This is a genomic window from Stenotrophomonas sp. STEN240, assembly GCF_056756175.1.
Genome location: NZ_JBRRBO010000038.1, coordinates 1 through 41,665, shown reverse-complemented (window position 1 = coordinate 41,665; position 41,665 = coordinate 1). Strand labels below are relative to the sequence as shown.

45 protein-coding genes and 1 tRNA gene are annotated in these 41,665 nt (G+C 64.0%); 22 read left to right on the top strand and 24 right to left on the bottom strand.

Annotation, left to right across the window (positions count from 1 at the left end):
- Positions 1-197 precede the first annotated feature (197 nt).
- The 9 genes from fabD (at position 198) to ACVOKO_RS14860 (ending at position 7,895) form a co-directional block, all read left to right on the top strand.
- The gene (fabD, locus tag ACVOKO_RS14900; protein ID WP_346499674.1) at positions 198-1,142 is read left to right on the top strand and encodes an ACP S-malonyltransferase; all 945 of its coding nucleotides are present in this window, start codon (positions 198-200) and stop codon (positions 1,140-1,142) included.
- A gap of 85 nt (positions 1,143-1,227) precedes the next feature.
- Entirely contained in the window at positions 1,228-1,971 is a 744-nt protein-coding gene (fabG, locus tag ACVOKO_RS14895; RefSeq protein ID WP_346499673.1) for a 3-oxoacyl-ACP reductase FabG, read from the top strand.
- A gap of 150 nt (positions 1,972-2,121) precedes the next feature.
- Positions 2,122-2,361: an acyl carrier protein gene (gene acpP, locus ACVOKO_RS14890; RefSeq protein WP_054659808.1), complete on the top strand. Its 240-nt coding sequence runs from the start codon at positions 2,122-2,124 to the stop codon at positions 2,359-2,361.
- A gap of 123 nt (positions 2,362-2,484) precedes the next feature.
- Entirely contained in the window at positions 2,485-3,747 is a 1,263-nt protein-coding gene (gene fabF / locus ACVOKO_RS14885; RefSeq protein WP_346499672.1) for a beta-ketoacyl-ACP synthase II, read from the top strand.
- Positions 3,748-3,929: 182 nt separating this feature from the next.
- Positions 3,930-5,282, top strand: a complete 1,353-nt coding sequence (locus ACVOKO_RS14880) for an aminodeoxychorismate synthase component I (RefSeq protein WP_346499671.1) — start codon at positions 3,930-3,932, stop codon at positions 5,280-5,282.
- Between the two features lie 72 nt (positions 5,283-5,354).
- Positions 5,355-6,413 (top strand): endolytic transglycosylase MltG, encoded by a 1,059-nt coding sequence (mltG, locus tag ACVOKO_RS14875; protein WP_346499670.1) that lies wholly within the window; start codon positions 5,355-5,357, stop codon positions 6,411-6,413.
- Between the two features lie 34 nt (positions 6,414-6,447).
- Positions 6,448-7,407, top strand: coding sequence for a DNA polymerase III subunit delta' (locus tag ACVOKO_RS14870; protein ID WP_346499669.1), 960 nt, complete (start codon positions 6,448-6,450; stop codon positions 7,405-7,407).
- On the top strand, positions 7,404-7,757 hold the full coding sequence (locus ACVOKO_RS14865; protein WP_057628929.1) for a PilZ domain-containing protein: 354 nt from the start codon (positions 7,404-7,406) through the stop codon (positions 7,755-7,757). Before ACVOKO_RS14870 ends, ACVOKO_RS14865 begins: the two co-directional genes overlap by 4 nt.
- Positions 7,758-7,820: 63 nt before the next feature.
- Positions 7,821-7,895 (top strand) — tRNA-Val (locus ACVOKO_RS14860).
- Positions 7,896-9,256: 1,361 nt separating this feature from the next.
- Here ACVOKO_RS14860 and ACVOKO_RS14855 read toward each other — a convergent pair.
- The gene (locus ACVOKO_RS14855; protein ID WP_346499668.1) at positions 9,257-9,847 is read right to left on the bottom strand and encodes a hypothetical protein; all 591 of its coding nucleotides are present in this window, start codon (positions 9,845-9,847) and stop codon (positions 9,257-9,259) included.
- A 551-nt stretch (positions 9,848-10,398) separates the two neighbouring features.
- Between ACVOKO_RS14855 and ACVOKO_RS14850 the strand changes: the two genes are divergently transcribed.
- A complete protein-coding gene (locus ACVOKO_RS14850; protein WP_346499667.1) occupies positions 10,399-10,824 on the top strand; it encodes a hypothetical protein in 426 nt (141 codons plus the stop codon).
- A gap of 232 nt (positions 10,825-11,056) precedes the next feature.
- On the opposite strand, the gene ACVOKO_RS14845 is transcribed toward ACVOKO_RS14850, so the two are convergent.
- On the bottom strand, positions 11,057-11,554 hold the full coding sequence (locus tag ACVOKO_RS14845; protein WP_346499666.1) for a pyridoxamine 5'-phosphate oxidase family protein: 498 nt from the start codon (positions 11,552-11,554) through the stop codon (positions 11,057-11,059).
- Between the two features lie 219 nt (positions 11,555-11,773).
- Here ACVOKO_RS14845 and ACVOKO_RS14840 point away from each other — a divergent pair, with 219 nt between their 5' ends.
- The 3 genes from ACVOKO_RS14840 (at position 11,774) to ACVOKO_RS14830 (ending at position 15,952) form a co-directional block, all read left to right on the top strand.
- Positions 11,774-12,217, top strand: coding sequence for a nuclear transport factor 2 family protein (locus ACVOKO_RS14840; RefSeq protein WP_346499676.1), 444 nt, complete (start codon positions 11,774-11,776; stop codon positions 12,215-12,217).
- A 784-nt stretch (positions 12,218-13,001) separates the two neighbouring features.
- Entirely contained in the window at positions 13,002-13,994 is a 993-nt protein-coding gene (locus tag ACVOKO_RS14835) for an Lnb N-terminal periplasmic domain-containing protein (RefSeq protein ID WP_430980793.1), read from the top strand.
- Positions 13,991-15,952: an esterase/lipase family protein gene (locus tag ACVOKO_RS14830; protein WP_346499665.1), complete on the top strand. Its 1,962-nt coding sequence runs from the start codon at positions 13,991-13,993 to the stop codon at positions 15,950-15,952. Before ACVOKO_RS14835 ends, ACVOKO_RS14830 begins: the two co-directional genes overlap by 4 nt.
- A 72-nt stretch (positions 15,953-16,024) precedes the next feature.
- Here the strand turns inward: ACVOKO_RS14830 and ACVOKO_RS14825 are convergent, their stop codons facing one another.
- Positions 16,025-17,389 (bottom strand): MFS transporter, encoded by a 1,365-nt coding sequence (locus ACVOKO_RS14825; protein ID WP_346499664.1) that lies wholly within the window; start codon positions 17,387-17,389, stop codon positions 16,025-16,027.
- Between the two features lie 74 nt (positions 17,390-17,463).
- On the opposite strand from ACVOKO_RS14825, the gene soxR reads away from it, so the two are divergent.
- On the top strand, positions 17,464-17,898 hold the full coding sequence (gene soxR / locus ACVOKO_RS14820) for a redox-sensitive transcriptional activator SoxR (protein WP_346499663.1): 435 nt from the start codon (positions 17,464-17,466) through the stop codon (positions 17,896-17,898).
- Between the two features lie 77 nt (positions 17,899-17,975).
- Here soxR and ACVOKO_RS14815 read toward each other — a convergent pair whose 3' ends face one another.
- From ACVOKO_RS14815 to ACVOKO_RS14795, 5 genes are all read right to left on the bottom strand, one after another.
- Positions 17,976-18,383 carry a hypothetical protein gene (locus ACVOKO_RS14815; RefSeq protein WP_346499662.1) on the bottom strand — a complete coding sequence of 136 codons (408 nt, stop codon included), beginning with the start codon at positions 18,381-18,383 and terminating at the stop codon, positions 17,976-17,978.
- A gap of 81 nt (positions 18,384-18,464) precedes the next feature.
- Positions 18,465-19,865, bottom strand: coding sequence for a phosphatase domain-containing putative toxin (locus ACVOKO_RS14810; RefSeq protein ID WP_346499661.1), 1,401 nt, complete (start codon positions 19,863-19,865; stop codon positions 18,465-18,467).
- Between the two features lie 265 nt (positions 19,866-20,130).
- Positions 20,131-20,508, bottom strand: a complete 378-nt coding sequence (locus ACVOKO_RS14805; protein ID WP_346499660.1) for a DUF4426 domain-containing protein — start codon at positions 20,506-20,508, stop codon at positions 20,131-20,133.
- A 228-nt stretch (positions 20,509-20,736) separates the two neighbouring features.
- Positions 20,737-21,597: a pyrroline-5-carboxylate reductase gene (gene proC / locus ACVOKO_RS14800; protein WP_346499659.1), complete on the bottom strand. Its 861-nt coding sequence runs from the start codon at positions 21,595-21,597 to the stop codon at positions 20,737-20,739.
- Between the two features lie 19 nt (positions 21,598-21,616).
- Complete coding sequence (locus ACVOKO_RS14795) at positions 21,617-22,279, bottom strand: YggS family pyridoxal phosphate-dependent enzyme (RefSeq protein WP_346499658.1); 663 nt, start codon at positions 22,277-22,279, stop codon at positions 21,617-21,619.
- A gap of 95 nt (positions 22,280-22,374) precedes the next feature.
- Between ACVOKO_RS14795 and ACVOKO_RS14790 the strand changes: the two genes are divergently transcribed.
- Both ACVOKO_RS14790 and ACVOKO_RS14785 read left to right on the top strand, forming a co-directional pair.
- Positions 22,375-23,412 (top strand): type IV pilus twitching motility protein PilT, encoded by a 1,038-nt coding sequence (locus ACVOKO_RS14790; RefSeq protein WP_057628910.1) that lies wholly within the window; start codon positions 22,375-22,377, stop codon positions 23,410-23,412.
- Positions 23,413-23,533: 121 nt separating this feature from the next.
- Positions 23,534-24,664, top strand: a complete 1,131-nt coding sequence (locus tag ACVOKO_RS14785) for a PilT/PilU family type 4a pilus ATPase (protein WP_346499657.1) — start codon at positions 23,534-23,536, stop codon at positions 24,662-24,664.
- A 270-nt stretch (positions 24,665-24,934) separates the two neighbouring features.
- Here the strand turns inward: ACVOKO_RS14785 and ACVOKO_RS14780 are convergent, their stop codons facing one another.
- Complete coding sequence (locus ACVOKO_RS14780; protein ID WP_346499656.1) at positions 24,935-25,471, bottom strand: DNA-3-methyladenine glycosylase I; 537 nt, start codon at positions 25,469-25,471, stop codon at positions 24,935-24,937.
- 77 nt (positions 25,472-25,548) lie between these two features.
- On the opposite strand from ACVOKO_RS14780, the gene ACVOKO_RS14775 reads away from it, so the two are divergent.
- The 3 genes from ACVOKO_RS14775 to ACVOKO_RS14765 are packed head-to-tail and all read left to right on the top strand — an operon-like array spanning position 25,549 to position 27,543.
- Positions 25,549-26,115 carry a YqgE/AlgH family protein gene (locus ACVOKO_RS14775; RefSeq protein WP_346499655.1) on the top strand — a complete coding sequence of 189 codons (567 nt, stop codon included), beginning with the start codon at positions 25,549-25,551 and terminating at the stop codon, positions 26,113-26,115.
- Positions 26,108-26,575 carry a Holliday junction resolvase RuvX gene (gene ruvX, locus ACVOKO_RS14770; RefSeq protein WP_346499654.1) on the top strand — a complete coding sequence of 156 codons (468 nt, stop codon included), beginning with the start codon at positions 26,108-26,110 and terminating at the stop codon, positions 26,573-26,575. The genes ACVOKO_RS14775 and ruvX overlap by 8 nt, the downstream gene beginning before the upstream one ends.
- A gap of 17 nt (positions 26,576-26,592) precedes the next feature.
- Positions 26,593-27,543 (top strand): aspartate carbamoyltransferase catalytic subunit, encoded by a 951-nt coding sequence (locus ACVOKO_RS14765; RefSeq protein ID WP_346499653.1) that lies wholly within the window; start codon positions 26,593-26,595, stop codon positions 27,541-27,543.
- A 196-nt stretch (positions 27,544-27,739) separates the two neighbouring features.
- On the opposite strand, the gene ACVOKO_RS14760 is transcribed toward ACVOKO_RS14765, so the two are convergent.
- The 15 genes from ACVOKO_RS14760 to ACVOKO_RS14690 all read right to left on the bottom strand — a co-directional run bounded on the left by ACVOKO_RS14760 (position 27,740) and on the right by ACVOKO_RS14690 (position 39,691).
- The gene (locus ACVOKO_RS14760; protein WP_346499652.1) at positions 27,740-28,003 is read right to left on the bottom strand and encodes a hypothetical protein; all 264 of its coding nucleotides are present in this window, start codon (positions 28,001-28,003) and stop codon (positions 27,740-27,742) included.
- Between the two features lie 122 nt (positions 28,004-28,125).
- The gene (gene mgtE, locus ACVOKO_RS14755) at positions 28,126-29,487 is read right to left on the bottom strand and encodes a magnesium transporter (RefSeq protein WP_346499651.1); all 1,362 of its coding nucleotides are present in this window, start codon (positions 29,485-29,487) and stop codon (positions 28,126-28,128) included.
- 131 nt (positions 29,488-29,618) lie between these two features.
- Positions 29,619-31,337, bottom strand: a complete 1,719-nt coding sequence (ptsP, locus tag ACVOKO_RS14750) for a phosphoenolpyruvate--protein phosphotransferase (RefSeq protein WP_346499650.1) — start codon at positions 31,335-31,337, stop codon at positions 29,619-29,621.
- A 49-nt stretch (positions 31,338-31,386) separates the two neighbouring features.
- On the bottom strand, positions 31,387-31,656 hold the full coding sequence (locus tag ACVOKO_RS14745) for an HPr family phosphocarrier protein (RefSeq protein WP_057628900.1): 270 nt from the start codon (positions 31,654-31,656) through the stop codon (positions 31,387-31,389).
- The gene (locus tag ACVOKO_RS14740; protein WP_057628899.1) at positions 31,649-32,041 is read right to left on the bottom strand and encodes a PTS sugar transporter subunit IIA; all 393 of its coding nucleotides are present in this window, start codon (positions 32,039-32,041) and stop codon (positions 31,649-31,651) included. The genes ACVOKO_RS14745 and ACVOKO_RS14740 overlap by 8 nt, the downstream gene beginning before the upstream one ends.
- Positions 32,042-32,139: 98 nt before the next feature.
- A complete protein-coding gene (rapZ, locus tag ACVOKO_RS14735) occupies positions 32,140-33,018 on the bottom strand; it encodes an RNase adapter RapZ (protein ID WP_346499649.1) in 879 nt (292 codons plus the stop codon).
- Positions 33,015-33,965 carry an HPr(Ser) kinase/phosphatase gene (gene hprK, locus ACVOKO_RS14730; protein ID WP_346499648.1) on the bottom strand — a complete coding sequence of 317 codons (951 nt, stop codon included), beginning with the start codon at positions 33,963-33,965 and terminating at the stop codon, positions 33,015-33,017. Before hprK ends, rapZ begins: the two co-directional genes overlap by 4 nt.
- Positions 33,962-34,414, bottom strand: coding sequence for a PTS sugar transporter subunit IIA (locus tag ACVOKO_RS14725; protein WP_346499647.1), 453 nt, complete (start codon positions 34,412-34,414; stop codon positions 33,962-33,964). The genes hprK and ACVOKO_RS14725 overlap by 4 nt, the downstream gene beginning before the upstream one ends.
- 25 nt (positions 34,415-34,439) lie before the next feature.
- Positions 34,440-34,754 (bottom strand): ribosome hibernation-promoting factor, HPF/YfiA family, encoded by a 315-nt coding sequence (gene hpf / locus ACVOKO_RS14720; protein WP_282267862.1) that lies wholly within the window; start codon positions 34,752-34,754, stop codon positions 34,440-34,442.
- A 59-nt stretch (positions 34,755-34,813) separates the two neighbouring features.
- Positions 34,814-36,247 carry an RNA polymerase factor sigma-54 gene (locus ACVOKO_RS14715; protein WP_346499646.1) on the bottom strand — a complete coding sequence of 478 codons (1,434 nt, stop codon included), beginning with the start codon at positions 36,245-36,247 and terminating at the stop codon, positions 34,814-34,816.
- Positions 36,248-36,288: 41 nt separating this feature from the next.
- The gene (lptB, locus tag ACVOKO_RS14710) at positions 36,289-37,008 is read right to left on the bottom strand and encodes an LPS export ABC transporter ATP-binding protein (RefSeq protein WP_346499645.1); all 720 of its coding nucleotides are present in this window, start codon (positions 37,006-37,008) and stop codon (positions 36,289-36,291) included.
- A complete protein-coding gene (gene lptA / locus ACVOKO_RS14705; protein ID WP_346499644.1) occupies positions 37,008-37,538 on the bottom strand; it encodes a lipopolysaccharide transport periplasmic protein LptA in 531 nt (176 codons plus the stop codon). The genes lptB and lptA overlap by 1 nt, the downstream gene beginning before the upstream one ends.
- Complete coding sequence (gene lptC, locus ACVOKO_RS14700; RefSeq protein ID WP_346499643.1) at positions 37,516-38,082, bottom strand: LPS export ABC transporter periplasmic protein LptC; 567 nt, start codon at positions 38,080-38,082, stop codon at positions 37,516-37,518. Before lptC ends, lptA begins: the two co-directional genes overlap by 23 nt.
- A complete protein-coding gene (locus tag ACVOKO_RS14695; protein ID WP_346499642.1) occupies positions 38,082-38,627 on the bottom strand; it encodes a KdsC family phosphatase in 546 nt (181 codons plus the stop codon). Before ACVOKO_RS14695 ends, lptC begins: the two co-directional genes overlap by 1 nt.
- Before the next feature lie 62 nt (positions 38,628-38,689).
- On the bottom strand, positions 38,690-39,691 hold the full coding sequence (locus ACVOKO_RS14690; protein WP_346499641.1) for a KpsF/GutQ family sugar-phosphate isomerase: 1,002 nt from the start codon (positions 39,689-39,691) through the stop codon (positions 38,690-38,692).
- 52 nt (positions 39,692-39,743) lie between these two features.
- Here ACVOKO_RS14690 and ACVOKO_RS14685 point away from each other — a divergent pair, with 52 nt between their 5' ends.
- From ACVOKO_RS14685 to ACVOKO_RS14675, 3 genes are read left to right on the top strand one after another with little or no spacing between them, the layout of a single operon-like run.
- On the top strand, positions 39,744-39,974 hold the full coding sequence (locus ACVOKO_RS14685) for a BolA family protein (RefSeq protein WP_296251001.1): 231 nt from the start codon (positions 39,744-39,746) through the stop codon (positions 39,972-39,974).
- 39 nt (positions 39,975-40,013) lie between these two features.
- A complete protein-coding gene (gene murA / locus ACVOKO_RS14680) occupies positions 40,014-41,288 on the top strand; it encodes a UDP-N-acetylglucosamine 1-carboxyvinyltransferase (RefSeq protein WP_057628887.1) in 1,275 nt (424 codons plus the stop codon).
- The gene (locus tag ACVOKO_RS14675) at positions 41,285-41,593 is read left to right on the top strand and encodes an EF-hand domain-containing protein (protein ID WP_346499640.1); all 309 of its coding nucleotides are present in this window, start codon (positions 41,285-41,287) and stop codon (positions 41,591-41,593) included. The genes murA and ACVOKO_RS14675 overlap by 4 nt, the downstream gene beginning before the upstream one ends.
- Positions 41,594-41,665: the final 72 nt, after the last annotated feature.

Here is a 41,665-nt window from a genome sequence, read left to right as displayed (position 1 = left end):
GCCATGCTCGGCAGGGGGCCTTCCCGGTAAAGCCCCTTGCCGAGCATGGCTCGGCACTACAGGCTCTCTGCGGTAAGGCCCCTTGCCGAGCATGGCTCGGCACTACCGGCTGCGTGTGGTGCATACGCGCCAGTACAGACGGGCGGGCGCTTTCGCGCTTATTATTCCCCGCTTCGATTGATGCAGCAGAAGACCGCGTGACTGACTCCCGACTCGCTTTCGTATTTCCCGGCCAGGGTTCGCAATCCATTGGGATGTTGGCCGAACTGGCTGAACTGCATCCGCAGATCCGTGAGACCTTTGCCGAGGCCTCTGAAGGCGCGGGCGTCGATCTGTGGGCGCTGTCGCAGGGCGGCCCGGAAGAGCAGCTCAATCGCACCGAATTCACCCAGCCGGCGCTGCTGGCCGCCAGCATCGCGGTATGGCGCCTGTGGAATGCACAGGGCGGCGCCAAGCCTGCGGTATTGGCCGGGCACAGCCTTGGCGAATACACCGCACTGGTCGCTGCAGGCGCTCTTACGCTGCACGACGGCGCGCACCTGGTGCGTCTGCGCGGCCAGCTGATGCAGGACGCCGCCCCGGCCGGTGTTGGCGCGATGGCGGCCGTGCTCGGCGCCGAAGACGCGCTGGTGCTGGAAGTCTGCGCCGAGGCTGCAGGCAGCCAGGTGGTGGTGCCGGCCAATTTCAACTCGCCCGGCCAAATCGTGATCGGCGGTGACGCTGCCGCAGTGGACCGCGCCTTGGCGCTGTTGGCTGAAAAGGGCGTGCGCAAGGCGGTGAAGCTCGCTGTCAGCGTGCCGTCGCACACGCCGCTGATGCGCGAAGCTGCCAACCGTCTGGCTGCGGTGATGAACGGACTGGCATGGCAGCAGCCATCGTTGCCGGTGGTGCAGAACGTCGACGCGCAGGTACATGACGGCGTCGATTCCATCCGCCAGGCGCTGGTGCAGCAGCTGTACCAGCCGGTGCAGTGGACCGGCTGCGTGCAGGCATTGGCCGCCCGTGGTGTCACCCGCGTGGCCGAATGCGGCCCGGGCAAGGTGCTGACCGGCCTGGTCAAGCGCATCGACAAGAACATCGAAGGGCGTCCGCTCGCCACCCCGGCAGACTTTGCCGGTGCGCTGGAAGAGTGGGCAAACTGAGCAACCGATTGCGGCGCGGGCGCAGCCTGCGCCCGGTCATGATGGGCGCTGCGCGTGCGCGGTGCCATGCACAAAAGGAACAGGAATGAGCAAGCCATTGCAGGGTGAAATCGCGCTGGTAACCGGCGCAAGCCGTGGTATCGGTGCCGCCATTGCCGACGAGCTGGCAGCGCTGGGCGCGACCGTCATCGGCACCGCCACCACCGACAACGGCGCAGCCGCCATCGGCACGCGTCTGGCAGCACTGGGCGGCCACGGCCGCGCACTGAACGTGACCGAGCCGGGCGCGGTAGATGCGCTGATCGACGCCGTGAGCAAGGAATTCGGTGCCATCAGCATTCTGGTCAACAACGCCGGCATCACCCGCGACAATCTGCTGATGCGCATGAAGGACGAGGACTGGCAGGCCATCCTCGACACCAACCTGACCAGCGTCTACCGCACCTCCAAGGCGGTGATGCGCGGCATGATGAAGGCGCGCAAGGGCCGCATCATCAATATCGCCTCGGTCATTGGCGTCACCGGCAATGCCGGCCAGGCCAACTATGCCGCCGCTAAGGCTGGCATCATTGCGTTCTCCAAGTCGCTGGCCAAGGAAATCGGCAGCCGCGGCGTGACCGTCAATGTGGTTGCACCGGGCTTCATCGACACGGACATGACCAAGGATCTGCCCGAGGACGCCAAGGCGGCGATGCTCGGCCAGATCGCGCTGGGCCGCCTCGGCGAGCCCGCAGACATCGCCAAGGCGGTGGCGTTCCTGGCCGGTCCGTCGGCCAGTTACATCACCGGCGAAACCCTTCACGTGAACGGCGGTTTGTACATGCCGTAAGCGTGGTGTGCAGGGACTGCACCCAAGTGGTTGATCGTTGTGGCTTTTTTGTTCAGAAACACCGCCGCGACGGTTTCCACTACACTATCCCACGGCCAGCCTTGGGGGCTGGCGTCTTTTGAACCACTACTCCATCTGGAGCGATATCCAATGAGCACCATCGAAGAACGCGTCAAGAAGATTGTTGTTGAGCAGCTTGGCGTCAAGGAAGAAGAAGTCACCACCAGCGCATCGTTTGTCGATGACCTGGGTGCAGACTCGCTTGACACCGTTGAGCTGGTGATGGCGCTGGAAGAAGAGTTCGAGTGCGAAATCCCGGACGAAGAAGCCGAGAAGATCGGTACCGTCCAGGCCGCCATCGACTACGTCAAGGCACACGTCAAGGCCTGATCCAGGTCTGACAAGGCGCGGTCGGCAAGCATGTCAGCCGCGTTGCAAATCCATGGGGCCGCTGATGCGGCCCTGTGCTTTTAAGTTTCAAAACCCCCGCATGCGGGGCCAGGAGAATCCGCAATGAGTCGTCGCGTCGTCGTTACCGGCATGGGCATGGTGTCGCCCCTAGGCAATGATCTGGCCAGCAGCTGGGAAGGCATCATCAATGGCCGCTCGGGCATTGGCCCGCTGACGAATGTCATGGACAGCTACCTGGAGCGTTTCACCACCAAGATTGCAGGTGAGGTCAGGGATTTCGACATCACCGCCGACAACCCCTTGTTCGGCAAGTATCGGGTCAGCGGCAAGGATGCCAAGAAGATGGACCCGTTCATCCATTACGGCCTGGGTGCCGCCTTCATGGCGCTGCACGACTCGGGCCTGGAAATCACCGACGCCAACGCTGAGCGCATTGGCGCCATCGTCGGCGCCGGCATCGGCGGCCTGCTCGGCATCGAAGAGCAGACCATCGAGTTCCACGAAGGCAAGAAGATCTCGCCGTTCTACGTGCCCAAGACCATCATCAACATGCTGCCTGGCCAGCTGAGCATCATTGCCGGGCTGAAGGGCCCGTCGTTCTCGGCGGTGTCGGCCTGTGCCACGTCCAACCATTCCATCGGTACGGCGATGCGCATGATCCAGTACGGCGATGCCGACGTGATGGTTGCCGGTGGCGCCGAGCGTGGCTCCTCGCCGACCGCACTGGGCGGCTTCTGCGCGATGAAGGCCATGTCCACCCGCAACGACGAGCCGACCAAGGCCTCGCGTCCGTGGGACCAGGGCCGTGACGGCTTCGTGCTGGGCGACGGTGCCGGCATCCTGATCCTGGAAGAGTACGAGCACGCCAAGGCACGCGGCGCCAAGATCTACTGCGAGCTGGCCGGCTTCGGCGCAAGCTCCGACGCGTACCACATGACCGCACCGAGCGAGAACGGCGAAGGCGCCGCCCGCTGCATGGTCGCGGCCATGAAGGACGCAGGCGTCACCCCGGAACAGGTGGGCTACCTAAACGCGCACGGCACCTCCACGCCGCTGGGCGACCTGGGCGAGACCATGGCGATGAAGACCGCCTTCGGCGCGCACGCCTACAAGATGCTGGTCAGCTCGACCAAGTCGATGACCGGTCACCTGTTGGGTGCAGCGGGCGGCGTGGAAGCGATCTTCTCGGTGATGGCGCTGAACACCGGCATCATCCCGCCGACCATCAACCTGGAAAACCCAAGCGAAGGCTGCGATCTGGACTACGTGCCGAACGTAGCCCGCAAGGCTGACGTGGACGTGGTGATGTCGAACGGCTTCGGCTTCGGCGGCACCAACGGCACGCTGGTGTTCAAGCGGATTTAAAGGCTTCAAGCCCCTCTCCCCCCGGGAGAGGGGTTGGGGTGAGGGTAGGGCGGACGCAACATCGGCGAACAGCCAGCTGTCCTCCAGCTCCTATCAGCCAACCGCACCCTCATCCGCCCCTACGGGGCACCTTCTCCCGGTGGGAGAAGAGCGCGCTCCTCCCAGACTTCTTCGGGCCCACGATGCACATCCTCCCCCTGCACGCCGATATCGACCTGCTGGCGCTGCATCGGCTCGCACCGCATCGCTATCCGGTCCTGCTCGAATCCACTGCCGCCGGCAAGCAGGGCCAGTGGGACATGCTGTTGATCGCCGACGGCGGCCAGCTCCTGCTCAATGCTGACGGCAGCGTGCAGCGCGAAGACGGCAGCCCGGTGGAGGGGAATTTCCTCGCCGCACTCGACCGCGATTGGCAGGCCTTGCGCCAACCGCGCAACCCAATGGAAGCGGACATCCTGTTCCGGGGCGGCTGGGCCTTGCTGCTCGATTACGAACTCGCCCAGCAGGTCGAACCCATCCTGCAGCTGCCACAGCGCACGGATGGCTTGCCAACCGCAATCGCACTGCGCTGCCCGGCAGCGGTATTGCGCGAACGCGACAGTGGCCGCTGCATCGCCATCGCCGAAGACGACGCAGCTGATCTGCTCAGCCAGCTCCAGCACGATCAAACAGAAGCCGCGCAGCTGCCGCCCTTGCCGCATTGGCATGGCCCAAGCGCCATCAGCGAAGACGCCGGCGAACGCTTCACCGACGGCGTGCATAAGATCATCGACTACCTGCATGCCGGCGACGTCTTCCAGGTAAACCTCTCGCGCCGCTGGCAAGCGCAATTCGACGCGCCGCTCGCAGCGGAAGCGTTGTACGCGCGCCTGCGCAAAGCCAACCCCGCACCGTTCGCCGGCCTGTTCACCGCCGCCGGACGCGCCGTGGTCAGCTCCTCGCCGGAGCGTCTGGTTTCTGTGAACGGTGATGTGGTGCAAACCCGCCCGATCGCTGGCACCCGCCCGCGTTTCGAGGGCGACGACGATGCTGCACGCATCCAGGAGCTGGTCGGCCATCCCAAGGAGCGCGCCGAACACGTGATGTTGATCGACCTGGAACGCAATGACCTGGGCCGCATTGCCGCGCCGGGCAGTGTCGAGGTCGATGAACTGATGACCGTGGAAAGCTACGCCCACGTGCACCACATCGTCAGCAACGTACGCGCGCGCCTGCGCCCTGAAGTCACTCCGGGTGAAGTGATCGCGGCCACCTTCCCGGGCGGCACCATCACCGGCTGCCCCAAGGTGCGCTGCATGGAAATCATCGCCGAGCTGGAACAGACCGCGCGCGGGGCCTATACCGGCGCCTTCGGCTGGCTGAACCGTGATGGCGACATGGACCTGAACATCCTCATTCGCACCGCCGAAGTGCAGGGCAATACCGCCAGTTTCCGTACGGGAGCCGGCATCGTGGTGGATTCGGTGGCCGACAAGGAACTGGATGAAACCCGGGCCAAGGCGCGCGGGCTGTTGCGGGCGCTGGACCCACAATGATGAACACCGCTTTGGCCGGCGTTGCCGCCAGCGCGGTATCCTGCGCATCGGTTCTTTGAAGACGGGGTGACCATGGCGGGTGCCAAGCGCGGATGTCTGCTGGTGCTGGCGGTGTTGGTACTGCTGGTGGCATTGGCTGGCGCAGGTGCGGCCTGGTTGTGGCAGCGGCAGGGCAGTTTTGCCGATACGCCGCTGAGCCCGTCTGTGGCAAGCATCACCATCGCCTCCGGTGACTCCCTCACCAGCGTGCTGCGCAAGCTGCGCGCTGCCGGTGTGGATGAAGGCGACGATCTGCAATGGCAGCTGCTGGCGCGCCAGCTCGACGCCGCCGGCAAGCTGAAGATCGGCGAATACGCGCTGGAGCCGGCACCCACGCCGCGCCAGCTGCTGCAGAACATGCGTCAAGGCAAGGTGCTGCAATACCGCGTCACCATCGTTGAAGGCTGGAACATCCGCCAGGTACGTGCCGCACTGGCGCGTGCGCAGCCGCTGGAACATGAAACCACCAACCTGGCCGACACCGAGCTGATGGCCAAGCTGGGCTTCCCCGACCAGCACCCGGAAGGCCGCTTCCTGCCGGAAACCTATATCTACCAGCGCGGTGACAGCGACGTGGACGTGCTCAAGCGCGCCCATGCCGCGATGGAAAAGGAACTGGCCGTCGCCTGGGCCGGGCGCAGCGACGACCTGCCGCTGAAAACGCCCTACGAACTGCTGATCCTGGCCTCCATCATCGAGAAGGAAACCGGCCTGGCCAGCGAGCGCCCGCAGATTGCCGGCGTGTTCGCGCGTCGCCTGAAAATGGGCATGCGCCTGCAGACCGACCCAACCGTGATCTACGGCATCGGCAGCGCTTACGATGGCAATATCCGCAAGGTGCACCTGACCACCGATACGCCGTACAACACCTATACCCGCGCCGGCCTGACGCCGACGCCGATCGCCATGCCCGGCCGCGACGCGCTGCATGCCGCCGCCAACCCGGCGCCGGGTGATGCGCTGTATTTCGTCGCCGTGGGCGATGGCAGTGGCGCGCATGTGTTCTCCGCGTCCTATACCGATCACAACACCGCCGTGGCCGAATACCTGCAGCGGCTGCGTGCCAAGCGCAGCGAGGCCGCAGCGCAATGAGCGGCATGACCCGAATGATGTACAGGATGTCCCGATGAGCGAAGCACTGGCTCCTTGGCAGCAGCGCGCCTATGATCAGACGGTTGCCGCGCTCGACGCGGGCCGGCTCGGCCATGGTTTGCTGCTGTGCGGCCCGGCCGGCATGGGCAAGCGCGCGGTTGCGATGCGGCTGGCCGCACACGTACTCAACCACGGCGCGGATGCGGCGGCACGCCAGCGCAACGCCCAGTTGATTGCGGCCGGCACCCATCCCGACCTGCAGTTCACCACCTTCATCCCCAACAAGACCGGCGACAAGCTGCGCACCGAGATCGTGATCGACCAGGTGCGCGAAATCTCGCAGAAGCTGGCGCTCACCCCGCAGTACGGCGTGGCCCAGGTGGTGATTGTTGATCCGGCCGACGCCATCAACCGTTCCGCCTGCAATGCCTTGCTGAAGACGCTGGAAGAACCGTCGCCCGGCCGCTACCTGTGGCTGCTCAGCGCCGACCCGGCGCGGCTGCCGCAGACCATTCGCAGCCGCTGCCAGCGCCTGGAATTCCGCATGCCGCCGCGCGAGGAAGCCATGGCCTGGCTGCAGGCGCGCGGCTATACCGAGGGCGTGGCGCGTGAAGCGCTGGACGCCGCTCGTGGCCACCCGGCCATGGCCGACCAATGGCTGCAAGGCGAGGGCATGGCCCTGCGCCGGCAGGTGGCCAGCGAACTGGACCAGCTGCTGGCCGGCAAAGTGGGCAGCGTCGAGCTGGCCCAGCGCTGGACCGGCGACGACAATGCCGACCTGCGCCTGCGCCATGCCGCCGACCTGGCACTGAAGAAAGCAGCCGACGGCTTGACCGATCCGGCCCGATTGAACAAGCTGGCCGCCTGGTTTGATGCCGCCAATCGCACCCGCGATCTGCTGCGCACCACCATCCGTGCCGACCTGGCCGTGGTGGAGCTGCTGCTGGCATGGGGCGCGGCCAACCAAGTGCAATCCAAGGGGACAATTCGATGAGTGCGATGAACGCCCGCCAGGGCATCCTTTCGCTGGCGGTCAAGGACAAGGCGGCGCTGTATGGCGCCTACATGCCGTTCGTGAAGAACGGTGGCGTCTTCGTACCCACGCCCAAGCGCTACTTCCTCGGTGACGAGGTGTTCCTGCTGCTGACCCTGCCAGACTCCAGCGAGCGCCTGCCGGTGGCCGGCAAGGTGGTCTGGGTCACCCCGCTGGGCGCGCAGGGCAACCGCCAGGCCGGCATCGGCGTGCAGCTGGCCGAAGGTACCGACGGCGAGGCCATCCGCAACAAGATCGAGACCCTGCTGGCCGGCACATCGACCTCGGACAAGCCGACCCAGACGATGTAAATCGATGTGAAGAAAGATGTTGACGGCCTCGCTCAGCCCCCTATAATGAGCGGCTCGCAACACGGGCGGTTAGCTCAGCGGTAGAGCATTGCCTTCACACGGCAAGGGTCACAGGTTCGATCCCTGTACCGCCCACCATCAAAATTTGAGTGTCGCAGACAAGACCGGCGAAAGCCGGTTTTTTCGTGGGTGCGGGGGTAGCGGCAGGGGGCGCATGGCGATGGATAAGGCAACCTTCGATAACATTGAGGCTAAGTGGGCTCTTCAGATCGGCTGGTTCTCGATCCGAATGGGTGAGACCGAGGCTGCGATAGCCACATTGCTCAACCTTGCAGGTCGATGTGTTTCGGGGGACTTGAGTGCACTCATTTTTCGTCGCGGCCTTCTGGCGGAAGCGGAATCATTCGCCGGTTCCGCAATGCGGTCCTTCACTCAGCACTGCTTGTGCAGGACTATTCTGAGGATGTCCCTGAGGGTCAGTTTGTTAGTGCAGTCGATGTGGCTGACACGCCAATCCTAACTCGTTCAAAAATTTGGGATCGCAAAAAGGTCGATGAGGATATCGATATGGATCAAATGCTCTTGCTGGTTGAGCGCGCTAAGCGTTTGAGCAGGGATCTTTGGGCTATCGCACTTCCTGAATATACGCCCCCGCTCTGATTGACGTAAGCGCATCGAAGCCCCATACCACCCGGTGGCGGGGTTTTCTGTTGCCAAAAGAGAGGTCGCCGAGCGGGCTTGGGGTTAGGGCTTGTAGCCAGTCACTTTTGCTAGACATCCCTCTACAAAGGACTGAGAGCTCCCGCTACACCTATCGGTCGAAGAGATACCTCTTGAAAGAGCCCAGTCGTAGCCAGCTTGGTGCCCTGAGCAGTCTTCGCGACATTCATAGCCGCCGAACGTTCCGGGCGGGCGTTGTGCAGTTCCCACGACGACACATCCAATGAAAGGCTTCGACAGGAATACTTCTTCGTCACCCCATTTGCAGCGAAATATCAGCGGCTCGCGGGCCATTGGCCCCTCGTAATAAGAATATTTGATGGTGCGAAATTCGGTGCCACTTGGCGGCTTGTTGCTGGCGTAATAGCGAACACCATCAGCGCGAACGTACGAGTACACCTCGCCTTCTACCCTTTGCACCTGCGCACCTGCTGTCCAAGATGCACTCCACAAAATTGCGATGGCCGCTAATGCTGCTCGCATATTTCCCCCTGTTTCATCCATGTTGAGCGGCGAAGCCGGTTTTATTAATGAGGCTGCTCTGCCATGCTGCCCCGTCTCCTTTGCAGGTACAAGCAAGGAATCCGCCCGTCTGGCCTGTCTGGCCTCCTAGGGCACTCGGCGCGGGGCGGTGCTGAAGCTCATTTGACCCCTAAGTCAGGGTCGCCTGGAGCAGGTGGGCTGGAACGCTTGCTGCGTCTCGGGCGAATCAGACATGTATCGACCGAGTTCTGAGAGATGGCTGGGACGAATCAGAGGGCTGCGTGATTTGCCGCCTACTAGGTCAGCGTTCGCCGAAGTTCTTTAATTGCTGTTTCGCATTCAACTCGCGCGATTCCGATTTGGCCCCTAAATCGGTCCGAGCGACCATCGGTTGGAGTAAGTCTTCCGCCGTCCAGTTCTTCTTGCGCATGTTGCACGGCATTGATTGCCAAAAGGGCATGGTGTCCTGCCGGCCCGAGTTCGTGCAGCCGCTCGACGCGATCCCATATTTCACGCGGGATGGTGTTCGTTTCAATATCGACGATTTCAGTAGAGCCCGCACCACTGGCGATTCGTTGATCTCGTTTGATCTTCCCTTCGAACTTGATCAGCTCCCGAAGCAATACCGTCCCTAAACTTCGCGCAATGAGGGCGTCCCGCTCCTTTCTGTCGCGAACTTCGGAGCGACGCTGCAAATAGGGAATAGCGATAGCCAAGAGAATGCCCACGATGCTACCGATGGCCTGCACCCACGCCGAGAGGTCGACGGGTTTCGATGGCGGGGCGCTTCCCCAGCGGTAGAACAGGCCCCACGACAGCAGGATTCCGAAGCCGGTGCAGATGGTGCTGATGATGAGCAGATCTCGCTCGGTGATCGGTTCCTTCATGGATTCTGTAGTTCCCCTGGTGTTGTGGACTGAAGTTTAGTTCGTGGCCTCGGTAAAAGTGAGGCTGACTAATGGGCAGCGGCCGCTCTGTCATCACTCGGAACCGCAATTATCTTGATTGCAACGTTGCCTAACGCCCCGGAGTAGTCTGCCTATTGGGGGGGGCGGTTCTGAAAGAGGCCGGTGAGAAGCAGAGAAACCACTGCCGGATCAGGCTCAGTTACGTGAGTCGATGCGCTGATCGCGAGGTAGGGCCTTGGTTTGGCCGTACATCTGCCCTGCAAGCTCAAAACGGGCCCCAATCCGACTTTCTTCTTTTACTCTGCTTTCCGAGGCCTGCTGCCGCGTAGAGCTTTGTAAGTGCAGTGCGTCTCGGGAACAAGGACCTGGTGATCCTTCTGTTGCGTTCCCGGCCCCGCGTGCGCTGCGCTTACCCGGGCTACATTACTGTCGAACGTTGGCGAAGCAGGAGCCCTTGTCAGGCATGAGGTGACAGATGCCTTTGTGTTGATGTCTTATTGGCACTTGCTTCAAATCGGGGATTTGAGAAAGTGAAAACTCCCGGCCAAATGATGGCCACCTCAATCAAGAAGGTTCTGCTGCCCGAGATGCGCCGGCTCGGATTCGTTGGCGGCGGCGTCGCAAACTTCGTTCGATCCAGTGGCGATCAACGTGACTTCCTGTCCATCCAGTATTGGACGTATGGCGGTAGCTTCATCCTGGAGTTCAGTCGCGTTCCGGCGACTTGGGTCGACCCTGACTCCGGAGAAGTGCCGAAGAGGGTGTTCGAAACGGATCCGCTGCTTAGACAGCGCTTGATCGATATCGAGCAGCACAGGGATTTCCGTGGTTTCAGCTTCAAGGCTTTCGGTAGCGAGCAAAGCAGGTACGACCAGCTGGCTGCTTCGGTTGTGGCGCTGCTGCCGCAGGTTGAGGCTTGGTTGGAGAGCGGCATCGTAGGGCCGAATATTCACTAAGGCTGTGCGCGAAAGGCCCCGGGTGTGCTGCGCGTACCCGAGCTACCTTTGATATCTGGCGGATTGCGGTGATGGTTCATTTGAATGGCTGGCATCGCGGCTCTTGGGCCTTTTCGATGCTTCGCTGCCTGCAACGTCTGCGTTAAGCGGCCTTCGTTGCCGCCACCTGCGAGCCAATCCAGCTGCAACGCAGCGGGCGGCAACCAAGCCATGGCGGCCGCCCGCCGTTTGCTCAGAGATTCACTGAGCCGGTATCGCTGAGTGCTTCGTGATTGCCGGTGGTGGCGACCGTGGCAAAGAACACCAGTTTGGTCAGCAGGTTTCCGGGGCCGTCCCAATAGTCGGCGTGCTGTGCGTCGATGCGGATCAGGCAGACGCGCGGGTCGTCCTTGCCGCCCTTGAAGAAGGCGTTCATTGGTGCAGGCCATAGGCGTGCAATCTGTGCGCGATCCTGACTGACGCTGCCGTGGCCGGTTACCGAGATGAAGTGATTGTCGCCCTCATGCATGAAGGCCACGTTCGCCTCAGGATTGGTTTGAATGTCGAGCACGGCGGCATTGTCGATTTCCGTAGCGAACCAGAAGCCACCGTCGAATTCGTCGCCCAGTGGCGTCATCGGCCGCGAATGCATGCTGCCGTCGGCGCCGCGGGTGGTGAGCATTGCAGTGCCGAACTTCTTGATCAGCTTGACCAGTTTTTCCTGCTGTTCAGCCTGGTTTTCGTTGTGCATGAGCTGTCCTCCGTAGTGTGAGTCCAGCCTGTAAGCAACTGCGTATAAAGGGCGAGAAGGTATGTGCATGCCGTGCTTACATCCAACGCGCCGGTAAACCGGGTAACGCGCTGCGGCGTGGTTCTGGAGCGTGCTGACACGTGGTCGGGATGCGCAGTCATCGAGCTGAAGCCGGCAGGTCCGGCTCATGTTCGCTGGCGGATAGCGTCTGTGTCACGTATGCCCAACACGCGATATGACAGCCTGATTTACCTTCCCCAAGCGGAGCGTGACATGGCTACACGTGCCGAAATATTGGAACTTGAGCGTGCGTTCTGGCAGGCCATGGTCGACCAAAAGCCGGCCAAGGCTGCGGCGTTGCTGCCCGACAAGGCATCGATGGTCGCGATGTACGGTGTGCATCATTTCAGTCCCGCTGAGTATGTGGCGATGGCTGAGCAGGGAACTGCGCGGGTGACGGGGTTTTCGTTCTCCGATGAGGAGGTTTTTTTCCCCATCGATGATGTGGCCATTCTTACGTACAAGGTCAGGCAGAGCTTTGAAGTTGATGGCATGCCGCAGGAGATGACCTGTTATGACAGCACCACCTGGGTGAAACGGGACGGCAAGTGGCTGGCAGCGGCGCATACCGAGACGCCCGAGCAGCAAGGCAAGCCGGCTTAGTTGCAGGTGCGGGCGGGCTTGATCAGGTATCTGGATCGCCGTTCGGCACAGGTTGCTTGTGGGAGCGGCGTCAGCCGCGAAGCTGACTCAGCGGCAGATGGCGCAGCGGGCGAAGGTTTCAGGAACATTAGCTTCGCGGCTGATGCCGCTCCTACAAACTGCCGGTGCGCTTGCCGCCAAAGTAGACCGGGCAGTGGCGTAGCCCGGGCTGTTCGCCCCAAGCAGAAAGGTTCATTGGATTCCCACTTCCCGGGTGCGCCGCGCTTCCCCGGGTTACCGGTCGGCTAGTTGCTTGTGGGAGCGGCGTCAGCCGCGAAGCTGATACAGAGTCAGATGGCACGGCGGGCCAAGGTTTTCGGCAACCTTAGCTTCGCGGCTGACGCCGCTCCCACAAACTGCCGGTGCCTTTGCCACCAAGGTAGCCGGGTAGAGCTGTGCACCTGGGAGGTTGGGAGCTGGTGGTCTTTCAGCTCATGCGCCAATAGCCTCGGGTGCGCTGCGCTTACCCTGGCTACGGTGTTTCCCCTGATCGATCGGTTGGCTGACCTACCTACAGGTGAACAGGTAGGCGCCCCGTTGACCTTTTTTCCCGTTTCACTCCGCTTTCCGTGCCCGGCAGGCTATCTTTGCCGCGGGTCGCTGGCGACCCATTCATTTTGGGCGGCTGATGCCGGCTGGGCGCGTTGCGCGCTACCGGGGCCGTTGGGTCTTTCAGGAGAGTGAAGTGGTGAATGTAGGGAAGCGGCGTCTGTGTAGTGTGGTGCGTGGCGTCGGCCGGGTCCTGTTGGCATTGCTGTGCCTTTGCATCGGCATCTGGGGCGGGTTCGCGCTGTGGTACCAGTTCCCCGGCAACGTGGTGGCCAAGGTGGTCGCGATCCTGGTGTGGTGCGTGCCCAGCATCTGGGCGATCCGTGCCGGCTTCGGGCCGGTGCGGCGCTGGCATTCACTGGCCGTGTTCGGCGTGCTGTTCGCGGTGATGTTGATCTGGTGGGCGACGATCACCCCGCAGCAGGACCGGGTCTGGGCCGATGACGTGGCGCAGCCGCTGCATGCCCGCATCGAGGGCGACCGCCTGATCATCGACAACGTGCGCAACTTCCATTGGCGCAGCGAAACCGACTACGACGTGCGCTGGGAAAAGCGTGAATACGATCTGTCGCAGGTACAGTCGGTGGACATGATCCTGTCCTACTGGATGGGGCCGGCCATTGCCCACACGCTGGTCTCATTCGGCTTTGCCGATGGCCGCCAGCTGGTGTTCTCGCTGGAGATCCGCAAGGAGCGGGGCGAGTCGTTCTCGGCGCTGGGTGGCTTCTTCCGTAAATTCGAATCGGTGCTGGTAGCCTCGGACGAGCGCGACATCGTGTTGACGCGCAGCAATGTGCGTGGCGAGGATGTCTATCTGTACCGCCTGCATGGGCTGAGCCCGGACAAGATGCGCGAGCTGCTGCGTTTCTATGTGGACCGCGCGCAGCAGCTGGAACAGGCGCCGCGTTTCTACAATACGCTGACCAGCAACTGCACCACGGTGGTGTTCGAGCTGATGCGCCGCATCCAGCCCAATCTGCCGCTGGACTACCGGCTGCTGGCATCGGGCTATCTGGCCGAATATGCCGAAGATGTGGGTGGCTTGACCCCCGGTGTGCCGCTGGCGCGCCTGCAACAAGCCGGACGTATCACGCTGCGTGCCCGTGAAGCGGGTGATGTGGCAGATTTCTCTTCCCGCATACGCGCAGGCGTGCCGGGCATTCCCGCCTCAGGAACGACCAGCCAATGAACCCCAACCCGCAGACATGGATACGCCGGCTGCTGCCGGTGGTCGCGGTAATGGCGCTGCTGCTGTCCAGCGGCTGCGCCATGGTGAAGATGAAAGCGGTGAGCAACACCGACTATGTGATGCTCAAGCGCGGCGACGTCCTGAGCACGGGCAAGCTCAGTGCCTTGTCGCAGGAATCGTTATCGGTGATTGGCCTGACCGAGAGCGACTGCAGCAAGGACATGCCGGCTTGCCGGCAGACGGTGGCGGACAATGACGGCCTGCAGTCCGAGCAGCGGCTGTCCACACTGGCCGAGCTGTGGATGCAGCAGGCACTGGCGCTCACTCCCAAGGCCAAGGGCAACGAGCCCGTCGAGTTGCCGCCAGCTGCGTTGAATGCCTGGCTGGAAACCGCGCGCTATTCCTACCTCTACCTGTTCTTCAGCGGCCGCAGCCCAGCCCAGCGTGCTCTGGAAGACCGGCTTACCCAGGTGCGGGACTACTACAACTACGCCACCGAGCAGGCCGCATCGGTGGTATTCCAGCGCACCCGTGCGCGTGCGCTGGAGGGCGAGGACATCAACCGGCCGGTGCAGGTGGACGATTGGACCATCCGCGCGAAGTTTGACGAGCTCAAGCTGCAGGGCGTGCCCAAGCAGCTGGTGGCGGCATCCTCGGTGAGCTTTGCCGGCCTGCGCAGTTCCTACCGCCGCGATGGTTTCGGCGCCGAGCTGGTGGCGATGATGGAAGCACCGGCGCTGGCGCAGGCGATTGAAGTGGAAGAGCGCAAGCAGGATCTGCCCGTCTACAGCGAGATGCCGGCCATCAACGTGACCGCGGTGCTGAACTTCAGCGGCAATACGCTGGAAGAAGTGCTGGCAACACGCGATGTGCAGCTGGAAGCCTATTCGCCGGACCAGTCCAGCATCCAGATGCGTGGCCAGGAAGTACCGCTGGCCGCCAACTTCACCGCTGCCTACGGGCTGTGGCTTGCCCAGTCCGGTTTTGCCACCGAATCACTGCGCACCTTGTTTGGCCGTGGCGAAGGCATCCGCGAGCCGCATATCTACCTGATGCAGCCCTACGATCCGAACAAACGCATCATCTTCATGCTGCATGGCCTGGCCAGCAGCCCGGAAGCCTGGGTGAACCTGGCCAACGAGATCATGGGCGATGAGGAAATGCGCGAGCATTATCAGGTGTGGTCGGTCTATTACCCGACCAACGCGCCGATCGCCTTGAACCGCTACACCATCAGCAAGGCCTTCAACGGCACGCTGCGTCACTTCGACCCGAGCGGAACCGCGTCGGCGTCGCATGACATGGTGTTCATCGGCCACAGCATGGGCGGCGTGATCGCACGGTTGATGCTCAGCGACTCGGGCGATGTGCTGTGGGAAAACACCCGCAAGCGCTACAACCTGCAGGGCGAACGGCTGGCACGGGTAGAGGCCAAGCTCGGGCCGGTGCTGCATTTCGCCCCGCAGCCGAACGTGGAGCGGGCGATTTTCCTGGCCTCGCCGCACAAGGGCACCGATGCCGCCGGCAACCGGCTGGGCCGCTTGATCGGCCGGCTGGTGCGCCTGCCGCTGACCATCCTGGGCGCCTTTGGCGATGCCTTCATGGCCTTGCAGGATCCGGGCGAAACCGATGGCAAGAAGCCCAAGGAACCGGTCATCACCAACAGCATCGAGAACCTCAAGGCCAGTGATCCCTTCATCGAGGCGTCTTCGGCGTTGCCGATCCAGCCGGGCCTGAAGTACCACTCCATCATCGCCAAGCGCAAAGCCGATGTGCCTACGCCCGAGTCCGACGATGGGCTGGTGCCGTACTGGAGTGCGCATCTGGACGGTGCGCTCTCGGAGAAGGTGATCGTGTCCGGCCACAGCGTGCAGGAAACGCCGGAAGCGGTGCTGGAAGTACGCCGCATCCTGCGCCAGGACCTGCTGGAAGTGGACGGCGTGGATAGCGCGCACTGAGCCAATGCCGGGCTGCAATGCGCAGCCCGTGTGCCATTGAGCGGGATCGCGCAACGGCGTGATCCCGCACACTCAGCCGATGCGGCGGCTGACCTGGGTTGCCAGCGCTGCCAACAGCAGCGTCACCACGAAGCACAGCAGGTAGCCGGTGGTTTCATTGCCGCCCACCATCGCGGCGAACAGCGAGCCGGAGATCGCCAGCGTCGAGGCCACTGCGACACCTTCGCTCAACTGCAGGGCGGAACTGTTGCTGCCCTGTTCGTGTGGCGCCGACAAGGACAGCGTCAACACCGACAGGCTGGGATAGATCAGACCCATGCCCAGCCCGGTCAGCGACCAACCCGCCAAGGCCACTGCCAGCGGAACGCTGGGGTAGAGGGTAAGCACGCTGATCAGCAGGCCGGCCAACATCAGCCAGGTTCCGGTCTGCAGCATGCGCAGGCGGCTCCAGCCGAAGTGCTGATGGCCTTGCAGCCACGAGCCGGAGAACCAGCCCAGTGCGCCCAGGCTGAGTGCGGCACCGGCCCACAGCGGCGACAGGTCGCGCTCACGCTGCAGCAGCAATGGCAGGAAGGCCTCACAGCCGAAGAATGCCGAGGCGGCGATACCGCGCAGCGCGATGACGCTGGGCAAACCGGGGCGCAACAACAAGGTGCCGGGCGGCAGCAGCTTGCGGCTGCAGAACAACAGCGCCAGCAAGGCCGCTGTCATTGCCAACAATGCCGGCGCACCCTGCAGTTGTCCGCCTACGTACAGCAGCAGCGCGGCCAACGCGGCACCGACTGCCCAGCGCACCACGGGCGCCTGCGCGACGTCGCGGCGGATGCTGTTGTGGGTGCTGCGCAGCGCCGGCAACAGCAGCCAGGCAGCAGGCAGGGCCAGCACCGGCACGCTGAGAAAGACCCAACGCCAACTCGCATGCTGCACGATCAAGCCGCTCAGGCCGGGGCCGATCAGCGAGGGCACCACCCAGCCGGCCGAGAATGCGGCAAATACCTTGGGCCGCAACACCTCCGGGTAGGTGCGCGCCACCAGCACGTACAGCGATACCGAGATGGCACCGATGCCAATGCCCTGCAACAGGCGGCCGACGATCAGCACGTCCATGCGCGGCGCCAGGCCGGCCAGCACCAGCCCGATCAGGAAGCTGCCCATTCCCAGCCACAAGGGTTTTGCCGGGCCTTGCTGGTCGCACAGGCGGCCGGCCAGCGTCATGCCGATCACGCTGGTGGCCAGGGCACCCCCAAACGCCAATGCGTACAGGCGCAGGCCGTCCAATGCCTGTGCCACGCTGGGCATTGCCGCAGCCACGGCCAGGGCTTCGAAGGCGATCAGCGAGATCAACGCGACCATGCCGATGGTGGTGGCGCGGTACTGCGGGGCGAGGATCGAGGTGGCGGCCTGATCTGCCGATGTAGTGCTGCTGGATGAACTCATGATGCGGATTTGCTGCTTGAGTTGCTGTCGGGGGGCGTGCAGCATCACACCTCAACCATGGTTGAGGTCAACTGATGTCCACGCGGGAACTGAGTGTAGGGGAAGTGGCCCAGCGCAGCGGAATTGCGATATCGGCGCTGCACTTCTACGAGCGCAAGGGGCTGATCCAGAGCCAGCGCACGGCGGGCAACCAGCGTCGCTTCCAGAGTGACGTGCTGCGTCGCCTGGCGGTGATCCAGGCTGCGCAGCGGGTTGGCATGCCCTTGCAGGCGGTGGCGCGGCGGCTGGCGGAACTGCCGGAAGGGCGTGCGCCGAGCAAGGCTGAGTGGGCCAGGATGTCCGCGCGTTGGCGCAAGGAGCTGGATGCGCACATCAAGGTGCTGCAGTTCATGCGTGACCAGCTCAGCGATTGCATCGGCTGCGGCTGTCTGTCACTCAAGCGCTGCGGCCTGCTGAATCCGCAGGATGTGCTCGGTGAGCAAGGCGAAGGCCCACAACGGGTGGGCTAGGCCGGCAAGCTGCTGGGCATCCGGCGGACACACCAGCAGCGTTTTCGGTCGGGGCCAGTTTGCCTGGCCCGGATGAATCAGATTTCTGCTTCGATCAGCGGCATGGCCATGCGCGAGCGGGTCAGCGCCATGCCCAGGTTGGCGGTGCGGCGGCAGACGAAGACCATCACGTAATCCGGGTAGCGCTTGCCGCGCATGAAGATGTGGATCAGGTTTTCACTGTTGACGATGATTTCCTGGAAGTAATGCGCGCCTTCCTGATCTTCCAGGCCGCGTGCGCGGCGGAACATCTGCTCGATGCTGCGGATGTTCGGGCCTTGGTACAGATCGGCGGTGGCGGCAGCCACCAGGTCCAGCACTTCACGCGGATGCGAATCAATGGTGCGCACCGACAGCAGCATGCCGGAGCTGATGTCGACGTAGCCGGCGGCCACGCATTCGGGAATGGAGGCGACGGATTGTTGCAGGGTGCTGTCCAGGGACATGGGGGATCCTTGCGGAAGGGGGAGGAAAAGGAAAAGCGATGCCCGCAGGCCGCGTTGCGGCCCGGCATCAGCACAAGGGGGTCAATCGCAGGCGCGGATCAGCAGGTTTTCTTCCAGCGCATGCAGCAGGTCTTCCTGCTCCTGCGACTGCACGAAACCCGGGTCCAGGGTGCGCAGGCGACGCAGCGCCTCATCGGCGGTCAACCCTTCGCGGATCAACCAGGCGGCCAGCACCAGGCCGGTGCGGCCAAGCCCGGCCAGGCAATGCACGGCAACCACTTCGCCTTCGCGCAGCATCACCTCGATCTTGGCCAGCAGTAGCTTGGCCCATAGCAGCGGCGGTGCGCCGCGGTCGACGATGCCCAGGTGATAGCTGCGCAGGCCGTAGGGCGCCAACCGCTCGGCCGGCATCTCGCGCTCGGTCAGGTTGACCAGCACGGTGACGCCCATGCCGCGCAGCAGGGCCAGATCGTGCTCGATGGCGAATACAACGCCGGGCATCGGGCAACCGGCGAGCTTGCCCGGCACCAGCCAATGGAAACCGTTGGGGCCGCGCCGTGACGGCGTGGTGGACAGGCGTACCGGTGCCGGCAGCGGGCGCGGTGCAGCTGCTTCTGCCGCATGCATGGCGCGCAGGCCTGCGCTATTGGCAATGAGCGCTGCAGGCTTGGGCGCGGGGACGACGACGCCTTCGGCCAGTTCTTCGGCACGCGCATCCGGCGCCGGTACGTGGCAGCTGCCGGTGCGCAGGAACTGCGCCAGCACCGGGTGCTGCATGCTGTTGGCAAAGAAGGCGTCCACCGGCGCATCGACCTGCACGCGGCCGCCTGCCAGCAGGATCACCCGCGATGCGAGACGACGCGCCTGACCTTGGTGGTGCAGGCTGACCACGCAGGTGTGCTCGGCAGCCAGACGCTCGATCAGTTTGAGCACGGCTTCGGCGTCGGCCGGTTCCAGTTCACTGGTCGGCTCATCGATCAACAGCAGCGCGCTGCCACTGAAGGCCGCGCGCAGGATGGCGACTTGCCGGGCCAGCCCGCGTGGCAGATCGATCACCCGCTGTTGCAGACGCGCGGCAATTGCCGTCGCTCCCAATGCCTGCAGCCGTGCGTCGACTTCTTCGCGCAGTGCCTGTGGCTTGTTGCCCGCGTGTGGACGCAGTGCAGCGCTGAGGTTTTCCAGCACGCTGAAACCCAGCTCGCGTGCGTGTTGTTGCACCAGCACCGGTGGCTGGGTTGCGTTAGCCAGTGGCTCGCCCTGGAACAGCAATGTGCCCCAGCGCTCGCCGTGTGCGGCGACGTGGCCGGACAGGGCCTGCAGCAATGACGACTTGCCGGTACCGCCTGGGCCCATCAGCACCACGATGCCGGGACCGTTGATGCTCAGATCGATGGAAGCCAGCACCGTGCGATGGCCACGGCTCATGCCCCAGCCTTGCAGCTGCAGCAACGGAGAGGAGGAGTTGTGGACGGGCAAGGACATCACTTTGTCCGACGCAAGCCACATTTCTGGGACGGGCGCGGAATTGGAAAGGCCGCCAGTATCGGTTGCATCACTTACATGTCAATTTGACTTTGCGATGTGCATGGACACAGCACAGCAACACCGCAGGCTGCAATGTGAGGTTGACTGCACGGTCATATCGAGTTGATTGGGAAAGGAAATGCGCGCTTTATTGCGGGTGTTTCCGCAGGCAAATGCAGCGTTGAAACAACAAACAGGACGATGCTTATTGTTTCAGCGTGATTCAGAAATTCCGCTCGAAACGCACGTTTCCCGCACCTGCGTCTGCACTGACCTGCAGATCCACGCGCAGCTGATCGCGTGGATGTGCATCGAGCACGCCGATCAGATCGGTATAAGGACCGGTACGTACCGCACGCAAGTCAATCTGCTGACGCTTGCCGGAAAGATCGGTGGCGGTCGCTTGCACCTTGCCATCGGCCGGCAGCTCCTCGCCTTGTGCAAGGTGTCGTAGTGCGATCACCAGCAGTGCGCGGTTGGCTTCACGCTGCACCTGGTAGCTGCGCGCCACGGCGTCATTCATCGCCAGCGTTGGTAGCAGGTTGTAGTGCACGCGCAGATTGCCGAGGTCGGCGTGGCTGGGCTGCGATTGTTGGATCACCGCCGCTTGCGGTGCTTGTTGTGCGGAGCAGGCGGCGAGGGTGAGTAGGAGGGCGGAGGACAGCATTAGGGCGAACCGGTGCATGGTGTTGGTGTCCTTGGGCTGTGTTGGTGGCTGCGTTCCAAGTGCAAAAGAGCTGCAAGGCTGCGCCTTGTCCCTCTCCCCAACCCCTCTCCCTTTGTGGGAGAGGGGCTTGGCGATACGTGCGATTGAAAGAATCCTTGTTGCTCAATCGTTCGCTGCAGATAGCTCCTTGCCACGCTTGGCCGCCGCATCGATGGCTTTCGCTGTCAGCGCTTCAAAGCCACCGGCCTGGAAGGTTTCGATGGCCGCCTGCGTTGTGCCGCCCGGGGAGGTCACGCGGCGGCGCAGTTCGGCCGGCGCTTCGCCGGCTTCGGTCAGCATGCGGGCGGCGCCTAGTACGGTGTCCAGCACCAGCGTGCGTGCGGCCTCGGCTGGCAAACCTTGTTCCAGTGCTGCTGCTTCCATCGCTTCGGCCAGCAGGAATACATAGGCCGGGCCGCTGCCGGAGACCGCGGTCACCGCATCCATCAGGGCTTCGCTTTCGATCCACACCGTGCGGCCGGCGCTGGCCAGTACCTGCTCGGTCTGCGCGCGCTGCGCGGCGGACGCGCGAGGGTTGGCAAACAGGCCGGTGACGCCGGCACCGAGCAGGGCAGGGGTGTTGGGCATGGCGCGGACGATGGCCTGGTTGCCGCCCAGCCAGCGCTCCAACTGCGCGGCGGTGATGCCGGCAGCGATCGAGGCGACCACCGGCTGCCTGGCGGCAGCAATGCTGGCCAGCGCCTCGCAGACGGTTCGCATCACCTGCGGCTTGACCGCCATCAGCCACAGCCCGGCATGGCCGGCGGCGGCTTCGGCCGCGTTGTAGGTATGCACGCCGAAGTCCTGCGCCAGCGCGTCACGCAGGGCAGCGACCGGCTCGGCCACATGGATGCGGCTGGCGGCCATGCCGCGCCGCAGCAGGCCGGCGATCAGGCTGCGGGCCATGTTGCCGCCGCCGATGAAGGCGACATCAGTGTCGGGGAGCTGGGTGTCGGGAAGCTCTGCGTGCTGGTTGCTGGTCATCAATCCAATCTCGGTGCGATCAAGGGGAAGGGCGCTGGCCGAACAGCGCGGTGCCGACTCTGACCATGGTCGAGCCGGCGGCGATGGCCTCGGCGAAGTCACTGCTCATGCCCATCGAAAGTGTATCGACCTGCGGGTAGTCCGCGGCCAGGCCGGTAAACAGCACCTGCATCCGCGCGAACGCGGCCTGGCGCTTGCTCGCTTCCGGGAACGGTGCGGGGATTGCCATCAGCCCGCGCAGGCACAGCCGCGGCTCGTTGGCGATGGCCCCGGCCAGCCCGGCAATCTGCCCGGGGGAACAGCCGTGCTTGCTGTCCTCGTCATCGATGTTGACCTGGATCAGCACGTTGAGGGGGGGCAAAGCGGCCGGGCGGTGGCGGGCCAGGGCGCCGACCAGCTTGGCCCGGTCCACCGTCTGCACCCAGTCGAAGACCTGTGCGGCCAGTTCGGCCTTGTTGGACTGCAGGTGGCCGATCAGATGCCATTGAAGCCCCAATGCGGCCAGTTCGCCGATCTTGGCCGCAGCTTCCTGCACATAGTTTTCACCGAAGGCGCGCTGTCCTTGCCCGGCAAGGGTGGCCACCGCGGTGGCCGGCTGCAGCTTGGAAACGGCCAGCAGGCGGACCGGGTGGGAGGGGCCGGAAGCCGCCTCGATCTGCTGCCGGAGGGTGGCCAAAGACACGGTTTGCAAAGCATCAACCTCTTACGTGGGAAGGCTATACTGCCCGCCAGGGGAAACACCTTACAGATACTCGCAACGCAGGGGACAGAGCGCGTATGGATATCGCTGAACTATTGGCGTTCTCGGTCAAGAACAAGGCCTCGGACTTACACCTTTCCGCCGGCCTGCCGCCGATGATCCGCGTGGACGGTGACGTCCGCCGCATCAATATCCCGGCGCTGGACCACAAACAAGTGCATGCGCTGGTGTACGACATCATGTCGGACAAGCAGCGTCGTGACTACGAAGAGTTCCTCGAGGTCGATTTCTCGTTCGAGATTCCCTCGCTGGCGCGCTTCCGTGTCAATGCGTTCAACCAGAACCGCGGCGCCGGTGCGGTGTTCCGTACCATTCCCTCGGAAGTGCTGACGCTGGAAGACCTGGCGTGCCCGCCGATCTTCCGTGAGCTGATCGAGCAGCCGCAGGGTCTGATCCTGGTCACCGGCCCGACCGGTTCGGGCAAGTCGACCACGCTGGCGGCGATGATCGACCACATCAACAAGAACGAATACGGTCACATCCTCACCGTCGAGGACCCGATCGAATTCGTGCACACCTCGCAGAAGTGCCTGATCAACCAGCGCGAAGTGCACCGCGATACGCACGGCTTCAACGAAGCATTGCGTTCGGCATTGCGTGAAGACCCGGACATCATCCTGGTCGGCGAATTGCGTGACCTGGAAACCATCCGCCTGGCACTGACCGCGGCCGAAACCGGCCACTTGGTGTTCGGCACGCTGCACACCAGCTCGGCCGCCAAGACCATCGACCGTATCGTCGACGTGTTCCCGGCCGGTGAAAAGCCGATGGTGCGCTCGATGCTGTCCGAGTCGCTGCGCGCGGTCATCTCGCAGGCGCTGCTCAAGCGCGTGGGCGGCGGCCGTATTGCCTCGCATGAAATCATGGTGGCCACGCCGGCCATCCGTAACCTGATCCGCGAAGACAAGGTGGCGCAGATGTACTCGGCCATCCAGACCGGCCAGCAGGTGGGCATGCAGACCCTGGATCAGAATCTGCAGGATCTGGTCAAGCGCAGCCTGATCACGCGCAACCAGGCCAAGGAATACGCCAAGGACAAGCGTCTGTTCGAGTAATGCCGGCCATGCCGGCACAGCTTATTCGAGATTGGATATTGGCCAAGGCGGGATATCGGCAGGAACGGAGCGCAAGCCCCGTTCCTGAGCCCCGGATCCCGGCTCCTACAGGGAACTTCCCATGAGTACTATCGACTTCACCTCGTTCCTCAAGCTGATGGCGCACCAGAAGGCGTCGGATCTTTTCATCACCGCCGGCATGCCGCCGTCGATGAAGGTCAACGGCAAGCTGTCGCCGATCACCCAGACACCGCTGACGGCGCAGCAGAGCCGCGACATGGTGCTCAACGTGATGACGCCGGCGCAGCGCGAAGAGTTCGAAAAAACCCACGAATGCAACTTCGCCATCGGCGTGTCCGGCGTGGGCCGCTTCCGTGTGAGCTGCTTCTACCAGCGCAACCAGGTGGGCATGGTGCTGCGTCGTATCGAGACGCGCATTCCCACCGTCGAAGAGCTGAGCCTGCCGCCGGTGATCAAGACGCTGGCCATGACCAAGCGCGGCATCATCCTGTTTGTCGGTGCCACCGGTACCGGTAAGTCGACCTCGCTGGCGGCGATGATCGGCTACCGCAACCAGAACTCCACCGGCCACATCATCACCATCGAAGACCCGATCGAATTCGTGCACAAGCATGAAGGCTGCATCATCACCCAGCGTGAAGTGGGGATCGATACCGACAGCTGGGAAGCGGCGCTGAAGAACACCCTGCGGCAGGCGCCGGACGTGATCATGATCGGCGAAATCCGTACCCGCGAAGGCATGGACCATGCCGTCGCGTTCGCCGAAACCGGCCACCTGGTGCTGGCAACGCTGCACGCCAACAACGCCAACCAGGCGATGGACCGCATCATCAACTTCTTCCCGGAAGACCGCCGCAACCAGTTGCTGATGGACTTGTCGTTGAACCTGAAGGGCGTGGTCGCACAGCAGCTGGTGCCCAGCCCGGACGGCAAGAGCCGCCGTGTGGCGATGGAAATCCTGCTGGGCACACCGCTGGTGCAGGACTACATCCGCGACGGCGAAGTGCACAAGCTCAAGGAAGTGATGAAGGACTCGGTGCAGCTGGGCATGAAGACCTTCGACCAGAGCCTGTTCGAGCTGTACCAGGCCGGCGAGATCAGCTACGACGACGCCTTGCGTTACGCCGATTCGCAGAACGAAGTGCGCCTGCGCATCAAGCTGTCGCAGGGCGGCGACGCCAAGACCTTGTCGCAGGGCCTGGACGGCGTGGAGATTGCCGAGGTTCGCTGATTCTGGCGGACGTGCCGGTTTGAAGAGCCGCTCCCTTTGGGGGCGGCTTTTTTGTTGGGGTTGCGGGGGAGATCAAGATCAAGATCAACGGCACCCCTCCCGAACCCTCCCCTTCGCCATGCGAAAGGGAGGGGCCAGAGCAGAGCCAAAGCCAAAGCCGGCGCCGCTCTTCCCCCCTCCCTTTCGCGCAGCGAAGGGGAGGGCCGGGGAGGGGTGCAGTTGCCGTTGCTCCAGCTCTCGCCCCGCCTCAAACCTCAAACTACAAGACCCCTAACGCCCCATCCAGGCCGGCCCAATCGCCGCAATCCGCACCATCACCGGGCAGTCCTCCCGGTGCGCGCCCGGCAGGTATCCCAGGCTCATCAGGAATTCGCCGGTGATCTCGCCACCGGTGAAACGAAAGGTCTTCTTGAACAACTTCACCCACTCCGCCTTGGTCAGCGGATGGTGCGCATCCAGCCATTGAGCAAAGCCACCGTGCGACGCACGCAGGCCCTGGATCACCTGCGCGTTATGGATCGCGGCCAGCACCTTGAGACGGTTGCGGATGATGCTGGCGTCGGCCATCAGGCGGGCGATATCGGCGTCGCCGTAGGCGGCCACCGCATCCACGTCAAACCCGCTGTACGCAGTGCGGAAACCTTCGCGCTTGCGCAGGATGGTTTCCCAGCTCAAACCGGCCTGGTTGATCTCCAGCAGCAGGCGCTCGAAGAGCTCGTGTTCGTCCCGCTGCGGGAAGCCATACTCGTTCTCGTGGTAGGGCCCATGCACGGGGTGGCCCGGGGCGATATCACAGTAGTAGCTCATGGGCATCTCCGCGTTAAGGGAACCCGGATTATCACCGCTACGAAGCGTCCGGCGGCCGCAGCCGGTAGAATGCGCACATGTCTGCGTTGTCGCCACCTCTATCCAATCACCTGCTGGTGGCGCTGCCATCGCTGGTCGACCCACTGTTCGCCCGTAGCGTGGCGTTGATCTGCCAGCACGATGACAACGGCGCGATGGGCGTCGTCGTCAACCAGGCTTCCGATTTCACCTTGGGCGACGTGTTCGCGCAGATGGAAATCGATACCGACGATGGCGACCTGCGCGCCGTGCCGGTGCTCAATGGCGGCCCGGTCAACACCGAGCGCGGTTTCGTCATCCATGACGATGCCCGCGCATGGGATTCCAGCCTGAAAGTGGCCGACGGCCTGTACCTGACCACCTCCCGCGACATTCTCGAAGCCATGGCCCGTGGCGAAGGCCCTCGCAATGCGCTGGTCACTCTCGGCTGTGCCGGCTGGAGCCAGGGGCAGCTGGAACAGGAACTGGCCGACAACAGCTGGCTGACCGTGCCGGCCGATGCCGCCGTATTGTTCGAAACCCCTTTGGACGAGCGCTGGCAGCTTGCCGGCTCGCGGATTGGTGTGGATCTGTTCCTGGTCACCGGGTACAGCGGCCGTGCCTGAGCCCAGCGCACTTTCCACCAGCAGCACGGTACTCGGCTTCGACGTTGGCTCACGCCGCATCGGCGTTGCCATCGGCAGTTCGCTGGGCGTGGGCGCACGCGCCCTTGCTGTGATCGATGTACATGCCAATGGCCCGGACTGGGCTGCGCTGGATCGCCTGCACAAGGAATGGCGGCCGCAGGGCATGATCGTCGGCGATCCGCTCACCCTGGAAGGCGACGACCAGCCCAACCGAAAGCGCGCGCATGCCTTTGCCAGGCAGCTGCAGCAGCGCTACAAGGTGCCGGTATTGCTGGTGGATGAGCGTTCCAGCTCGGTCGAGGCCGCGCAGCGCTTTGCCGTGGAGCGTGCCGAAGGCCGCAAGCGCCGCCGCGATGCCGCCAATCTCGATGCCGTGGCTGCCGCCGTCATCATCGAGCGCTGGTTGTCCGCGCCACACGAAGCCACCCCTATTTCCTGACTGTCGAAGACCCCGCCATGACCGCTTCGCAACTTGATGCCCAAGGACGCCTGCGCCACCTGCTGACCCTGGATGGGTTGCCCCGCGAAACCCTGCTGCAACTGCTCGACCGCGCCGGTCAGATCCGCGATGCCGCCGTTGGCCGCATCAACAACAAGCGCGCGGTGCTGGCGGGCACGGCGGTATGCACGCTGTTCTTCGAACCTTCCACCCGCACCCGCAGCTCGTTCCAGCTGGCGGCGCAGCGGCTGGGCGCCGATGTACTGAATTTCGATGCATCCACCTCCTCCGCGCGCAAGGGCGAAACCGCCTGCGACACGCTGAAGAACCTTGAGGCGATGGGCGTGCGTGGTTTCATCGTGCGCCACCCGGACGATGGTGCCGTGGCGGAACTGGCCGGCGCCGCTGGCGAGGGCACCGCGCTGATCAATGCCGGCGATGGCCGCAGCGCCCATCCCACCCAGGGCCTGCTCGACATGCTGACCCTGCGTCAGGCCAAGGGCAGCGATTTTTCCAAGCTCAAAGTGGTGATCGTGGGCGACGTGAAGCACTCGCGTGTGGCCCGTACCGATCTGCAGGCGATGCGCACGCTGGGCGTGGGCGAGATCCGCGTATGCGGCCCGCAATCGCTGCTGCCGGACGATGAAACCCTGAAGGGCTGCGTGGTCGGGCAGGATTTCGACGCGATGCTGGAAGGTGTTGATGCGCTGATGATGCTGCGTCTGCAGCGCGAGCGCATGGAAGAAGGGCTGGTGCCTTCGTTGGAGCAGTACCACGCCCAGTACGGCCTCAATGGCGAGCGCCTGCAGCGTGCGGCCAAGGACGCAGCGGTGCTGCACCCGGGCCCGATAAACCGCGGCGTGGAAGTGACCGACGAAGTGGCCGATGGCCCACAGTCCTGGGTATTGCGCCAGGTTGCCAACGGCGTTGCCGTACGCATGGCCGTGCTGGAAACCCTGTTGGGTTGAGTTGACGTTGCCTGTCTCCCTCTCTTGCGCCGAAGGCGTAGGGGAGGGCTGGGGAGGGGTTGGCTGTTGGGCCTTTCCAAGAGTGCCAGCTTCGCGGCTTACGCCGCTCCTACATGACGGTCGGTATTGCTGGTGGAGCCCCTGCCGAGCATGGCTCGGCACTACCGGGCGGATGCTGTTCGCCTGTGACGTGCGGTTAGCCGCGCGGTGCCATTGCCAGAATGGCCAGCTGCTGCTGGGCTTCTTCATTGCCGGCGGCGGCTGCGGCCTGCATCTGGGCAAGGTCGGGGTGTTGTACGACCAGCAGCGGGTACTCGCATTCGGGGCAGGCGTATTCGGTCTGCTCATCGTGCAGTTCCATTTCCATCTGCCGGGAGTTGCCCTTCCATTCGCAGGCGGGGCAGTTGTGCACGTCCTCGCGCCAGCCGGACTGGTAGTAATCGTTGACGGTGATGGTCATGGCAGGGCCTGAAACAAGAGCGGGGAAGTGTAGCCCGGGTAAGCGTGAGCGCACCCGGGAGTTCTTCGCGTAAAGCCCCGGCTGCGCTGACGCTTACCGGGCTGCGGTTGTAGCGGCCGCAATCAGTGCAGCAGCACCAGTGTGGCCAGGCCGAGGAAGGTGAAAAAGCCCATCGAGTCGGTCACGGCGGTCAGGAAGATGCCGCTGGCCAGGGCCGGGTCGAAACCCAGCCGCTTCAGCGTCAATGGCACCAGTACGCCAGCCGATGCGGCAAACAACAGGTTGAAGGTCAGCGCGACGCCGATCACCAGCGACAGCCCCGGCATATGGAACCAGGCCAGCACGATCAGGCCCAGCACCGTGCCCAGCACGATGCCGTTGAGCAGGGCTACGCGCAGCTCCTTCCACAGCAGGGTGCGGGCATTGGAGGCACCCACCTGGCCCAGTGCCAGGCCGCGGATCATCAGCGCCAGCACCTGGGTGCCGGCGTTGCCGCCAAGACCGGCGACGATCGGCATCAGCACCGCCAGCGCCACCAGCTTGTCGATGGTGCCTTCGAAGTGGCCAACCACGCTGGAGGCGAGGAAGGCCGTGCACAGATTGACCGACAGCCACATCAGGCGCCGCCGCATGGCGCGCCAGACCGGGCTGAACAGGTCCTCGTCCTCGTCCAGGCCGGCCGCGCCCAGGGCCTGGTGTTCGGCCTGGCCACGGATGATGTCGACCACGTCATCGATGGTGATGCGGCCGATCAGGATGTTGTTGTCATCCACCACCGGTGCCGAGACCCAGTCATGATCGGAGAACTGGCGGGCCACTTCGTCGGCGCTTTCGCCCACGTCGATGGCCGGCTGTTCGTCGTCGATCAGGCGGTTGATCGGGGTGGTGTCTTCATGGGTGACCAGCGAGGCCAGCGACAGACGGCCCAGGTACTGGTGACGGCGGCTGACCACGAACAGGTGATCGGTGTGGTCGGGCAGTTCGCCGCGCAGGCGCAGATAGCGCAGCACCACATCGACATTGACGTCGGCGCGCACGGTGACCACATCCGGGTTCATCAAGCGGCCGGCGGTGTCTTCCGGGTAGGACAGCACCTGCTCCAGCCGCTCGCGGTTCTCGCGGTCCATCGACTTGAGCACTTCGTCGATGACGGTGTCGGGCAGGTCCTCGACCAGATCGGCAAGATCGTCGATGTCCAGGTCTTCGACCGCGGCGATGATCTCGTCCGCGTCCATGTCCGCCAGCAGGCTTTCGCGCACGTCTTCGCCGACGTGCACCAGCACCTCGCCGTCGTCCTCGGCATCCACCAGCCCCCACACCACTTCACGCTTGCCCGGCGGCAACGACTCCAGCAGGTTGCCGATCTCGGCCGGCGAGAGCGTGTTGACCAGGCGGCGCACCGGCCCCAGGCGGCCGCTGTCCAATGCATCGGAAAGCAGGCGCAGCTGGCGTGCGGTCTTGTCGTGGCGTACGGCTTCAGCCATGCGCAGCTCCCGGTATGGTGATGGCCGCAGTCCGTGGCGGGTGAGCGCCATCGGCGGTGTTTAGCCCGCCATTATCACGTGCGGCGCGCGGGCTTGCATATAACCGGCGCTGCCGGATTTTGTTGCCGGACTCAACTGCCGGCGTTGGTGGTGATCCAGCGTTCGATACCACGGCGGTCGCGTGCAGCCAACAACTGCGGCGCCTGCTGGCGCAGCGCGCCAAGGTCCACCTCGCGGATGGCGCGACGGACTTCCAGCAAGGTGGCCGGGTGCAGACTGAACTCGGTCAGCCCCAAGGCTAGCAGCAAGGCTGTCATGCGCGCGTCACCGGCCATTTCACCGCATACCGCCACCGGTGTGTCGTGCCGCTGTGCGGTTTCGATCACCTGCCGCAACAGCCACAGCACTGCTGGATGCAGCGGCGAATACAGCTCGGCCACCGCGTCGTTGTTGCGGTCGGCGGCCAGCAGGTACTGGACCAGATCATTGGTGCCGATCGACAGGAAGTCGACCTGGTCGATGAAGGTTTCCAGTGCAATGGCTGCCGCCGGTACTTCGATCATCGCCCCGACGGGAATGTTCTCGGCCACTTCATGGCCGTCATTGCGCAGGATCGCAGCCAGCCGCGACAGCCGCCGGCGCACGCTCATGATTTCCTCGCGGGTAGTCAGCATCGGGATCAGGATGCGCAGCGGACCATAGCCGGAGGCGCGCAGGATGGCGCGCAACTGGGTATCGGACACCTTGGGCCGGGCCAGCGACAGGCGCACGCCGCGCAGGCCCAGCGCAGGGTTTTCCTCGCTGCTCAGTACCAGCCCGGTGCGATCGGCCTTGTCCGCGCCCAGGTCCAGGGTACGGATGGTGACCGGGCGCCCGCTCATGCCCAGCACGGTGTCGCGGTAGACGTGGAACTGTTCTTCTTCGTCAGGCAGCTGGTTGCGCTGCATGAACAGGAATTCGGTGCGGTACAGGCCCAGCCCACGGGCGCCCAGTGCATGCGCCTGGGCAACGTCGTCATGGGACTCGGCGTTGGCCAGCAGGGTGATCTCGGCGCCATCTAGGGTGCGGGTAGGCTTGGCCCGCAGGCGGCCGAGTTCACGTTGCTCGCGCGCCAGTTCGCGTTGGCGCAGGCGGTATTGGCGCAGGTCGTCGGGGCCGGGATCGACCACGATCTCGCCACTGCCGCCGTCCAGGATCAGTACGTCGCCATCGCTGACTTTCTGCAGCACCGCGTTGGCGGCCACCACCAGCGGCATATGCAGGCTGCGGGCGAGGATGGCGCTGTGCGAAAGCACGCTGCCGGCGCTGCTGACGATGCCGACCACGCCCTGCGACTGCAGCTGCGCCAGTTCCGAGGGCGCGACGTTCTCGCAGACCAGGATTTCGCCGGCCAGGCCTTTCATGGTGGTGGTGCGTTTATGCAGGAAGGACTGGATGCGGCCGATCACATGGTCCAGATCGTCCATCCGGCTTTTCAGGTAGGCGTCTTCCATGCCTTCGAAAACCTGCGCTAGCCGGTCGCGCTGGGTACGCAGGGCGTGGCTGGCGCTGTAGCGCTTGCTGCGCACCAGCTCATCCAGTGCGGCCAGCAGCTCGGGGTCGTCGAGCAGCATGGCGTGCAGCTCGAGGAACTCGCCCACTTCCGCGGGCAGGGCGCCCTGCAGGCGGGTACGCAGCTCGCGCATTTCCTGGCGCGCCGCATCGGTGGCGCGGTGCAGGCGTTCGAGTTCGTGTTCCACCGCGTTGGCGGCGACGCGTTTTTCGCCGATATCCTGCACGTGTGGCAGGCGCACACGGGCACGGCCCAGCGCCGAGCCACGGGAAGCGGGCAGGCCCAGTAGACGGTTCACCGCTGCCGGCTCCGTACGTTGGCTGCCCCCGCGTGCGCGGCGTTGCGCATCAGTTGTCCTCGTCGAAACGACGCTCGAACAGGGCGGCTACCGCCTCCAGTGCTGCGGCTTCGTCCTCGCCGTCGACCCGCACCGTGACCGGTGTGCCCTGGGCGGCGGCCAGCAACATCACGCCCATGATGCTTTTGGCGTTGACCTCGCGGCCCTTGGCCACCAGCGTTGCATTGGCGCGGAAGCCGGACAGTACCTGCACCAGCTTGGCGGTGGCACGGGCATGCAGGCCCAGCCGGTTGGAAACCATGAGTTCTTGTTCAAGCATCGTCGGTGATGACTCCATTGCGAGCGCCCGCCGCCGCAGTGGCGGGCAGTTGGTCCAATCCCTGTTCCGGATAGTTCATTACCCGCAGCAACATCGCCAGACTCAAACCCGATACACGCCGCGTGGGAGTACCCAGGCGGGCCAGCTGGCCGGCAAGATTGCTGGGGCTGGCGCCGTACAGATCGGTCAATATCAACACGCCACCATCGCCTTCAACCCGGCGCATCGCCGCCGAAGCGGCGGGCAGCAGGGCATCCAGGTCGGCGTCGAAAGGCACTTCGAACGCTTCGGTTTTCAGCGGCAGGTGCCGCAACAGGGTGGTCGCCACTTCCAGCAAGGAAGTGCCGATACCGGTGTGAGTTACAAGGAGAATGCCGCAGGTCATCCCTGAACGTTAACAGGTCAGGCCAAGTCCGCGATAGCGTCTAAAACTGTCTTCTGTGTGCCATTCAGCGCAGGCCTGCCGATCGCCTGTATTGGCTTTCAATCCTGCTCGCGGTGGAAGGTGGCCACGTCCTGCCAACCGCGCTCGCGGGCATGCCGGGCCAGCCGTTCGGCCAGGTAGACCGAGCGATGTTTGCCGCCGGTGCAGCCGAAGGCGACGGTGACATAGCTGCGGGTTTCGCTGCCCAGCTTGGGCAGCCAGGTATCGAGCAGATCCTGCAGCTGGGTGACGTAACGAATCACGTCGGGTTGAGCGTCCAGGTACTCGCGCACCTCGCGGTCGCGGCCGGTCAGCGAGCGCAGTTCGGGGTCCCAATGCGGATTGGGCAATACCCGCGCGTCGAAGACGAAATCCGCCTCGGCCGGCACGCCGCGCTTGTAGGCGAAGGATTCGAACAGCAGCGACAGCTTGTTCTCGTGGCTGAGCGCGAAATCGGTGATGACCCGGCGCCGCAGCTGGTGGACGTTGAGACGCGTGGTGTCGATGACTGCATCGGCTTCGCGGCGCAGTGGCGCGGTCAACTCGCGTTCGCGGGTGATGGCTTCGGGTAACGACAGGCCCAGATGGCTGAGCGGGTGGCGGCGGCGGGTATCGGCGTAACGGGCCAGCAAGGTGTCATCGTCGGCTTCGAAGAACAGCAGGCGCGCGTCGATGCCGTAATCAAGCGCGGTCTTGCGCCAGGTGCTCAATTGGCTGAGGTCGCTGCGGCCGCGTACATCGATGCCGACAACCAGCCGTCTGGGGCTGTTTTCGTCGCGTTCGCCAAGCACGCCGCGCACGAACTCGGGCAGCAGGCTTACCGGGATGTTGTCCGAGCAGTAGTAGTCCAGGTCTTCAAAGGTCTTCAACGCGACCGATTTGCCCGAGCCGGACAAGCCGCTGACGATGATCAGTACCGATGCAGGCTGTGTACTCATTGACTACGTTGCTCCAGCAGGTTGCTATGGCGGGCGATGAACATCGCCGCCGGGTCGATGCCCTTGGTGCGCAGGATGTGCAGACGGGTGGCCGCCTCGGTGAGCACTGCCAGATTGCGCCCGGGCATCACCGGCAGGGTGATCAGCGGCACGTCCAGGTCCAGCACATGACGCTTGCCCGAATCGCCGGTCAGGCGTTCATAGCCGTAGCTGCTGGGTTCGGTCATGGGCTTGGTCAGGTGCACGATCAGGCGAAGGTACTTGTTCTTCTTTACAGACGTATCACCAAACATCTGCCGCACATTCAGCACGCCCAGGCCGCGGACTTCCAGCAGGTCCTGCAGCAGCTCCGGGCAGGTGCCGTCGAGCACGTCCGGGGCGATCTGGGTGAACTCGGGGGCGTCATCGGCGACCAGCCGGTGGCCGCGCGACAGCAGCTCCAGTGCCAGCTCGCTCTTGCCGGAACCGGCTTCGCCGGTGATCAGCACGCCGATGGAGTAGATCTCCATGAATACGCCGTGCAGGATGACCCGCGGCGCCAGCGTGCGGGCCAGGTGGTAGCTGAGGTGGTTGAGCAGCTCGTGGCCGCGTCGCGGCGAGACCCACAACGGGGTCTGCGATTCGTCGGCGGCCGAGCGCAGGTCTTCCGGGCAGCCATGGCTTTTGGTGATGACCAGCGCCAGCGGCCGCGCCTGGATGATGCGTTCGATCACTTCCCAGCGCTGCCGCGCATCCAGCGAATCGAGCCAGGTCAGCTCCTCGGTGCCGAGGATCTGCACTTTGTTGGGATAGATGGTGTTGAGGTAGCCGGCTAGTGAGGGCCGCCGCGAGACGGTGTTGCCCGCCTCCAGTTCACGTTGCGCGCCGGCATGGCCGGCGACCCAGCGCAGATCGAGCTTTTCGCGCTGCTGGTCGAACAGTTCCTGGGCGGTGATGCTGGTATTCATCCGCTGCGCGCCTGTTCCGGGTGGGTGATGATGTGTTTGAGGGCCTGTGCGTCCGGGGCAACGCGCAGCGCCTGGCGGATGTCGGCGTCGGAGAAGATCTCCGCCAGCTCCGACAGCAGCATCAGGTGTTGGTGGGTGTAATGCGCAGGTACCGCCATCGCGAAGACCAGATCCACCGGTTCATCGCCGCCGAAATCCACTGGCTCCTGCAGCCGCAGCAGTGCGCCGCGGGGGGCCTGCAAGGTCTCCGAGCGCCCATGTGGGATGGCGATGCCGTGGCCAATGGCCGTGCTGCCAACGTTTTCACGCTCGCGCAGGCTGAGGAAGAGGCTGTCAGCGCCGGCCTCGCGGCAGGCAAGCAGGCGGGAGGCAGCAATCAGGGTGCTGTCTCGATCAGCGACCGCGAGTACCTGGGTACTCACGGCCGCCATCAGGTCGGTCAACGGCATGTTGGCTTACGGCTGGGTATAAAGATCAGCCATTGTCGCGCAGAGCATGTGATGCGTGGGGAAGATGCTTTTCCTTGTGCTTTATGACCAGCCGGTCGAGCTTGTCGGCCAGTACGTCGATGGCTGCGTACATGGTAGGTTCGGCAGCATCAGCGTGCAGGGTGCGCCCGGGTAGATTCACCGTGGCAACGACGAGGTAGTCAGGCTTGCGGGTGGACAACTGGACGCGGACTTCGCAGTGCTGGTCGAAGTGCCGACCCAGCCGTTCCAGCTTTGTTTCCACGTATTCCTTCAGGGCAGGCGTGACTTCAACTTGCTGGCCATACGTCTCGATACGCATCGGATTCCTCCTGTGGTTCGGGGTTGCCTAGATGAACCCTGCGCTGCTCAACGAATGCTTCAGGCGATGCGGACGCGTTCGTGAGAGGCACAGATGTTCATGGCCTCACGATACTTCGCAACGGTGCGCCGCGCTACCGGTATGCCACTGGTTTTGAGCATTTCAGCCAGCTTGGCGTCAGAAAGCGGTTTGCGCGGGTTTTCCGCATCGATCAGATTGCGGATCATCGACTGGATGGCAGTGCTGGAGGCCTCACCACCGCCTTCGGTATCGATGCCGGAGGCAAAGAACGCACGCAGCGGCAGGGTGCCGCGCGGGGTACGCACGTATTTGCGGGCGATGGCGCGCGAAATGGTGGATTCGTGCAGTTCCAGTTCGCCAGCGATTTCACGCAGCGTTAGCGGACGCAGGGCCTGTTCGCCGAATTCCAGAAAGCCGGCCTGGTGATGCAGCAGACTGCTGACTACCCGCAGCAGGGTTTCGCCACGGGCCTGCAGGCTCTTCAGCAGCCAACGCGCTTCCTGCAGCTGTGCGCGCAGGTAGCTGGCATCGGCATCGCCGCAGCGGCGGATCAGTTGTTCGTAGCTTTGGTTGATGACGACCCGTGGCCCGGCGTGCCCGGCCAGTGCGCAGCGCCAGATGCCGCGTTGGCGCCAGACCACGCAGTCGGGCACGACATAGGTGTCTGAGCTCATCTGCCCCAGTTGTTTGCCGGGGCGGGGATCAAGCGAGCGCAGCAGCTGCACCGCTTCTTCCACGTCGGCTACGGACTGTTTGAGTTCCTGGGCGATACCGTTGATGCCGGCGCGCGGAAGCCGCTCCAGCGGGCCGTCGGCAATGCGCCGGGCCAGTGCCAGCGCGGGCGTGTCGGCGGGTAGCGTGTCCAGCTGCAGCGCAAGGCATTCGCCCAGGTTGCGGGCGCCAACGCCGGCCGGATCGAAGCGCTGGATCTGGCGCAGTACCGCCACGATCTCGTCTTCGTCGGCATGGATCTCGGGCAGCAGGGTCTGGGCGATGGCTGACAAGGGCTCGCGCAGATAGCCGTCTTCGTCCAGTGCATCAATCAGGGCCACGCCGATGGCGCGGTCGCAGCTGCCCAGGTGGGTCAGGTGCAGCTGCCACAACAGGTGATCGGCGAGGGTGTCGCCATCTTCGGCCTGCTCGCGCTCACTGTTGCCGTCATCGTCGTCGAACGAGCCCGAGCGCGCGCTGCTCCAGTCTTCGTCGCCGCCATCCCAGTCTTCGCCGTCGGCGTTGATGTCGCCTTGCGCGGGATCTATCGGGGTTTCGTCGCTGGAACTGCTGGACGAGCTGTCGTCGCCATCACCGCCGTCGGTGTTCTCTGCCCATTCCAGCAGTGGATTGGTTTCCACCGCTTCGGTCAGTTCCAGCTCCAGCTCGGTACTGGACATCTGCAGCAAGCGGATGGCCTGACGCAACTGCGGCGTCATGACCAGGCTTTGTCCCATCGATGTCTGCAGCCGAGCTTTCATGCCTGATCCGTCCGGGAAGGGGCCCGACGTGGCGCTGCGGCTCAGAGGGTGAAAGCGTCCCCGAGATAAACACGGCGTACGTCGGTATTTGCCAGCAGATCTTCCGGTGCCCCCTGCGCCAGTACGCTGCCCTCAGCGAGGATATACGCCCGGTCGCAGATTCCCAAGGTTTCGCGCACATTATGGTCGGTGATCAAGACACCGATGCCGCGTTGCTTGAGGTGGGTCACGATGCGCTGGATCTCGCCAACCGAGATCGGGTCGACGCCGGCAAACGGTTCGTCGAGCAGGATCAGGCGCGGTTTTGCCGCCAGTGCACGGGCGATTTCGCAGCGGCGGCGTTCACCACCGGACAGGCTTGCGCCGGCCTGGTCGGCAACGTGGCTGATCTGCAGTTCTTCCAGCAGCGAGGACAGTTCGCGTTCGCGGCTGGCGTTGTCCAGGTCTTCGCGCAGTTCCAGCACCAGACGGATGTTGTCGGCCACGCTGAGCTTGCGGAACACCGACGGTTCCTGCGGCAGGTAACCCACGCCGAGCTTGGCGCGCTCGTACATCGGCTCGTTGGTGAGGTCCTTGCCGTCGAGCATGATGCTGCCGGCATCGGCGGCAACCAGGCCGACGATCATGTAGAAGCAGGTGGTCTTGCCGGCACCGTTGGGGCCGAGCACGCCGACGACTTCGCCGGCATCCAGGGTCAGCCCGAAGTCCTTGACGACTTCGCGGTTCTTGTAGCGTTTGCGCAGGCCTTGGGCAACGAGCATTACTTGGCCTCTCCCGCCGCTGCCGGCGCCTTGGTCTTGGGCTGGATCACGGTGCGCACGCGGGTGCCATCGCCACCGCTCTGCATTGCGCCGCTGCGGGTGTTGTAGACCATGCGCTGGCCGGCATTGGTGCCACGCTCGGATTCAACCTTGTAGTTGCCGGTGAGTACGATGACTTCAGTGGCAACGTTGTAATCCAGGTTGTCTGCGCGGGCATTCATCCAGGTGTTGTCATCCATCTGCTGCTTCAGCGTCGCCTGCTTGCCGACCAGCACGACGCGCTCGGTTTCACCATTTTTCTGGATGACATCGGCGGTATCGGCATGGATTTCCAGGGTGCCCTGGGTGATCACCACGTTGCCGCTGAAACGGCATTTGCCGTTGTCGCCGACCATGTTGCAGTCACTGTTGGTCGAGTCGATGGTCATCGCTTGATTGCGATCGGAAGATTTGGCCCACGCCATGGCAGGCGCGAGCAGCACGGCGAGCAGGGTGATCGACGCGAGCTTAGCGGGCAGCACTGGGTTCATAGCGGGTTTTGACCTGGGAAAGGAGAGAATACTGCTGGGATTTGAGGTTGGCACGGAAACCGACACCGGTCTGCGACAGGCCCGGGCGGGTAAGCGTCACCAGCCCATCCGTACGCGCCAGATCCTGCTCGGTCAACACATCCAGGGCGTCGGTACGGAAGGTGGTGGGCGGGGTCTTGCCGTCCTTCGGGCTGTCGCCGGCGACATTGCCGCGCAGGCGTAGTTCTTCGCCCTTGGGGCTGACCCAGCCGGTATCGGCGCGCAGTTCCCAATGCTGTCCGGCCGCATCGGGTAACAGGAACAAGGGCTTGTCGATGGTCGAGGTCTGGTCGGCACGGCTGCGCGCCATTGACGGTGCGCGCAGGGTGACCGATTCGTGGCCTTCCTTGTCCAGGGTGACGATCTCGAAGTTGGTCAGGGTGAAGTCGGTACTGCCTTCCTCCACCGTGGTGGGCACGGTGGAGGCGCGGTTGCGCCATGCCGACCAGCCACTGAGCAGTGCCGCCAGCAGCAGGCCGAGACCAAGAATCGAACGCCAACTCATCAGGAAAACCTCGCCAGAACCGCGTCCAGTTTGCCCTGCGCGGCCAGCAATACGTCACAAAGCTCGCGCGCTGCACCACGGCCGCCCTGGGCACGGGTCTGCCAATGCACGCGCTCGGCGATCCACGGGTGCGCATCGGCCGGTGCCACCGCCAGGCCAACCGCACACAGCGGTGCCAGGTCGGGCAGGTCATCGCCCATGAAGGCGACCTGGTCCAAGCCGATGCCATGCTGCTCGCACAGGGCGCGCACGCTGGCCAGCTTGTCGCCCACTGCAATCTGCGTATCGATGCCCAGGTCCGCGCCGCGGCGCTGCGCCGACAAGCTGTTGCGGGCGGTGATCAGTACCGGGTGGATGCCATGCTGCTGCAGCAGTTTCAGGCCCAGCCCGTCCTGCACGTAGTAAGCCTTGCTCTCGTTGCCGGCGTGGTCATAGAACAGCCGGCCGTCGGTCAGGGTGCCATCCACGTCGAAGCAGGCCAGGCGGATGGCGCTGGCAGTGGCGTGCAGATTGGCGGGGAAAAGCGCGAGCGGCGAGTAGGGCATTGGTAGGCAGTATCCGTTGCGGCAGGTCGGGCCGTGGCCCGAGACCATTGATTGTGCGGGGTTTAAACCACTTTTGCCCGCAACAGGTCATGAATGTTCAGGGCGCCGACGGGGTGGTTGTCGCCGTCGACCACGATCAAACCATTGATCTTGTGGGTTTCCAGCAGGCGCGCGGCCTCGGCGGCCAGCTGATCGGCGCCGATGGTACGCGGGTTGCGGGTCATCACCTGGGCAATGCTGGCGGTGCGTACGTCCAGATCGGTGTCCAAGGCGCGGCGCAGATCGCCATCGGTGAACAGGCCCACCAGCTTGCCCTGGGCGTCGACCACGGCGGTCATGCCCAGCCGCTTGCGGCTCATTTCCATCAAGGCCGCGCTGAGGCTGGCATCGTCGCTGACGCTGGGCAGTTCTTCGCCGGAATGCATCACATCGGTGATGTGCAGCAGCAGGCGCCGGCCCAGGCTGCCGGCCGGGTGCGAGCGGGCAAAATCATCGGCGGTGAAGCCGCGTGCATCCAGCAGAGCCACGGCCAGCGCGTCGCCCATCGCCAAGGAGGCGGTGGTGCTGGAGGTTGGGGCCAGTGCCAAGGGGCAGGCTTCATGGTCCACGTTCACGTCCAGATGCACGTCGGCGGCCATTGCCAGGCTCGATTGCGGCCGGCCGGTCATGGAAATCAGCGGGTTGCCCTGGCGCTTGAACACCGGCAGCAGGGTCAGCACCTCGTCCGATTCACCGGAATAGGACAGCGCCAATACCACGTCATCTTCGGTGATCATGCCCAGATCGCCATGCCCGGCTTCGCCCGGGTGCACATAGAACGATGGCGTGCCGGTGGAGGCCAGGGTAGCGGCGATCTTGCGCGCGATATGCCCGGATTTGCCCATGCCGGTGGTGACCACGCGGCCGCGCGAGGCCAGTACCAGGCGGCAGGCGGCGGCGAATTCGGCGCCGATGCGGCCACCCACCCGGTCCAGCTCGTCGCGCTCGATCTCGAACACACGGTGACCACTGGCCACCAGATCGGCGTCGCGCAATGTATCCAGGGAAAGCGGGGAAGCAGCCATACGGATGCCACTCGGATAGTAGAATGGGGGTTCATTTTATTAGGAAAGCGCTTTGGACGCCGAGACCATCCGAAATCTGATCGAAGCCGGCCTGCCGGGCGCCCGCGCCGACGTGCAGGGCGACGACGGGGTGCACTTCGAGGCCACGGTGGTCTGTGAGGCATTTGCCGGCAAGATGCCGTTGGCGCGCCACCGCATGGTGTATGCGACGCTGGGCGACCTGATGGGCGGGGCAATCCACGCCTTGGCGCTGAAAACCATTACTCCGGGTGAAGCCGGCTGAGCCGGCGCACTCTCTTTTCCTTATACCGGCCTTAAATCCATGGCGAAAATCGTAGTCACCGGCGGCAATGCGCTGAACGGTGAGGTTCATATCTCCGGCGCCAAGAACGCCGTCCTGCCGATCCTGTGCGCAACCTTGCTGGCCGATGCGCCGGTGGAAATCACCAACGTGCCGCATCTGCACGACGTGATCACCACCGTGAAGCTGCTCGGCGAGCTGGGCGCCAAGGTCACCATCGACCAGGGCACGCTGTCGCGCGGCAGCGCGGTGGTGGTCGACCCGCGTACCGTTGATCAGCATGTCGCACCGTATGAGCTGGTCAAGACCATGCGCGCCTCGATCCTGGTGCTGGGCCCGTTGCTGGCCAAGTTCGGCAAGGCCGAAGTGTCGCTGCCGGGTGGTTGCGCCATCGGTTCGCGTCCGGTTGACCAGCACATCAAGGGCCTGCAGGCGCTGGGTGCGGAAATCAGTGTCGAGAACGGCTTCATCAAGGCCCACGTCGATGGGCGCCTGAAGGGCGGCCGCTATACCTTCGACATGGTCAGCGTCACCGGCACTGAAAACGTGCTGATGGCCGCTGTGCTGGCTGACGGCACCACGGTGCTGGAAAACGCCGCGATGGAGCCGGAAGTAGCCGATCTGGCGCATTGCCTGATTGCCCTGGGTGCGAAGATCGAAGGCGTCGGCAGTGCACGTCTGGTCATCGAAGGCGTCGAGCGCCTGCACGGTGGCCGTCACGCGGTGCTGCCGGATCGCATCGAAACCGGCACGTTCCTGGTGGCGGCGGCGATGAGCGGCGGTCGCGTCACGGTGCGCAATGCGCGCCCGGACACGATGGACGCAGTGCTGCACAAACTGACCGAAGCCGGCGCTGAAATCAGCACCACCGAGGACAGCATCACCCTGGACATGCACGGCAAGCGGCCCAAGGCGGTGAACATCACCACCGCGCCGCACCCGGCATTCCCGACCGACATGCAGGCACAGTTCATGGCCATGAACTGCGTGGCCGATGGTGTGGGCGTGATCAAGGAAACCATCTTTGAGAACCGCTTCATGCACGTCAACGAGCTGCTGCGGCTGGGTGCGGACATCCAGATCGAAGGCCATACCGCGATTATCCGTGGCGTTGAAAAGCTCAGCGGTGCACCGGTGATGGCGACCGACCTGCGCGCATCGGCCTGCTTGATCCTGGCCGGCCTGGTGGCGGCTGACGAGACCAGCATCGACCGCATCTACCACCTTGATCGTGGCTACGAAAACATTGAGGAAAAGCTCAGTGGGCTCGGTGCCAACGTGCGGCGGATCGCGTGATCCTCAAGGGCCGTTTCACCCCGCGTCGCAAGGCCCTGCTGGGCCTGGTGCTGCTGGCCCTGGCCTGGTTGGGCTGGGGCTGGTACAGCGGCGTGGCCATCACCAAGGGCGTTGAAAAGGAACAGATGGACTGGAATGGCGATGGCCAAGTCAGTCGTGACGAGTTCCTGCAGGCGTTCTATGCGGTGCAGTTGAAGGACAGTGAAGAGGGTGATCGCCAGTGCCGCAGTTTCATCTGGCGCAGCACGGGCGAAGAATTCCGCCGCGATTGCCGCACGGTTTTCAAGAAGCCGGCAGCGGAATAATCGCAGCGCCACTGTAGTGCCGAGCCATGCTCGGCAGGGGCGTTGCCGGTAGAGCCCGTTGCCGAGCATGGC

Excerpts from the sequence above, each read along its gene's own strand:
- mgtE (WP_346499651.1), bottom strand. The coding sequence starts at position 29,487 with ATGGCTGAAGCCGTACGCCACGACAAGACCGCACGCCAGCTGCGCCTG.
- ACVOKO_RS14715 (WP_346499646.1), bottom strand. The coding sequence starts at position 36,247 with ATGAAAGCTCGGCTGCAGACATCGATGGGACAAAGCCTGGTCATGACG.
- ACVOKO_RS14695 (WP_346499642.1), bottom strand. The coding sequence starts at position 38,627 with ATGCCCTACTCGCCGCTCGCGCTTTTCCCCGCCAATCTGCACGCCACT.
- lptA (WP_346499644.1), bottom strand. The coding sequence starts at position 37,538 with ATGAACCCAGTGCTGCCCGCTAAGCTCGCGTCGATCACCCTGCTCGCC.
- fabG (WP_346499673.1), top strand. The coding sequence starts at position 1,228 with ATGAGCAAGCCATTGCAGGGTGAAATCGCGCTGGTAACCGGCGCAAGC.
- ACVOKO_RS14810 (WP_346499661.1), bottom strand. The coding sequence starts at position 19,865 with ATGTCCTTGCCCGTCCACAACTCCTCCTCTCCGTTGCTGCAGCTGCAA.
- ACVOKO_RS14855 (WP_346499668.1), bottom strand. The coding sequence starts at position 9,847 with ATGAAGGAACCGATCACCGAGCGAGATCTGCTCATCATCAGCACCATC.
- soxR (WP_346499663.1), top strand. The coding sequence starts at position 17,464 with ATGTCCACGCGGGAACTGAGTGTAGGGGAAGTGGCCCAGCGCAGCGGA.
- ACVOKO_RS14775 (WP_346499655.1), top strand. The coding sequence starts at position 25,549 with ATGTCTGCGTTGTCGCCACCTCTATCCAATCACCTGCTGGTGGCGCTG.
- ACVOKO_RS14865 (WP_057628929.1), top strand. The coding sequence starts at position 7,404 with ATGAGTGCGATGAACGCCCGCCAGGGCATCCTTTCGCTGGCGGTCAAG.
- hpf (WP_282267862.1), bottom strand. The coding sequence starts at position 34,754 with ATGCGTATCGAGACGTATGGCCAGCAAGTTGAAGTCACGCCTGCCCTG.
- ACVOKO_RS14725 (WP_346499647.1), bottom strand. The coding sequence starts at position 34,414 with ATGCCGTTGACCGACCTGATGGCGGCCGTGAGTACCCAGGTACTCGCG.
- mltG (WP_346499670.1), top strand. The coding sequence starts at position 5,355 with ATGGCGGGTGCCAAGCGCGGATGTCTGCTGGTGCTGGCGGTGTTGGTA.
- ACVOKO_RS14765 (WP_346499653.1), top strand. The coding sequence starts at position 26,593 with ATGACCGCTTCGCAACTTGATGCCCAAGGACGCCTGCGCCACCTGCTG.
- ACVOKO_RS14870 (WP_346499669.1), top strand. The coding sequence starts at position 6,448 with ATGAGCGAAGCACTGGCTCCTTGGCAGCAGCGCGCCTATGATCAGACG.
- lptB (WP_346499645.1), bottom strand. The coding sequence starts at position 37,008 with ATGCTCGTTGCCCAAGGCCTGCGCAAACGCTACAAGAACCGCGAAGTC.
- ACVOKO_RS14745 (WP_057628900.1), bottom strand. The coding sequence starts at position 31,656 with ATGCTTGAACAAGAACTCATGGTTTCCAACCGGCTGGGCCTGCATGCC.
- fabF (WP_346499672.1), top strand. The coding sequence starts at position 2,485 with ATGAGTCGTCGCGTCGTCGTTACCGGCATGGGCATGGTGTCGCCCCTA.
- ACVOKO_RS14830 (WP_346499665.1), top strand. The coding sequence starts at position 13,991 with ATGAACCCCAACCCGCAGACATGGATACGCCGGCTGCTGCCGGTGGTC.
- ACVOKO_RS14845 (WP_346499666.1), bottom strand. The coding sequence starts at position 11,554 with ATGCACAACGAAAACCAGGCTGAACAGCAGGAAAAACTGGTCAAGCTG.
- ACVOKO_RS14840 (WP_346499676.1), top strand. The coding sequence starts at position 11,774 with ATGCCCAACACGCGATATGACAGCCTGATTTACCTTCCCCAAGCGGAG.
- ACVOKO_RS14740 (WP_057628899.1), bottom strand. The coding sequence starts at position 32,041 with ATGACCTGCGGCATTCTCCTTGTAACTCACACCGGTATCGGCACTTCC.
- acpP (WP_054659808.1), top strand. The coding sequence starts at position 2,122 with ATGAGCACCATCGAAGAACGCGTCAAGAAGATTGTTGTTGAGCAGCTT.
- ACVOKO_RS14815 (WP_346499662.1), bottom strand. The coding sequence starts at position 18,383 with ATGTCCCTGGACAGCACCCTGCAACAATCCGTCGCCTCCATTCCCGAA.
- proC (WP_346499659.1), bottom strand. The coding sequence starts at position 21,597 with ATGACCAGCAACCAGCACGCAGAGCTTCCCGACACCCAGCTCCCCGAC.
- hprK (WP_346499648.1), bottom strand. The coding sequence starts at position 33,965 with ATGAATACCAGCATCACCGCCCAGGAACTGTTCGACCAGCAGCGCGAA.
- ACVOKO_RS14760 (WP_346499652.1), bottom strand. The coding sequence starts at position 28,003 with ATGACCATCACCGTCAACGATTACTACCAGTCCGGCTGGCGCGAGGAC.
- ACVOKO_RS14690 (WP_346499641.1), bottom strand. The coding sequence starts at position 39,691 with ATGGCTGCTTCCCCGCTTTCCCTGGATACATTGCGCGACGCCGATCTG.
- lptC (WP_346499643.1), bottom strand. The coding sequence starts at position 38,082 with ATGAGTTGGCGTTCGATTCTTGGTCTCGGCCTGCTGCTGGCGGCACTG.
- murA (WP_057628887.1), top strand. The coding sequence starts at position 40,014 with ATGGCGAAAATCGTAGTCACCGGCGGCAATGCGCTGAACGGTGAGGTT.
- ACVOKO_RS14825 (WP_346499664.1), bottom strand. The coding sequence starts at position 17,389 with ATGAGTTCATCCAGCAGCACTACATCGGCAGATCAGGCCGCCACCTCG.
- rapZ (WP_346499649.1), bottom strand. The coding sequence starts at position 33,018 with ATGAGTACACAGCCTGCATCGGTACTGATCATCGTCAGCGGCTTGTCC.
- ACVOKO_RS14780 (WP_346499656.1), bottom strand. The coding sequence starts at position 25,471 with ATGAGCTACTACTGTGATATCGCCCCGGGCCACCCCGTGCATGGGCCC.
- ACVOKO_RS14790 (WP_057628910.1), top strand. The coding sequence starts at position 22,375 with ATGGATATCGCTGAACTATTGGCGTTCTCGGTCAAGAACAAGGCCTCG.
- ACVOKO_RS14880 (WP_346499671.1), top strand. The coding sequence starts at position 3,930 with ATGCACATCCTCCCCCTGCACGCCGATATCGACCTGCTGGCGCTGCAT.
- ACVOKO_RS14785 (WP_346499657.1), top strand. The coding sequence starts at position 23,534 with ATGAGTACTATCGACTTCACCTCGTTCCTCAAGCTGATGGCGCACCAG.